General features: G+C 70.2%; 53 protein-coding genes (1 of these 53 running past the window's edge). 26 read left to right on the forward strand and 27 right to left on the reverse strand.

Going from position 1 to position 56306, the window contains the following annotated elements:
- The 4 genes from ACTOQ1_RS29735 to ACTOQ1_RS29750 all read right to left on the reverse strand — a co-directional run.
- Positions 1-1967 (reverse strand): type I polyketide synthase (locus ACTOQ1_RS29735; RefSeq protein WP_440071273.1); only part of this gene is annotated, 1967 nt, incomplete at its 3' end.
- Positions 1968-2003: 36 nt separating this feature from the next.
- The gene (locus ACTOQ1_RS29740; RefSeq protein ID WP_440071274.1) at positions 2004-2744 is read right to left on the reverse strand and encodes a thioesterase II family protein; all 741 of its coding nucleotides are present in this window, start codon (positions 2742-2744) and stop codon (positions 2004-2006) included.
- A gap of 19 nt (positions 2745-2763) precedes the next feature.
- Positions 2764-2955 (reverse strand): acyl-CoA carboxylase subunit epsilon, encoded by a 192-nt coding sequence (locus ACTOQ1_RS29745; RefSeq protein WP_440071275.1) that lies wholly within the window; start codon positions 2953-2955, stop codon positions 2764-2766.
- Positions 2955-4472, reverse strand: coding sequence for an acyl-CoA carboxylase subunit beta (locus ACTOQ1_RS29750; protein ID WP_440071402.1), 1518 nt, complete (start codon positions 4470-4472; stop codon positions 2955-2957). Before ACTOQ1_RS29750 ends, ACTOQ1_RS29745 begins: the two co-directional genes overlap by 1 nt.
- Before the next feature lie 638 nt (positions 4473-5110).
- Here ACTOQ1_RS29750 and ACTOQ1_RS29755 point away from each other — a divergent pair.
- From ACTOQ1_RS29755 to ACTOQ1_RS29770, 4 genes are all read left to right on the forward strand, one after another.
- Positions 5111-6151, forward strand: coding sequence for an LLM class flavin-dependent oxidoreductase (locus ACTOQ1_RS29755; RefSeq protein WP_362695061.1), 1041 nt, complete (start codon positions 5111-5113; stop codon positions 6149-6151).
- A gap of 21 nt (positions 6152-6172) precedes the next feature.
- Positions 6173-6673 (forward strand): flavin reductase family protein, encoded by a 501-nt coding sequence (locus ACTOQ1_RS29760; RefSeq protein ID WP_440071403.1) that lies wholly within the window; start codon positions 6173-6175, stop codon positions 6671-6673.
- 297 nt (positions 6674-6970) lie between these two features.
- Positions 6971-7936, forward strand: a complete 966-nt coding sequence (locus tag ACTOQ1_RS29765) for an acetylxylan esterase (protein WP_440071277.1) — start codon at positions 6971-6973, stop codon at positions 7934-7936.
- Positions 7937-8114: 178 nt separating this feature from the next.
- Positions 8115-8651, forward strand: coding sequence for an NUDIX hydrolase family protein (locus ACTOQ1_RS29770; protein ID WP_440071278.1), 537 nt, complete (start codon positions 8115-8117; stop codon positions 8649-8651).
- A 121-nt stretch (positions 8652-8772) separates the two neighbouring features.
- On the opposite strand, the gene ACTOQ1_RS29775 is transcribed toward ACTOQ1_RS29770, so the two are convergent.
- Positions 8773-9156 carry a hypothetical protein gene (locus tag ACTOQ1_RS29775; protein ID WP_440071279.1) on the reverse strand — a complete coding sequence of 128 codons (384 nt, stop codon included), beginning with the start codon at positions 9154-9156 and terminating at the stop codon, positions 8773-8775.
- 143 nt (positions 9157-9299) lie between these two features.
- Positions 9300-10553, reverse strand: coding sequence for a helix-turn-helix domain-containing protein (locus ACTOQ1_RS29780; RefSeq protein WP_440071280.1), 1254 nt, complete (start codon positions 10551-10553; stop codon positions 9300-9302).
- A gap of 466 nt (positions 10554-11019) precedes the next feature.
- Between ACTOQ1_RS29780 and ACTOQ1_RS29785 the strand changes: the two genes are divergently transcribed.
- Positions 11020-12195: an endonuclease Q family protein gene (locus ACTOQ1_RS29785; RefSeq protein WP_440071281.1), complete on the forward strand. Its 1176-nt coding sequence runs from the start codon at positions 11020-11022 to the stop codon at positions 12193-12195.
- A gap of 28 nt (positions 12196-12223) precedes the next feature.
- Here the strand turns inward: ACTOQ1_RS29785 and ACTOQ1_RS29790 are convergent, their stop codons facing one another.
- The 4 genes from ACTOQ1_RS29790 to ACTOQ1_RS29805 all read right to left on the reverse strand — a co-directional run bounded on the left by ACTOQ1_RS29790 (position 12224) and on the right by ACTOQ1_RS29805 (position 15380).
- Entirely contained in the window at positions 12224-12844 is a 621-nt protein-coding gene (locus ACTOQ1_RS29790) for a TIGR04282 family arsenosugar biosynthesis glycosyltransferase (RefSeq protein ID WP_440071282.1), read from the reverse strand.
- Between the two features lie 450 nt (positions 12845-13294).
- On the reverse strand, positions 13295-13534 hold the full coding sequence (locus ACTOQ1_RS29795) for a hypothetical protein (RefSeq protein WP_440071283.1): 240 nt from the start codon (positions 13532-13534) through the stop codon (positions 13295-13297).
- Between the two features lie 164 nt (positions 13535-13698).
- Entirely contained in the window at positions 13699-14796 is a 1098-nt protein-coding gene (locus ACTOQ1_RS29800) for an LCP family protein (RefSeq protein ID WP_440071284.1), read from the reverse strand.
- Positions 14797-14798: 2 nt separating this feature from the next.
- Entirely contained in the window at positions 14799-15380 is a 582-nt protein-coding gene (locus ACTOQ1_RS29805; RefSeq protein ID WP_440071285.1) for an RNA polymerase sigma factor, read from the reverse strand.
- Positions 15381-15681: 301 nt separating this feature from the next.
- Between ACTOQ1_RS29805 and ACTOQ1_RS29810 the strand changes: the two genes are divergently transcribed.
- Genes ACTOQ1_RS29810 through ACTOQ1_RS29820 form a run of 3 tightly spaced genes read left to right on the forward strand, consistent with a single transcriptional unit; the run spans position 15682 to position 20760 of the window.
- Positions 15682-16785 carry an endonuclease domain-containing protein gene (locus ACTOQ1_RS29810; RefSeq protein ID WP_440071286.1) on the forward strand — a complete coding sequence of 368 codons (1104 nt, stop codon included), beginning with the start codon at positions 15682-15684 and terminating at the stop codon, positions 16783-16785.
- Positions 16775-17479, forward strand: a complete 705-nt coding sequence (locus ACTOQ1_RS29815; protein ID WP_440071287.1) for a hypothetical protein — start codon at positions 16775-16777, stop codon at positions 17477-17479. The genes ACTOQ1_RS29810 and ACTOQ1_RS29815 overlap by 11 nt, the downstream gene beginning before the upstream one ends.
- The gene (locus ACTOQ1_RS29820; protein WP_440071288.1) at positions 17476-20760 is read left to right on the forward strand and encodes a helicase HerA domain-containing protein; all 3285 of its coding nucleotides are present in this window, start codon (positions 17476-17478) and stop codon (positions 20758-20760) included. Before ACTOQ1_RS29815 ends, ACTOQ1_RS29820 begins: the two co-directional genes overlap by 4 nt.
- Before the next feature lie 48 nt (positions 20761-20808).
- Here the strand turns inward: ACTOQ1_RS29820 and ACTOQ1_RS29825 are convergent, their stop codons facing one another.
- Positions 20809-21495 carry a nucleoside/nucleotide kinase family protein gene (locus ACTOQ1_RS29825; RefSeq protein ID WP_440071289.1) on the reverse strand — a complete coding sequence of 229 codons (687 nt, stop codon included), beginning with the start codon at positions 21493-21495 and terminating at the stop codon, positions 20809-20811.
- A gap of 101 nt (positions 21496-21596) precedes the next feature.
- The gene (locus tag ACTOQ1_RS29830) at positions 21597-22802 is read right to left on the reverse strand and encodes an RNA-guided endonuclease InsQ/TnpB family protein (protein ID WP_440071290.1); all 1206 of its coding nucleotides are present in this window, start codon (positions 22800-22802) and stop codon (positions 21597-21599) included.
- Positions 22803-22859: 57 nt separating this feature from the next.
- Between ACTOQ1_RS29830 and ACTOQ1_RS29835 the strand changes: the two genes are divergently transcribed.
- The 3 genes from ACTOQ1_RS29835 to ACTOQ1_RS29845 all read left to right on the forward strand — a co-directional run bounded on the left by ACTOQ1_RS29835 (position 22860) and on the right by ACTOQ1_RS29845 (position 24945).
- A complete protein-coding gene (locus tag ACTOQ1_RS29835; protein ID WP_440071291.1) occupies positions 22860-22997 on the forward strand; it encodes a type II toxin-antitoxin system Phd/YefM family antitoxin in 138 nt (45 codons plus the stop codon).
- 206 nt (positions 22998-23203) lie between these two features.
- The gene (locus tag ACTOQ1_RS29840; protein WP_440071292.1) at positions 23204-23704 is read left to right on the forward strand and encodes a SigE family RNA polymerase sigma factor; all 501 of its coding nucleotides are present in this window, start codon (positions 23204-23206) and stop codon (positions 23702-23704) included.
- Entirely contained in the window at positions 23701-24945 is a 1245-nt protein-coding gene (locus ACTOQ1_RS29845; RefSeq protein WP_440071293.1) for a TolB family protein, read from the forward strand. The genes ACTOQ1_RS29840 and ACTOQ1_RS29845 overlap by 4 nt, the downstream gene beginning before the upstream one ends.
- A gap of 102 nt (positions 24946-25047) precedes the next feature.
- Here the strand turns inward: ACTOQ1_RS29845 and ACTOQ1_RS29850 are convergent, their stop codons facing one another.
- The gene (locus ACTOQ1_RS29850; RefSeq protein WP_440071294.1) at positions 25048-25782 is read right to left on the reverse strand and encodes a GntR family transcriptional regulator; all 735 of its coding nucleotides are present in this window, start codon (positions 25780-25782) and stop codon (positions 25048-25050) included.
- 137 nt (positions 25783-25919) lie between these two features.
- On the opposite strand from ACTOQ1_RS29850, the gene ACTOQ1_RS29855 reads away from it, so the two are divergent.
- From ACTOQ1_RS29855 to ACTOQ1_RS29875, 5 genes are all read left to right on the forward strand, one after another.
- Positions 25920-27206, forward strand: a complete 1287-nt coding sequence (locus ACTOQ1_RS29855) for an extracellular solute-binding protein (RefSeq protein WP_440071295.1) — start codon at positions 25920-25922, stop codon at positions 27204-27206.
- An 83-nt stretch (positions 27207-27289) separates the two neighbouring features.
- Positions 27290-28345 (forward strand): carbohydrate ABC transporter permease, encoded by a 1056-nt coding sequence (locus tag ACTOQ1_RS29860; protein WP_440071296.1) that lies wholly within the window; start codon positions 27290-27292, stop codon positions 28343-28345.
- Positions 28342-29232, forward strand: coding sequence for a carbohydrate ABC transporter permease (locus ACTOQ1_RS29865; RefSeq protein WP_440071297.1), 891 nt, complete (start codon positions 28342-28344; stop codon positions 29230-29232). Before ACTOQ1_RS29860 ends, ACTOQ1_RS29865 begins: the two co-directional genes overlap by 4 nt.
- Before the next feature lie 218 nt (positions 29233-29450).
- A complete protein-coding gene (locus ACTOQ1_RS29870) occupies positions 29451-30746 on the forward strand; it encodes a beta-N-acetylhexosaminidase (protein WP_440071298.1) in 1296 nt (431 codons plus the stop codon).
- A gap of 40 nt (positions 30747-30786) precedes the next feature.
- On the forward strand, positions 30787-32193 hold the full coding sequence (locus ACTOQ1_RS29875) for a cellulose binding domain-containing protein (RefSeq protein ID WP_440071299.1): 1407 nt from the start codon (positions 30787-30789) through the stop codon (positions 32191-32193).
- On the opposite strand, the gene ACTOQ1_RS29880 is transcribed toward ACTOQ1_RS29875, so the two are convergent.
- Both ACTOQ1_RS29880 and ACTOQ1_RS29885 read right to left on the reverse strand, forming a co-directional pair.
- A complete protein-coding gene (locus ACTOQ1_RS29880) occupies positions 32190-33476 on the reverse strand; it encodes an MFS transporter (protein WP_440071300.1) in 1287 nt (428 codons plus the stop codon). The genes ACTOQ1_RS29875 and ACTOQ1_RS29880 overlap by 4 nt on opposite strands.
- 177 nt (positions 33477-33653) lie before the next feature.
- Positions 33654-34277: a TetR/AcrR family transcriptional regulator gene (locus ACTOQ1_RS29885; RefSeq protein ID WP_440071301.1), complete on the reverse strand. Its 624-nt coding sequence runs from the start codon at positions 34275-34277 to the stop codon at positions 33654-33656.
- A gap of 104 nt (positions 34278-34381) precedes the next feature.
- Here ACTOQ1_RS29885 and ACTOQ1_RS29890 point away from each other — a divergent pair, with 104 nt between their 5' ends.
- Positions 34382-35590: a cytochrome P450 gene (locus ACTOQ1_RS29890; protein ID WP_440071302.1), complete on the forward strand. Its 1209-nt coding sequence runs from the start codon at positions 34382-34384 to the stop codon at positions 35588-35590.
- Positions 35591-35598: 8 nt separating this feature from the next.
- On the forward strand, positions 35599-35808 hold the full coding sequence (locus ACTOQ1_RS29895; RefSeq protein WP_440071303.1) for a ferredoxin: 210 nt from the start codon (positions 35599-35601) through the stop codon (positions 35806-35808).
- A gap of 3 nt (positions 35809-35811) precedes the next feature.
- Here the strand turns inward: ACTOQ1_RS29895 and ACTOQ1_RS29900 are convergent, their stop codons facing one another.
- Positions 35812-36396: a hypothetical protein gene (locus tag ACTOQ1_RS29900; protein WP_440071304.1), complete on the reverse strand. Its 585-nt coding sequence runs from the start codon at positions 36394-36396 to the stop codon at positions 35812-35814.
- A gap of 306 nt (positions 36397-36702) precedes the next feature.
- Here ACTOQ1_RS29900 and ACTOQ1_RS29905 point away from each other — a divergent pair, with 306 nt between their 5' ends.
- Complete coding sequence (locus ACTOQ1_RS29905; protein WP_440071305.1) at positions 36703-37614, forward strand: TIGR03619 family F420-dependent LLM class oxidoreductase; 912 nt, start codon at positions 36703-36705, stop codon at positions 37612-37614.
- 292 nt (positions 37615-37906) lie between these two features.
- On the opposite strand, the gene ACTOQ1_RS29910 is transcribed toward ACTOQ1_RS29905, so the two are convergent.
- On the reverse strand, positions 37907-38632 hold the full coding sequence (locus ACTOQ1_RS29910) for a helix-turn-helix domain-containing protein (protein WP_440071404.1): 726 nt from the start codon (positions 38630-38632) through the stop codon (positions 37907-37909).
- A 222-nt stretch (positions 38633-38854) separates the two neighbouring features.
- On the opposite strand from ACTOQ1_RS29910, the gene ACTOQ1_RS29915 reads away from it, so the two are divergent.
- Both ACTOQ1_RS29915 and ACTOQ1_RS29920 read left to right on the forward strand, forming a co-directional pair.
- Complete coding sequence (locus ACTOQ1_RS29915; RefSeq protein WP_440071306.1) at positions 38855-39526, forward strand: DUF4097 family beta strand repeat-containing protein; 672 nt, start codon at positions 38855-38857, stop codon at positions 39524-39526.
- A 62-nt stretch (positions 39527-39588) separates the two neighbouring features.
- On the forward strand, positions 39589-40698 hold the full coding sequence (locus tag ACTOQ1_RS29920; protein WP_440071307.1) for a serine hydrolase domain-containing protein: 1110 nt from the start codon (positions 39589-39591) through the stop codon (positions 40696-40698).
- A gap of 163 nt (positions 40699-40861) precedes the next feature.
- Here the strand turns inward: ACTOQ1_RS29920 and ACTOQ1_RS29925 are convergent, their stop codons facing one another.
- Positions 40862-41731 carry an SDR family oxidoreductase gene (locus tag ACTOQ1_RS29925; RefSeq protein ID WP_440071308.1) on the reverse strand — a complete coding sequence of 290 codons (870 nt, stop codon included), beginning with the start codon at positions 41729-41731 and terminating at the stop codon, positions 40862-40864.
- Positions 41728-42963, reverse strand: a complete 1236-nt coding sequence (locus ACTOQ1_RS29930) for an acyl-CoA dehydrogenase family protein (RefSeq protein WP_440071309.1) — start codon at positions 42961-42963, stop codon at positions 41728-41730. Before ACTOQ1_RS29930 ends, ACTOQ1_RS29925 begins: the two co-directional genes overlap by 4 nt.
- 166 nt (positions 42964-43129) lie before the next feature.
- On the opposite strand from ACTOQ1_RS29930, the gene ACTOQ1_RS29935 reads away from it, so the two are divergent.
- Entirely contained in the window at positions 43130-43876 is a 747-nt protein-coding gene (locus ACTOQ1_RS29935; protein ID WP_440071310.1) for a TetR/AcrR family transcriptional regulator, read from the forward strand.
- Between the two features lie 15 nt (positions 43877-43891).
- On the opposite strand, the gene ACTOQ1_RS29940 is transcribed toward ACTOQ1_RS29935, so the two are convergent.
- The 6 genes from ACTOQ1_RS29940 to ACTOQ1_RS29965 form a co-directional block, all read right to left on the reverse strand.
- Complete coding sequence (locus ACTOQ1_RS29940; RefSeq protein WP_440071311.1) at positions 43892-44500, reverse strand: GTP-binding protein; 609 nt, start codon at positions 44498-44500, stop codon at positions 43892-43894.
- On the reverse strand, positions 44481-44807 hold the full coding sequence (locus ACTOQ1_RS29945) for a DUF742 domain-containing protein (RefSeq protein WP_440071312.1): 327 nt from the start codon (positions 44805-44807) through the stop codon (positions 44481-44483). Before ACTOQ1_RS29945 ends, ACTOQ1_RS29940 begins: the two co-directional genes overlap by 20 nt.
- A 20-nt stretch (positions 44808-44827) precedes the next feature.
- Positions 44828-45253 (reverse strand): roadblock/LC7 domain-containing protein, encoded by a 426-nt coding sequence (locus ACTOQ1_RS29950; protein WP_362695154.1) that lies wholly within the window; start codon positions 45251-45253, stop codon positions 44828-44830.
- Positions 45234-47540: a sensor histidine kinase gene (locus tag ACTOQ1_RS29955; RefSeq protein WP_440071313.1), complete on the reverse strand. Its 2307-nt coding sequence runs from the start codon at positions 47538-47540 to the stop codon at positions 45234-45236. The genes ACTOQ1_RS29950 and ACTOQ1_RS29955 overlap by 20 nt, the downstream gene beginning before the upstream one ends.
- A gap of 403 nt (positions 47541-47943) precedes the next feature.
- On the reverse strand, positions 47944-49329 hold the full coding sequence (locus ACTOQ1_RS29960; RefSeq protein WP_440071314.1) for an MFS transporter: 1386 nt from the start codon (positions 49327-49329) through the stop codon (positions 47944-47946).
- Between the two features lie 270 nt (positions 49330-49599).
- Complete coding sequence (locus ACTOQ1_RS29965; protein ID WP_440071315.1) at positions 49600-50412, reverse strand: class I SAM-dependent methyltransferase; 813 nt, start codon at positions 50410-50412, stop codon at positions 49600-49602.
- 155 nt (positions 50413-50567) lie between these two features.
- On the opposite strand from ACTOQ1_RS29965, the gene pcaD reads away from it, so the two are divergent.
- The 4 genes from pcaD to ACTOQ1_RS29985 all read left to right on the forward strand — a co-directional run bounded on the left by pcaD (position 50568) and on the right by ACTOQ1_RS29985 (position 54638).
- Positions 50568-51308, forward strand: coding sequence for a 3-oxoadipate enol-lactonase (pcaD, locus tag ACTOQ1_RS29970; RefSeq protein WP_440071316.1), 741 nt, complete (start codon positions 50568-50570; stop codon positions 51306-51308).
- A gap of 62 nt (positions 51309-51370) precedes the next feature.
- Entirely contained in the window at positions 51371-53104 is a 1734-nt protein-coding gene (locus tag ACTOQ1_RS29975; protein WP_440071317.1) for a pyruvate dehydrogenase, read from the forward strand.
- Between the two features lie 80 nt (positions 53105-53184).
- Positions 53185-53604 (forward strand): MmcQ/YjbR family DNA-binding protein, encoded by a 420-nt coding sequence (locus ACTOQ1_RS29980; protein WP_440071318.1) that lies wholly within the window; start codon positions 53185-53187, stop codon positions 53602-53604.
- Positions 53605-53870: 266 nt separating this feature from the next.
- Positions 53871-54638, forward strand: a complete 768-nt coding sequence (locus ACTOQ1_RS29985) for a hypothetical protein (protein ID WP_440071319.1) — start codon at positions 53871-53873, stop codon at positions 54636-54638.
- Between the two features lie 153 nt (positions 54639-54791).
- Here the strand turns inward: ACTOQ1_RS29985 and kynU are convergent, their stop codons facing one another.
- Together kynU and ACTOQ1_RS29995 are read right to left on the reverse strand one after the other, a co-directional pair.
- Complete coding sequence (kynU, locus tag ACTOQ1_RS29990; protein WP_440071320.1) at positions 54792-56024, reverse strand: kynureninase; 1233 nt, start codon at positions 56022-56024, stop codon at positions 54792-54794.
- 77 nt (positions 56025-56101) lie between these two features.
- Positions 56102-56306 carry the 3' end of an amidohydrolase family protein gene (locus ACTOQ1_RS29995; RefSeq protein WP_440071321.1) on the reverse strand. The gene runs 767 nt beyond the window's last position, so the window shows 205 of its 972 coding nt (coding positions 768-972); its start codon lies off the right edge, out of view; it ends in the stop codon at positions 56102-56104.

Below are 56306 nucleotides of genomic sequence, written 5' to 3' on the forward strand. Positions count from 1 at the left end.
GCCACGTGAGCGGCGGCGATCTCCCCCACCGAGTGACCCACCAGCACGTCCGGGGTGACACCGAGTGAGATGAGCAGACGATACAGAGCCACCTCGAAGGCGAACAGCGCCGGCTGGGTCATCCCCGTCTCGGCCAGCACCTCGTCCGGACCGGAGAACATCGCCTCACGCACCGACCCCGGCAACAACGCACAGACCTCGTCCAAAGCTTCGGCGAACACCGGGAACGCCGCGGCCAGTTCACGGCCCATCCCCACCCGCTGGCTGCCCTGACCGGCGAACAGCATCGCCACCCTGCCGCCACCGGTCGCCGCGGCTTCCGGCGTCGTCGTACCGTCGGCCAGGGCACGCAGGCCCGCCACCAGCTCATCCCGATCCGCGCCGACCACCACCGCGCGCTGCTCCAGCAGCGCACGGCCGCTCGCCAGCGTCCAGGCCACATCGGCCGCGTCCAGCTCCGGCTGAGCCTCCACCCACGACGCGAGCCGGGAAGCCTGTCCTCGCAGCGCCTCGGGAGTCTTGGCCGAGACCAGCCACGGCGTCACCGGCAGCTCAGTGCCGGAAGGCTCCGGCTCCACCACCGGACCCTGCTCGATGATCACGTGCGCGTTCGTGCCGCTGACGCCGAAGGACGACACCGCCGCCCGGCGCGGACGATCCTCCACATCCCACACACGCGCCTCGGTCAGCAGCTCGACGGCACCGGCCGACCAGTCCACGTGCGGCGACGGCGCGTCAACATGCAGCGTCTGCGGCAGCGTCCCGTGCCGCATCGCCATCACCATCTTGATCACACCGCCGACACCCGCGGCGGCCTGCGTGTGACCGATGTTCGACTTCAACGACCCCAGCCACAGCGGCCGGTCCTCCGGCCGCTCCTGACCGTAGGTGGCCAGAATGGCCTGCGCCTCGATCGGGTCGCCCAGCCTGGTACCCGTACCGTGCGCCTCGACCGCATCCACATCCGCGCTCGACAGGCCCGCGTTGGCCAGTGCCTGGCGGATCACCCGCTGCTGCGAAGGACCGTTCGGCGCGGTCAGGCCGTTGCTCGCACCGTCCTGGTTGACCGCGCTGCCGCGCACCACGGCCAGCACCCGGTGACCGTTGCGGCGCGCGTCCGACAGCCGCTCGACCAGCAGCATGCCCACGCCCTCGGCCCAGCCGGTGCCGTCGGCCGACGCGGAGAACGCCTTGCACCGCCCGTCCACCGACAGGCCACGCTGCCGCGAGAACTCCACGAAAGTCGCCGGAGTCGCCATCACGGTCGCCCCGCCGGCCAGTGCCAGGTCGCACTCGCCCGACCTCAGCGCCTGGACGGCCAGGTGCAGCGCCACCAGCGACGACGAGCACGCCGTGTCGACCGTGACCGCCGGACCCTCGAACCCGAACGTGTACGACACCCGGCCGGAGGCGATGCTGCCCGAGTTGCCGGTGCCCATCAGGCCTTCCAGCTCACTCGGCACGTCCGAGAGCTGGGGCGCGTAGTCGTGGTACATCACACCCGCGAAGACACCCGTACGGCTGCCGCGCAACCCCACCGGATCCAGGCCCGCCCGCTCGACCGCCTCCCACGAGGCCTCCAGCAGCAGCCGCTGCTGCGGATCCATCGCGAGCGCCTCACGCGGCGAGATGCCGAAGAAGCCCGCGTCGAACTCGGCCGCGTCGTGCAGGAACCCGCCGGACCGCGAGTACGAGGTGCCCCGGTTGTCGGGGTCGGTGTCGTAGAGCCGCTCCAGATCCCAGCCGCGGTCGCCGGGGAACTCGCCGATCGCATCGGCACCGGCGTCCACCAGATCCCACAGACCCTCGGGCGAGGACACCCCACCGGGGAACCGGCAGGCCATCCCCACGATCGCGATCGGCTCGCGCGCCGCGTCGGTGAGAGAACGATTCTGCGCACGCAGCCGTTCTGTCTCCTTCAGCGAGGAACGCAGGGCCTCGATGAGCTTGGTGTCGTTCGCAGTCATGCTCGCCTCGTACTCTTCGCGCTATCGAAAGTGGGACTACGCGCTCGGGATGCTTTCGGTGATCGTCCGCATCACCGCTGGGGCGTGGGAGTTCAGGTAGAAGTGGCCGCCGCGGAAGACCTGCATGTCGAAGGCGCCGCTGGTGTGTTCCTTCCAGCGGATCGCCTCGTCCAGCGAGACATGGGGGTCGTTGTCACCGACCAACGCGATGACGGGCGCGTCGATCTTGATTCCGGGCTGGCATCGGTAGGTCATGATCGCCTTGTAGTCGCCGCGCAGCGAGGGCAGGATCATGCTCACGACCTCGGGGTCGTTCAGCATGCGCAGGTCGGTCCCGCCGAGTCGCCGCACCTCGGCCAGGAGCGCCTGGTCTCCCTCCTTGTGCACCGTCTCGTTGCGCGTGCAGGAGGGCGCGCGCCGGCCCGAGGCGAACAGCATCAGCGGTGAGATGCCATGTGTCAGCAGCCTCCTGGACACCTCGAACGCGACCACGGCGCCCATGCTGTGGCCGAAGAAGGCCATCGGCCGGTCGGCCAGCGGGATGATCTCCTCGACAAGCCGGTCCGCGAGCGTCGCGATGTCGTCGATGCACGGCTCGTGGCGGCGTTCCTGCCTGCCCGGGTACTGGACGGCCAGCACGTCCAGCGAGGAGAGCTGTCTGGCGACGGGGTGGAAATACGAGGCCGAGCCGCCCGCGTGCGGGAAACAGATCAGGCGGGTGGCGAGCGGCGGCGCGGCCTGGAACGACCGCAGCCACGTTCCGGTTTCGGTGATCATTTGTACTCCTTCTCCTGGTTCACCGGGAGGACCATGAATTCGGCGCCTCGAAGACTTCCGGCTCATTCCAGGAAGGGAGATGAGCGGAGGCGTCGCCGTCCTGAGGCCGGCTCGCGGAGGTGCGCGACAGGGCCGCCATCACCGCGGCCACCTCTTCCTGGTCGGGCTCACCGCGTACGAACCGGAACATGACGTCGTCGTCGCCGGCCATCACATCGGCAGGTTTCCGTGCTTGCGGTACGGGACCTTCGCGTTCTTCGCGCGGAGCATGGCGAGCGACCGGGCCAGGACCGCCCTGGTCTCGGCCGGGTCGATCACGTCGTCCACCAGGCCGCGCTCCGCGGCGTAGTAGGCGTGCATGAGCTCCTGCCGGTACTCCTTGATCATCTCGGCGCGCATCATCTCGGGGTCGTCGGCCGCGGCGATCTCCTTGCGGAACACGACGTTCGCCGCGCCCTCGGCGCCCATGACGGCGATCTCGTTCGTCGGCCAGGCGAAGGACAGGTCCGCGCCGATGGAACGGGAGTCCATCACGATGTAGGCCCCGCCGTACGCCTTGCGCAGGATGACCTGGATACGGGGAACGGTGGCGTTGCAGTACGCGTACAGCAGCTTCGCCCCGTGCCTGATGATGCCGGCGTGCTCCTGGTCCTTGCCCGGCAGGAAGCCGGGCACGTCGACCAGGGTGACCAGCGGGATGCTGAACGCGTCGCAGAACTGGACGAATCTCGCCGCCTTCTCCGAGGCGTCGATGTCCAGCGCGCCGGCCAGCGAGGAGGGCTGGTTGGCCACGATTCCCACCACGTGGCCGTCGATCCTGGCCAGGGCGCAGATGACGTTGGTCGCCCACAGGGTGTGCACCTCGAAGAAGTCACCGAGGTCGACGATCTCCCTGATGACCTCGCGGATGTCGTACGACCTGCTGAGCTCGACGGGCACGATGTCGAGGAGGGCGTCGCAGCGCCGGTCGGCCGGGTCGGCCGTCGGCAGGTCGGGCGGCGCCTCGCGGTTGTTGGCCGGCAGGAGGGACAGCAGGTAGCGGACCTCCTCGAGGCAGTCCACCTCGTTGTCGTAGACGAATCCGGCGGCTCCGGAGAGCGTTCCGTGCACCTGGGCGCCACCGAGCCCGTCGTGGCTGATCTTCTCGCCGGTCACGGCCTCGACCACGCTCGGGCCGGTGATGTACATCTGCGAGATGCCGTCGACCATGAAGGTGAAGTCGGTGAGCGCCGGCGAGTAGGTGGCGCCACCGGCGCACGGGCCGAGCATCACGCTGATCTGCGGGATGACCCCGGAGGCCCGTACGTTGCGCTGGAAGATCCCGCCGTAGCCGGCCAGAGCGGTGACGCCCTCCTGGATCCTGGCGCCGGCCCCGTCGCTGAGGCTGACGAGCGGCGCGCCCGTCGCCGCCGCGAGGTCCATCAGTTTGTGGATCTTCTGGGCGTGCGCCTCGCCGAGCGAGCCGCCGAAGATCCGGAAGTCGTGGGCGTAGGCGAAAACGGTGCGTCCGTGTACGGTGCCCCATCCGGTCACGACGCCATCGGTGTACGGTCGCCTGTTCTCCATGCCGAAGCCGCTCGCCCGGTGCCTGCGCAGCTGCTCGATCTCGGTGAAGCTACCGGGGTCGAAGAGCAGTTCCAGCCGTTCGTCGACGGTGAGCTTGCCCTTGGCCCGCTGCTGCTCCGTGGCCGACTGGACATCACCGCCGCGTGCCTGATCCTTGAGCATTCCGAGTTCGGCGACCCTCTCCCGCTGCGAGAGAGGTGTTTCCAGGCCGCGTTCTGTGGTAAGAGTCACGTTGCGTATATCCTCTCGGCCGATAAGCAGGGATATTCGACAATGCGCCATTCATTTCGTGAACGGATGCCCCGCCTCATTCACGCCTCATTCCAGCCCATGAGACAGCGGCGTAGCTACCGGGGCTCGCCCCTAAAGATCGGGCCGGTATTCCCCTACGAAGTCCCCTACACCGGCCGGTGGGGTAAGGGGCCGGTGCCCGGCGGCGGGCGGCACGGGGTCCCGTGAGCGGGGTGAATCCCTGCCGCCGATCCGGTGCGACCGCGGGGCCGAACTCGTCGCCGGCCGCGACCCCGGGTACGGCGTCACAGCCGTGCTGCGCGGTCACCTGGAAGTTTCGCGCGGCGCCGTCCGCGACGACGCGTGCTCGGAAGAGGTCCCCCCCGGCTGCCCGCGCGGATGGAGGCGGACGGAAACCGGGGGCCACCGGGCTCGCGCCGCGCACAGCCCCGCCCGTTTAGTGGATCCTAGGGGTTACTCGGCTTCTCCGATCCGGCAAATAATGGTGCCGCTTGGCCGTATACGAGCGTGTGCTCCATGCGAGCCCTACAGCACGTTAGGAGAAACCGTTGGACTTTGGCCTTTTCTATTTCGCTGACGAGGCAAGGGCAGGAACCGATCAGTACCGGCTGTTGCTGGAAGGGGCCCGGTTCGCCGACACCCACGGTTTCTCCGCGGTGTGGACGCCGGAACGGCACTTCCATGAGTTCGGTGGCCGCTACCCCAACCCCGCCGTCACCGGCGCGGCCATCGCGGCCGTGACGGAGCACGTCGCGATCCGCGCCGGAAGCGTCGTGGCCCCGCTGCACCACCCGGCACGCATCGCCGAGGAATGGGCGGTCGTGGACAACCTGTCCGGCGGCCGCGCCGGCATCGCCTTCGCGACCGGCTGGCACCTGGACGACTTCGCGCTCCGGCCGGAGAACTACGGCAACCGCAGGCAGGTGACGACCGAAACGGTCGACACCGTGCGGCGCCTGTGGCGCCAGGAGTCGGTGGAGGTGAACGACGGCGCCGGCGAGCCGGTCAAGCTCCGGACCCATCCGGCCCCGATCCAGCCGGAACTGCCGACGTGGCTCACCAGCTCGGGCAACCCCGAGACGTTCCGCCAGGCGGGCGAGCTCGGCGTCGGCATCCTCACGCACCTGCTCGGCCAGAGCCTGGACGAGCTGGTGCACAAGGTCGCCGACTACCGCGAGCACTTCGCCAGGAACCACGGCGGCACCGGCCATGTCGTGCTGATGCTGCACACCTTCCTCGGCGAGGACCGGGCCCGCGTGCGCGAGGTGGTCCACCAGCCGTTCACCGACTACCTGCGCAGCTCGATCGGGCTGGTCATGAAGGCGGCCGAGGAGCTGGTTCCCGGCCTGGACCCGGAATCGATGGACTCCGAGGACATCGAGTTCCTCCTTGAGATCTCCTTCGACCGCTACTTCGACACCGGCGGCCTCTTCGGCACGGTCGACGACGGCATGGCCCTGCTGCATTCCCTCGAGAAGATCGGCGTCGACGAGATCGGCTGTCTCATCGACTTCGTCCCCGACACGGACACCGTGCTCGACAGCCTCAACCATCTCGACCGGCTCAAGCGGACGTGGGAAGCGCGGTGAGTGATGATCGATAGCCTGAGAATGCGGCGCGTGCTCGGTCGGTACCCGACCGGGGTGGTGGTGATCGCCGCGATGTCGGACGGCGAGCCGTGCGGTTTCACGGTCAACTCATTCACGTCGGTCTCCCTCGACCCGCCGATCGTGGCTTTCTGCGCCGCTCACACCTCGACGACGTGGCCGCGGATCAGGGCCGTGGGCGCCTTCACCATCAGCCTGCTGAGCGTCGAGCAGGCGGGGGTGTGCCGATCGTTCGCGACCAGGGGCGCCGACCGGTTCGCCGGCATCGGCTGGTCCACGAAGGAGAGCGGCCATCTGGCGATCGACGGCGCGCTGGCGTGGATCGACTGCGTCCTGGAGGCGAGCCACCTGGTGGGAGACCACGAGTTGATCCTCGCCAGGGTGACCTCACTGGCCACGAACGACGACGACGGGGAGCCGCTGGTCTTCCATCAGGGACAGCTGCACCGGGTGTGCGCCGACGCCCTGGCCACGCCCTGCCGGACCCTCCAGACGGTCTCGTGACCCCTGCCCCGCACAAAGCCCAGGCCCATATCCGGACCTGGGCTTTGTGCCGTGCGGCCCGCCCCCTGCCCGCATCCTTGACATGATGAGCACCCCGCGGGCACTGGGGGCTGAGGCAGGGGACGGCGCCGGATGCGACGCGCGCTTCCTCCACGGCACGAGCGCGGCGCCGATCGCCTTCCCCGCGCGATGCTCCGGTCCCTCCTGGACGTCGGCGCGATCGCCTCGGCCACATCGATCCTGTACGGTCACGACCGGGGTCGGGCGACATTCTCAGAGGAACACGGAGGGCGGCCCATGGGCTGGGAACTACCCCTGGACGACATCGCGAACTACCTACCGAACCTGTACACACCGGAAGATCTCCACGAGTTCTGGCAGAAGACTCTGGACGAGGCCGCCGACCACCCGTTGAACGTGACGGCGGAGCCGGTCGAGGACACCCCCCTGCGGTCCGTGGCCGTCTACGACGTCACCTTCGCGGGGTTCGGCGGCCAGCCGATCCGCGCGTGGTATCTCGTGCCGAAGGACGCCGACGGCACCCGGGCGACCGTCATCGAGTACATCGGCTACGGAGGCGGCCGCGGCCTCCCCCACGAGTGGCTCTACTGGTCCGCTGTCGGCCATCCGCACCTGGTCATGGACACCCGCGGTCAGGGCAGCGCCTGGCGTACGGGAGACACCCCCGACACGGGCAGCTCGGGGAGTCCGCGCGTCCCGGGGTTCCTGACCGACGGGCTGCCGGACCGCGACTCCTACTACTACCGCCGTCTCTTCACCGACGCGGTCCGCGCGGTGGACGCGGCCGCGCTGCTTCCCTTCGCCGATCGGGAGCGGCTCGTGACGGCCGGAACCAGCCAGGGTGGCGCGCTGGCACTCGCCGCCGCGGCCCTGCATCCGACGGTCGCGGGCGCGATGCCCAACGTCCCGTTTCTCTGCGACATCCGACGTTCCGCTCATCTCGCCACGCAGGGCCCCTACGCCGAGCTGGTGAAGTGGTGCCGCACCCATCGCGCCGAGGCCGGCGCCGCCCTGGCCATGACCGCGTACTTCGACCTCGCGGTCCTCGCGCCCCGTGCGAGTTGCCCGGCGCTGTTCAGCGTGGCGTTGCGTGACGAGACCTGTCCCCCTTCGGGGGGCTACGCGGCCTTCAACCACTACGGCGGCCGGAAAAAGATGATCGCCTACGAGTGGAACGACCACGAGGGAGGCGAGGCCTTCCTGCAGCGCGAGCAGGCCGAGTGGCTCTCACGGCTCTTCTGACCCCGAACCCCGCCGGGGGAGGCGTGCGCGCGTTCCGTGGTCCGGACCCGTGCGGGAACGGGAAGATCGCCGGCTGACGGGAAGATCCTGAAGTGCCGTGCCCGCCGGCACCGGCTCTCGACAGCCGGTCGCGGGGAGGGAACGCGTTTTCGAGCCGGCCGCGACGTACGATCGGTCAATGACCGAAATGACCGAAACCACGCCCGGCTGGCTCGCTCCCGAGGAACTGGAGTCGGCCCGCGCGCGGATGCCGATTCTCTACATCGACGCCGTACCGGTGCGGGTCGACGAGACGGGAGTGGTCACGCGTGTCGGCCTGCTGCTGCGCATCGGGGCGGACGGAGCGGTCAGCCGCGCCCTCGTCTCCGGCCGCGTGCTTCACCATGAGCGCGTCCGTGACGCGCTCATGCGCCACCTGGAGAAGGATCTCGGCCCGACGGCACTGCCCCGCGTCCCGGCCTCCCCGCAGCCGTTCACCATCGCCGAGTACTTCCCGACCCAGGGCATCACCCCCTACCACGACCCCCGGCAGCACGCGGTCTCCCTCGCCTACGTCGTCCCGGTCGCGGGTGACTGCCGTCCCCGGCAGGACGCCCTCGACCTCGTCTGGTTCACCCCCGAGGAGGCCTCGTCCCCGCTGGTGCAGCAGGAGATGCTCGGCGGGCAGGGCGTCCTGCTGAAGCAGGCCCTCGCCCACGTCGGCTGCCTTTCCTGACCGCTCGTTCCCGTCCCGGCGCGACCGCCCTCCCGCGCGGGCGCCCTCCCCGCGAGTGGCCGGTGCCGTCCGGCCCGGCCTCGGGGCAGAACGTCCTCGGGACCGGTGAACGACCTGACGATCATGACGGCTCGCCCAGCCGGTCGGTGACGATCAGCTCCACCACCCGGTGGGGCTGCTCCCGCCTGACGGCGTAGAGGTTGGGGCCGTCACGGACGGACACCAGGTAGCAGCCGGAGCGTGGACCTATGGTCACCGTGGCGGCGCGCCGCCCCTGAGCGATCACGGCCAGTTCGGGCGGACGCCGGTCCGTCCGCGAGCCCAGGCCGGCCCGTCCGGGCCAGGCGGGAGCCCCTGGGCGGGCTGCGAAGAACCCCAGGCTCATCGTGTGGTGGCGGTGGGCGCGGATTCCCCGCTCGATCAGCAGTCGCTGCACGACCGCCAGCGCCCTGTCGTGGCGTTCCGCCGTCGCCTCGTCGACCGTCGCCCGGGACTCAGTCCGCACCCCACGCCGTGTCACCCATCCTCCAAGGTCGGACTCACCGGATCCGGATGGCGAGGGTCGCGGTTCTCACCATCGCCACGACCTTATGAAGAATCGCCGTCACCAGTGTTCACGATTTCCCGTGAACAAAACACCGGATAAGACTAGAAGGCCATTCGACTTTCCAGGCCGCGCAGCTGTTCGGGAACGGTCCGGTAATAGGTTCCCAACTGCCTGACGGCTTCTCTGGCCGTAGGGTGGAATCGCGCCATCTGTGGGGCGATTCGCTCGGCGTTGAGCACTCGTCTGAGCGCTTTGTCGTGTTCTTTGAGTAACAGGTGCGTCCTGGACATGTCGATTTCGTGATGCGCCCTGCGTTCGGCGTAGAGCCTGGAGGACGGCGTGAACCCCGAGTCCAGGCGGATCGCCGTGTCGTAGTCACCGAGTTCCGTCGCCACCGCGCACCCGTGGATCACCGCGTTGACGGGATTCACCTGCAGCCCGTACGGGTCGGGCCCCGGCCGCGCGTCGAGCCGCGCCGCCGCCTCCGCCGCGAGGCCGTGGTGCTCCCAGGCGTCCGCCCCGTGCCCCGTCCGCGCGGCGGAGACGGCGGCGCGCAGGTGGAGGGAGCCGTAGACCTGCAGCCCCGCCGTCTCCGACCGGTCCACCTCATCCGCCGCCCGCTTCACCATGGTCAACGCGATGTCACCGGACCCCAGGGTGAGCAGCAACAACGCGCGCGACAGGGAGACCAGGTGCCGCAGGTGCGGGTCGTCGGCGCGCGGCGCGGCGACCGCGGCCCGCTCGACGGCGACCTGCGCCAGGTCGTTGTAGCCCAGACGCCGGGTCAGGGACACCGCTATGGCGTACGCGTGGTTCAGCAGGCGCCACGCCCTCGGAGCGTCCGACTCGACCGCGTGGACCGTCAACTCCTCGATGGTCGCGGGCAGGCGGGCACCGAGGCGGACGTGCGCGGCGGCCCCCTGCAGTTTCTGGAGTTTGACCAGCTCCGCGGCGAGCTCGTCGAGCGACCTGGGAGGAACCTCCAGCTCGGGGGAGATGTCGGCGTAGGCCAGCGCTCGCCTGATGGGAGGCATCGCCGCGTGCATCGCCTCGGTGCGCCTGTCCACTCCCCTGTTCGGCCCTCCGGGAGACCGGCCGATGATCTCGGCGGCGTCGACCGCGCACGCTCTCGCCACGGCCGCGACAAGCGAGGGGGTGGCCCGCTTGTGACCCGCCTCCACCTGTGCGATCAAGCTACGAGAAACATTCGCTTTCGCCGCGAGACCGATTTGGGTGAGCCCTCTGCGTTTACGCGCCCTGGCAATTCGACGACCCGTGGATTCGCTCTCACCACCCGGATCGGGATCCCATTCCTGCCCGATCATCCTGGCACCTCCCCCGCGCTCGCGCGACATCTCCACGATAACGGCCCGCCGCCTCCGCCGAGATGAACATTCCCGCCGGGCGGTTCCCTTTCCGGTGCGAAATCACCCGCCGGTCTTTTCTCACAGGAAAACGATCATCGGATCGTCCGGGATCCGCCGGATCGATCTTCCGGGGGCGCCGAGTGCGCGCGGGACCGGGCCGGCGGGGACGGCCGCCGCGGTGACGGCCCCACTTCCACGGCCTTCCCGAGGTTTCGCGCCACAGCTCGTGAAGTCCGGGGAGCGCGGCGAGCCCGTCCGGAGCGGAGTGGGGAGACTGTCACCGATCTGAGCTGGTTCGGCTGCTTACTGAGCTCCATATATGGCCTGTGGCAGAATGTGATGAATGCGGTTTCATGCTGACCTGCACATTCACTCGAAATACGCTCGGGCCTGCAGCAGAGACAGTGATCTGGAACATCTGACATGGTGGGCGCGGCGTAAGGGCATCGCGCTGATGGGCACCGGTGATTTCACACATCCGGTGTGGTTCGAGCAGCTGCGCGAGAACCTCGTACCGGCGGAGCCGGGGTTGTTCCGGTTGCGCGAGGAACGCGCTCCGGACGTCCTCGGTCCGCCACCCGCCGGGGTGGCCTCCGGCCAGGTGCGGTTCATGCTGTCCACCGAGGTCTCCACGATCTACCGGCGTGGCGAGCGCACCCGCAAGATCCACCACCTGGTCTACATGCCGGGCTTCGACGAGGCCGCGGCGTTCAACGCGAGGCTCGAACGGATCGGCGACCTGAGCGCGGACGGGCGGCCCGTCCTCGGCATGGACTCCCGCGCCCTGCTGGAGATCACCCTGAGCAGCGGCGACGGCGCCTACCTGGTGCCCGCCCACGTCTGGACGCCGTGGTTCGGCGTCTTCGGCTCGAAGTCCGGGTTCGACACGATCGAGGAGTGCTACGGCGAGCTCTCCGAACACATCTTCGCGCTGGAGACCGGGCTGTCCAGCGACCCGGCCATGAACTGGCGGGTCTCCGCCCTCGACCGCTACCGGCTGGTCAGCCACTCCGACGCCCACTCGCCGCCCATGCTCGGCCGCGAGACCACGGTGTTCGAGACCGACCTCGACTACTTCGCCGTCCTGCGAGCGCTCCGGACCGGAGCCGGGTACGCGGGAACGACCGAGTTCTTCCCCGAGGAGGGCAAGTACCACGTCGACGGGCACCGCAAGTGCGACACCCGGATGGACCCCGAGGAGACGCGCGGGCGCGACGGGATCTGCCCCGTGTGCGGGAAGCCGCTCACGGTGGGCGTGCTGAACCGGGTCCAGGAACTGGCCGACCGGCCCGACGGTTTCCGGCCGGAGGGCGTCGCGGGCTTCCGCAACCTCGTACCGCTGCCGGAGATCGTGGGCGAGATCCTCGACGTGGGGTCGAAGAGCAAGAAGGTCCTCAAGGAGGTCGACAGGCTCACCGCCGTCCTGGGGCCCGAGCTGGGCATTCTGGAGGACGTACCGGTCGACGACATCGCGGCCCACTCACCGCCGCTCGCGGAGGCCGTCGGGCGGCTGCGCCGCGGCGAGGTGATCCGGGAACCCGGGTACGACGGCACGTACGGCGTGATCAGGATCTTCGAGCCGGGCGAGCTGGAGCGGGCGGACGAGGCCGCCGCCCCAACGCTTTTCTAGGCTTCCGTACCGCCTCCCGGTGCCCCGCTCACCGGAGCGCGCTCATCCTGGCGAGAGTGGCGGCGAAAAAGGACCGCGGGGCCTGCGCGGCCACCGTGAACGCGTCCGCCGCGGTGTCCACGTCGGTGAGACGGGGCATCAGGGCGACGCTCAACCCGGCCTCCCCCAGCATCCGCAGCTGGATCTCGCCGGCGGTCGGTTCCGGCGTCGGGACGCCGAGCAGGAGAGCGGGGTCGGGGGCGCGCAGCCCGAGCAGCCAGAACCCGCCGTCCGTCGCCGGGCCGAACACCGCGTCGTAGGCGCTGAGCAGGGACAGCGCATAGACCAGCATGTCCGGGGTGACCTGCGGGGTGTCCATGCCGATGAGCACGACCGGCCCGGGCAGGAGCCGGTGGGCGTCGTCGAGGGCCGCGGCGAGCCGCTCGTCCGGCCCGTCCCCGCGCTGCGGCAGCACCGTGAACCCGTGCGGGAGCCAGGGTCCCGGGGCGCCGTCGAGCGCGAGCACGCGCCGGGCGACCGGGACGCGGGCGACCGCGCGCAGCGTGTCCTCGAGGGCGGCGGCGGCCAGCGCCGCGGCCTCGTGCGCGGTGAAGGGCGGGATCAGCCCGAGCTTGGCCTTCCCGGCCACCGGCTCCCCGGCGATCACCACGACCTGCCCTCTGGGCAGCCCGCCCTGGGACGGTACGCGCCGCGATGACTCACCCCAGGCTCGCTGGTTCCGGGACGCCTCGCCACGGAGTGTTTCGTCCCGGGAACCATGGAGTGTTTCGTCCCGGGAGAGTTCGGCCCGGGTGTGCGGAAACGGGCCGGTGCCGTACCACCCGTTCCCCGCGCCGCTCATGCGGCCGCTCGATCGGCCACGACCCGGCGCGTCAGAGCCGCCCGCTCGTCCGGGTGGGGCGACACCACGTCGATCTCCATCGTTCGACGCTAAGACCGGCGGACGGGATCACCCTTGGAGGACGGCGGCATGCTGCCAAGAAATGACCAGTTCAGGCCCATGGTCAGAGAATGATCGGAAATTCGGGCGGCCGGGTGCCGGTGGCCCCGGCCTCACCGGCACCCGGCCTGACCTCCCCCACCTGGTCTGCGTGAACTCCTACATGGTCTGCGTGAACTGCCGGGAACTGCTCTCACTGCTGAGGTAGCTCTGGTAGCCCGGCCCCCACGTCCAGGTCTCCGTACGATCGCCCTTCCTGACGGTCACCGCCCCGAAGAGCGAGCACTCGCCCGGCACGGCGGGCCGGGGCGGGATGAGGGCGGCGGACGCGACCGGCGCGGTGAGCGCCACCATGAGGGCGGCGAGGGCGGCGGTGGTGATACAGCGGGCAACGGACATGGGTTCTCCCATGACGTGCGGATGTTTCCACGGAGATATCGCCTTATTTCCGGAAAGACGAACTACATCGACCATCAAAACTCACACCGAGCCACATTCGGCATGCCCGCCCCTTTTATCCGCTTATGTCCTTACCGACAACCGGGGACGAGGAGCCCTCTGGCTCACCCGCCGTCCTTCCTGATCCCGGCGAAGAGCCGCTCGGCGGCGGCTCCGTCCCACGCGAGACGGTTCGGATCCTCGGGGTGCGGACGGGTGGGAACCGTGGAGAACGTGACCGAGCCGGGCGCGAACTTCGCCATGCCCCGCGCGATGGCGTACATCGCCCCCAGGTCGAACCCGGCGTCGGTCCTGACCGATTTCTTCACCTCGGTGATGAGGGCGAGAAGCGTCGCGGGGTTGTTCATATGATTGTTCACCCTCATGAGCAGCCTGTTCATGAAATGCTGCTGGCGCTTGATCCGCTCCAGGTCGGTCCCGTCGCCGAAGTTGCGGAGCCGCACGTAACCCAGCGCCTGCTCGCCGCTGAGAAGCTGCCGCTTTCCCGCGGGCAGCCGCAGCTTCGCCTTGGCGTCGTCCACCGGCCGCGGCAGATCGACCTCCACCCCGCCGAGCGCGTCGACAATGCCCTTGAACCCGGAGAAATGGATCTCCACCGCGTGGTCGACATGGATCCCCGTGGTCGACTCGACCGTCTTCCACGCGCACGACAGCCCGCCCGCGTGGAACGCCGAGTTGATCATGTCGGTTCTGGCCGGAAGCGCCGTCCCGTCCGGGGACTCGCAGGCGGGAACGCGGACGATCGAGTCCCTGGGAATGTTGACGGCCCGGGTCTTACGCCGGTCGGCGGAGATGTGCAGCAGGATCATCGTGTCACTGCGCATCCCCGCGGCTTCACGCCGGCGGGGGCTGAGCGCCTCACCGTCGGTCCCGACCACCAGCACGTTGAGCGCCTCTCCCTGCTTGTACGGGCGATCCCCCGAGGGACCCGGCACGGACGGGCCCGGTACGAGCGGGCGCCCGCTCAGGAGCACGACGGGAACGACGGCGACGGCGGCGGTGACCGCCGCGATCAGCGCGAGCATCGGCCAGCCGCGCATCGCGCGGGGCAGCCGCCACCGGGAGCGGGCCGGGGTGCGGGACAGACCACGGGGGGAACCGGCCGAGGCGTCGAGCAGGCGCGCACGCTGGTGCGCGAGCGTGGCGGGCGGTTCGTGCTCCAGCTCGCGGCCGAGGTCGCGGAGCATCGTCAGATCGTCCATGGTCACTCCTCCTCGTGCATCGGATTGCTGTCGCCGAACTCCGCGCGTACCTTCCGCCTGGCCCTGTTCAGGCGGGACCGCACGGTGCCGATCGGTATGTCCAGCGCCCGGGCGACCTCCACGTACGACAGGTCGCTCCAGGCGACCAGCAGCAGGACGTCGCGGTCCCCGGACGAGAGCCCGGCCAGCGCACGGGCGAGCGCCGGGCGGGACACCTGGGCGGTGACCTCCGCGACCACCCGGTCGGCGGGGGAGTCCACGGTGCCCTCGGCGGGGCTGCGCCGCAGCGCCCGGTAACGGGCGGCCTCGGTGCGGTGGTGCCGGGAGACGAGCCTGGTGGCGATGCCGAACAGCCACGGCCGGGCGTCGGCGTGGGCCAGGTCGTAGTGGCTCCGGCGGGCGAAGGCGACCAGGAACGTCTCGCCGACGAGATCCTCGGCGATCTCCGGGCCCAGCCGCCGGGAGACGTACCGGTAGAGCATTCCGGAGTAGCGGTCGAACAGCGCCGCGAACGCCTCCGGGTGGGTCCGCGACTCGTCGATGAGGTCGCAGTCGCGAGTCTGGGCGGTGAGTGGCGCGGTCATCGCGGGCACCATGGCATGAAGGCCGGCCTTCCCGTCGGAAAAGTGATCAGCGATGTATCGCCACGACCCCCCGACCGGGTTCACGGTCCACGAAGGACCGTTGGGCAGGGAGCGAGTCGGCGGCGCACACCGCCGTCCGTCCGACGACACCGCGACATCCAGGCCGAGGGATAAATCCCCTCAAATACGAAATTCCCGGCACTAGAAGCGGACGAATTTCATCGCTTCTGGCAAAGCGCCTGCATTACCCGGCACCGGCCTATAACCTCGCGAGGTCTCATCGCGCGAAAAGGGAAGTGGCGTGGCAGGATCATGGGCGGAGCTGCCGATAGGGCGCGTCGTACGCGTTCACGGCGCGGACGCCGATGCCATCGCCCTTTCGATCGACCCGCTCCCCGATGACACTCCGGCGATTGTCACCTACTTCGCGGGCGACACCCGATCCATGACGGAAATGGTCTCCTCGGTTTTGCGCGAGCTGGAAAAGGCCGCCATCGGCCTGTTTCCGGCGTGGCTGCCGGGAGCGGAGGGCATCGGCGGCCCCGGTGGCGCGGGCAGGCGCGCCGTACGCGTGCTGGCGCTGCGGACCGCGTCCGCGACCGAGCACTTCGGCCCCTTTCTGGCAGACCTCGCCGAACGCGCGCTTCGCGATGCCGGAACTCCCGCCCGACGGACACCCAGGGAGGCGAGAGCGCAGCGCTCCCCCGGATTCGCGGCCGAGGTACGGGCCGCCGGTCTCGGACGGGTGATCGCCGCCAGCTTCGGCCGATCCCGCGCGGCCGTCCTCGTACACGTACCGGCGGACCTTTCCCCGGCCGCCGAGGAGTCTCTCGTCACGGGATGCGAATGGCTGGCCCATCACGGCGACCTGGGTGTCTGGCTCACCGGCGCCCCGTTGACCACCGTGGACCGGATCGCCGTGACGCCCCTGCGACTACCGGCCGAGGTGACGGACCTCGTCCGCGATCTACCGGCACCGCCGATGCTCCGGCCCGATACCCGTACGGGGCCCATGGCCACGTACCCGCCCGTGGCTGGGAGGCCGCATCCGGCGAGCGTCGCCGAGCGAACGCTGGAGACCGCGCTTGCCGCGTGCGACTGGGCTGCGGGGCGGGCGTGGAACCAGACCCACCGGCCGCACCCGCTCGTCAACCCGATCCGGGTGGACCTGCTCTGGCGGGACGAGCGGTGTGTCATCGAGATCGACGGACCCGAACACCATTCCGCCCTCGCGTACGCGGCAGACCGGCAACGGGACGTACGGCTCCAACTCGACGGTTACGCGGTGCTGCGCTTCACCAACGCGCAGGTGATGACCGATACGGAAACCGTGCTTCACCAGATAAGGCGATTTCTCCGGGGCCGTCGCCCCGGTGTGTTGGAAGGACTGGAACATGCCCGATAAAGCACTTTCGCTGCCGGAAATCGCCGCACTCCTGGTGCTGATGATCGAGGCGAGAGAGATCTCCAATGTGGAGCTCAAGGAACGTCACGGTCTGACACTCACCGGAAAACCGCGTCAGAACCTGAACGACCTGAAGCTGGTGGAGAGCCGGAAGGAAGGACGCGCGTTCGTCCACGTGCTGACCGACGCCGGATGGGCCTGTCTGACCGACGAACTTCGCGCCGGAATCGTCATACCGCAGCGCTCGGGCTCGGCGGGGACCGCGCTCCGCGCCGTCCTGTCCGGCCTGCAGGGATTCATGGAGCGATCCGGGCACAGCCTCGCCGACGTCTTCGCGGAGAACACCATCCCGGCGACCACGATGTCCTCCGACGCCCCGGCACCTGCGGTCTCCTCGAATGACCCCGCGCCGTCGTCCGCGACTCCCACGCCGGATGTCGAGGAGCGCATCCGTGCCGCCTACCGCGAGCTGACCACCAAGCCGGGCGCCTGGGTGAGCCTCACGAAGCTCCGTCCGCTCCTGGGCGAGGTGACGAGGGCGAGAGTCGACGAGACCCTCGTCCGGATGAACCGCATGCCGGACGTGAACATCGTTCCCGAGGCCGACCAGAAGAAGCTGTCCAAGGAAGACAGGGACGCGGCGGTGACCATCGGCGAGCAGGAGAAGCACCTCCTCTGGATCGAGGCGCGATGACGGATGAGGAGCGCAAAGCGCTGGCGGAGCTCAAGCTCAGGCTGAACTCGGCGATGGTCCCCGACGACGTGTGGAACACCTCGCCGTTCCATGTGAGAGGCCTGCACCGCCACACCGGCCAGCTCCTGCTCGACGGGCTGGGCGAGGCCGGGGAGAGCCGCGCCGCGAGCCCGATCGGCGTGGTCGTCCAGGGCCAGCGGGGCACCGGTAAGACGCACCTGCTGGGCTGGGCACGCGACCGGGTGCTGCGGGAGGGCGGATACTTCTTCCTGGTAAGCCTGCTGGACGCCAGGAGCTTCTGGGAGAGCGTCGTGGTGTCGATGCTCGACAGCCTCTCCCGTAAGGCGCAGGAGGACGGGGCGAGCCAGCTCAAGGTCTTCCTGGACCGCCTGTCGTCGCTGGTCGAGGTCCCGCGGATGGTGCGGCGCGCGGTGACCGGGAACACGACCCTGACGAGGGAGGCCCTCGACGCCTTCGTCGATGCGCTGCGCCGCTTCGACGGGCCGTTGGGCCGGGAGAGCCAGAACACCGCGCGGGCGCTCGTCCTGCTCACCTCCGACGACCTGACAGCGCAGGACATCGGGTTCGCCTACCTGTCCTCCATCCCCGAGGAGGAGCCGGGCGAGCGCGCCCTATGGGGTCTCCGGCGAGGCGAGAAGTCGCCGCAGGAGATCGTGAGGGACATCTCGCGGCTCATGGCGCTCACCGGCCCCTCCGTGATCGCGGTCGACCAGCTCGACATGCTCATCGCGCAGTCCTCGATCGCCGGTGTCAGCGACTCGGAGCAGAACTGGCGCGAGGCCCTCGTCGTCGAGCAGGTCGCGGGCGGGCTGATGTCGCTGCGGGAGGTCACCCGCAGGACGCTGACGGTCATCTCCTGCATCCCGACGACCTGGATCCTCATCGAGAAGCTCGCCACCGACACCGTCCAGGACCGGTTTCGGCAGACGGTCCAGCTCATGACCATCCCCGATGCCAAGGTCGGCCGCGCCCTGGTCGAGCGGCGGTTCGCGCTGCCGTTCCGGGATCTCGACTTCACCCTGCCCTATCCGACATGGCCCGTGCGGCCGTCCGCGTTCGAGGACGCCCCCGACTTCACCCCCCGGGAACTGCTGAAGATTGTCGATCGGCACATACACTCCTGCCTGACCGACGGCGAGATCAGGGAGCTGGAGAGCCTCCGATCCTCCACTGAACCGGGGCCGGTCGTCGGCCCCAAGCCTTCGGCCTCCTCGGGGGATCTCGCGGCGCTGGACGCCCGCTTCACCGAGTTGAGGGACACCGCGGACGTGACCTCGGCGACCGGTTCCACCACGGAGGACACGACGATGCCCGCCCTGTTGGCGGCGGGGCTCGACGCCTGGATCACCGAGCGGGGCGACGCGGGACGAATGTTCAGCCAGGATCCCCCACCGAGCGCGAAGCCTCCCCTGCACGCGCGCCTGCGGCGCAGCCTGGACGAGACCACCGAGGACGAGGCGCACTGGTGCTTCCGCGCGATCGCCACCACGCACGGCAACGCCGCGCTGGTCCGGCTGCGCGGCGCCTCGGTGGCGGCGGGCCTGGACGCCGAGGTCCCGAAGCGGAAACTGTTCGTGCTGCGGAACGCGGAGTGGGCGAAGGGACCGCGTACTCGTGAGGTCCTCGCGGAGTTCGAGCGGGCGGGCGGCAGGGTGCTCCGCGTGGACGAAGAGGACCTCAGGATCCTCGCGGCGCTCCGCGACCTGTTCGCCGAGAACTCAGAGAACCCCGAGAACCTGCGGGCGTGGCTCGTCTCGCGGAAGCCCACCGGTGACGTCAAGATGCTCGGCGAGGCACTGGGGGATGAGTGGACCGTTCCTGACGAACGCCCTGATCCCGACGAACCGCGCTCTCCCTCCGTCTTCGACGAACCGTCCGGCCGCGCTGTTTCCGAAGAAACCGGGGCGCCGGAGCACGTCACCGCACTCATCGCGGCCGAGCACGGACCCACCGCCACAGAAGAACCTCTCGTGGGCCCCGGGGGGAGGCCCCATACGAGGCCCGCCGCGAACCGCGCGCCGTCCGTCGCGCTCGGCAGAGCGGTAGCCGACGGCACCTCCCTCGACATCGACCTGGAGTCGCTCAGGAAACACACCGCGATCTTCGCCGGATCGGGGTCGGGGAAGACCGTTCTCATTCGCGGTCTGATCGAGAAGTGCGCGATCCAGGGCGTGTCGGCCATCGTGCTCGATCCCAACAACGACCTGGCACGCCTGGGAGACCCGTGGCCGCACGCGCCGGCGCACTGGGACGCCGGTGACGCCGCGAGGGCCGAGGAGTATCACGCCAACACCGATGTCGTGGTCTGGACGCCGCGCCGCAGCATGGGCCGTCCCCTCAGCTTCCAGCCTCTTCCCGACTTCGCGAGCGTCGTCGACAATCCCGACGAGTTCACCGAGGCCGTCGAGGTGGCCGTCGCCTCCATCGTGCCGCGGGTCAAGCTGGAGGCCAGGACGGCCAAGGCTCAGCTCGGACAGGCGGTGCTCAGGGAGACGCTCAGGCACTACGGGCGGCGGGGGGCGGGCGGTCTCAGGGGTTACATCGCGATGTTGTCGGCGCTGCCCGACGGGGTGAGCGAGCTCGACAACGCGGAGAAGATCGCGGCCGACCTAGCTCAGAGCTTGACCGCGGCCATGGTCAACGACCCGATGTTCGGCGGCGAGGGCGTGCCGATGGACCCCGGCCTCCTGCTGACCCCTCCCCCGGGGAAGAGGGCCCGAGTCTCGGTGATCAGCCTTGTCGGGTTGCAGTCGGACTACCAGCGGCAAAGTTTCGTGAACCAGCTGCAGATGGCCCTGTTCGCCTGGATCAAGAAGAACCCGGCCGGTGACCGGCCATTGGGCGGGCTGTTCGTGATGGACGAGGCTCAGACGTTCGCCCCGTCCGGCACGATGACGGCTTGCACGCAGAGCACTCTGGCCCTGGCCTCCCAGGCGCGTAAATACGGGCTTGGTCTCGTGTTCGCGACCCAGGCCCCCAAGGGACTGCACAATCGCATTCCGGGGAATGCCGCGACCCAGTTCTTCGGCCTGCTGAACAGCCCGATCCAGATCTCCGCCGCCAGAGAGATGGCCCAGGCCAAGGGGAGCGACGTCACCGACATCTCACGACTGCGGACGGGGGAGTTCTACGCGGCGACTGCGGGGGCGGCGTTCGCGAAGGTGCGGATCCCCATGTGCCTGAGTCACCATCCCAAGGACCCACTCAGCACCGAGGAGGTCATCGAGAGGGCCGGGAGGCCGATGAGGGACTCCGGATAGCCTCTCCGTGCGTCGGCACCTACCTCGCCGGGCCCGGGCCGGTCTCCGTCAAGCGGGCCCCGTCTCGCTGTCGCCGATCGAGCGCAGGACGGCGTCGGGGACGACGAGGTCGGCGCGGGAGCGGGTGGTGGCGATGAGGTCGGCGTTGCGCTGGTCGGTTCCCAGCGCCCAGGCCACCGCCGCGTCGGGGTCCTTGCCGAAGCGCTCGTGCCGCGAGACGAGGCGGCGCACGCGCTCGTCCGGGTCGAGGTCGCAGTACCAGACCTCGTGCAGCCAGGACCGCACGCGCACCCAGTCGCCCTGGTCGAGCAGCAGGTAGTTTCCCTCGGTGACGACGAGCCGGGCGGCCCGCGGGACCGGGATGCTGCCGGCGATCGGCTGCTCCAGGTCGCGCTCGAAGGCCGGCGCGTAGACCGGATCGTCCTCGTCCTCGCGCAGGCGGCGCAGGAGGGCCGCGTACCCGGCGGCGTCGAAGGTGTCCGGGGCCCCCTTGCGGTCGCGGCGCCCGAGCCGGTCGAGCTCGACGTCGGCGAGATGGAAGCCGTCCATCGGCACGTACGCCACCCACTCCCGCTCCGGCAGCCCCTCGGGAGGCGCCGGCCGCAGCAGGCGGACCAGGTGTTCGGCGAGGGTGGTCTTGCCCGCCCCCGGGCCTCCGGTGACGCCGAGCAGCGCGCGGCGCCCCTCCCGTACGAGGGAGCGCGCCCGGACCACCAGGTCGTCGAGGGATGTCATCGGGGCAGACCGCCCCGAACCGGGACAGCCGAGGTGGTCATCATCTGAACGAACTTGACGTGCTCCACGGCCTGAAGGTCGGGGATTCTCGCAGGTGCCGCTCATGCGGCACCCCGAAGGCTTCCTGCTTCATCGGCGTCTGCCACCGCGAGCGGTGGTCTTACGTCACCTCCACAAGCGTTTAACCTGTCCGCCCGCCCGGCGGCCAGGATGTTGATCGCCGCGTTGACGTCCCGGTCGTGAGCCGCGCCACAGGCGCAGATCCACGACCGGACGTCCAGCGGCATCGACGCGGCGAGGACGCCGCACGCCGAGCACAGCTTCGACGACGGAAACCACCGATCGATCTTCGCGAAAGTCCGCCCGTACCGCTTCGCCTTGTACTCCAGCATGGCGACGAACTGCGACCAGCCCGCGTCGTGCACGCTCTTGGCCAGCTTCGTGCGCGCCAAGCCGGACACCGCCAGGTTCTCCACGTACACCGCTTGGTTGTCGCGGATCAACGCGGTGGACAGCTTGTGTGCCCAGTCCCGGCGCGTGTCGGTCACCGTGGCATGCGCTCTGGCAACCTTTAATCTGGCCTTCTCGCGGTTCGCCGAACCCTTCTGCGTGCGACTGTGCGCCTTGTGCGCCTTACGGAGCTTCTTGGCCGCCCGCCGCAGGATGCGCGGGTTGCTGATCTTCCGGCCGTCCGACAGCACCGCGAAGTGCGTGAGCCCCAGGTCGATACCGACCTCGGACGCGACGTCCGGCACAGGCTCAAGAGGCTCATCGGTCGTCTCGACCACGAACGACGCGAAATAACGGCCCGACGCGTCCTTGACCACCGTCACCGACGACGGCTGCGACGGCAGGGGACGCGACCAGCGGACCGACACCTCCCCGATCTTCGGCAGGCGCAGCTTCCCGCCCACCGTGACGACGAATCGGGCGTTCTTGGTGAACCGAACGCTCTGCCGGTTGTCCTTGCGGGACCTGAACCGGGGCGGGCCCACCGTGCGACCCTTACGCTTACCGGACAGGGAGGCGAAGAAGGTGCGGTAGGCGGTGTTGAGATCGGCGAGCGCCTGCTGAAGAACCACCGCTGATACCTCGCCCAGCCACGCGCGCTCCCCAGTGAGCTTCGCCTGCGTGATGACCCGCTTGGACAGCTCCCCGTCACAGAGGTAGGGCAGGCCTTGGTCTCGGGCGTCCTGGCGTGCGCGCAACCCGTCGTTGAACACCACCCGGGCGCACCCGAACGCCCGGGCCAGCGCGACACGCTGGTCGGCGTCGGGGTAGAGCCGGTAGTTGTAACGAAGCTGCACGGCCCCAAAGGTATCGCGGACTTCATGACCGAACGTATGAATTCCATGACCGAACGTATGAGTGTTCGACACCTCCGCGACCGGTTGGGCCGCCCCATCGACGTCGCCCACTTCACCGGCGAACCCACCATCGTGGAGCGACACGGGCAACCCCGCGCCGTCCTGGTGCCCTACGCATGGTGGGCCGAGCGGTAAGACCTGGAAGATCAGGGCACGCTCACGCCCTGGCGGGCACTCCCCCGCGGGCCTTCACCCCCGGCCTGAAGGCCGAAGCACTGGCCCGCATTTCGGTAGCCGAGCCGCCCGCCGACATCCAGCGCGGCCTGTACGCATCGACGGCGCGGTGCAACGTTTCCGGGTTCTTCGGCGTCTAGGCCATGACGATGGAGAAGGGACGGCATGTGGACGACGAACCCGGTTTTGACGACTTCGCGGCCGAGCGGGGTGAGGCTCTGCTCCGCTACGCGTACGTTCTGACCGGCAACCCCCACGACGCCGCCGATCTCGCGCAGGAGGCGCTGACCCGGTTGCGCGACGCCTGGCCGAGGGTGCGGCGCAAGAGCGACGCGCACGGTTACGCCCGGACGACGATGGCGCGGCTGCACGTCAGCATCTGGCGGCGGCGCAGGCGCGAGCATCTCACCGAAGAGCCGCCCGAGCGGACCTGGGAGGCGGTCTTCCCCTCCGAGGAGGACCAGGGGCTCTGGCAGGAGCTGGCCGCGCTGCCCCGCAGACAGCGCGCCGTGCTGGTGCTCCGCTACTACGAGCAGCTGGCCGACGCCGAGATCGCCGAGGTGCTCCGCATCTCGCAGGGGACCGTGCGCAGCCAGGCCTCCCGCGGCCTGGACAAGCTGCGGTCCTCCCTCTCCACCTCACCTGCGGCCCACGGGAGCACGCGATGACCGACATCGAAGACAAGCTCACCCGCGTTCTGGCCGGGGCGGCGGACCAGGTGCCCGAGCAGGCGAGGACCAGGCTGTCCGCGGCGGTCCGGGCACGCCGCCGCCCCCGGCGGGCGCCCGCCGCGCTGCTCGCGGCGGCGGCCGTGGTCGTGGTGGCCGGTGGGGCGGGTACGGCGGTGCGGGTTCTGGGCTCGCCGGCCGTGAAGCAGCCCGCGGTGAACGCCACGGACGCGCAGGGACCGATGCCCCAGCCGACCCTGAAACCGGAGGAGAAGCCGCCGCCCATCGAGCGGGTATGGCCGCAGGCCCTGCACAAGCTACCCGTCAAGCTGCCCGACGGCCGCGCTTACATCCCGCAGTTGCTCATCGACGACCGCACGCTGCTCGTCAAGACGGCGAAGGGTGACGGGAGGAGGCAGTTCCTGTGGAGCTACGACCTGGAGAGCGGCAGGCCCCGGCGGATCGCCGAGATCCCGGCCGGGAATTCGACGTCCCCTTCCCAAGACGTCGCCGCGGGCGGTGGAAACATCGTCTGGTGGACGTCGTACAAGGAGCCGGGCCGGCAGCGGGTCGTGCGGATCTGGGCGGTGCCCGTCGGCGGCGGCAGCCCTCGAAAGGTGACCGACGTCTCCCTGGACGTCACGAGAAAAGGCCGCCACATCCAGGCGTTGGAAGTGGTGGGCTCCGACGTGGTCTTCACCCGCGACGGCTTCGGGGTGTACCGGGTGCCGCTGCGCGGCGGCGAGCCGCGGGCGGTGCCGGGGACCGAGGGGCAGTACCTCCTGCGGTGGCCCTGGGTGGGCCACCACACCGATCGGGACGCCCCGGACAGGCATGTCGACTTCAGCGAGCTGTTCAACGTCGAGACGGGGGAGCGGCGTGGCGCCGTGGTCAAGCCCGACGAGAACTTCGTCTTCTGCGGCGTCGACCGGTGTTCCGGCCAGCGCGTGCCCAAGGGATCCGACCCACGCGCCTTCGTCCGCGACCGTGACGGTTCCGGGGAGCGGACGGTGCCTTTCGATGTCCGGGTGTTCGATTCCGGCATGGAGCGGTTCTACCTGAGGATGCCCATGGAGGGTGGCATCTTCCTCTACGACCTGCTCACCGGCACGTCCTCCGACCTAGGCATACAACGGGACAAGAGAGGAGGCATGCGCATCCCCGACATCGGCTTCGACCGGCTGATCACCTATCAGCTCGGGGAGAAGATGTACGTCGTGGATCTGGCCGCGATCAAATGAGGGAAGGACCGGGGCTCATGCCCGGCCCGGCGGGCTCCCCCGAGGAGAGGCGGCCGGGGCGGGCCCCGGGGTCGGCCGAGGCCGGCCGGGACCAGACGGGAATCAGCCGGAGTCGGCGTTGAAGGACAGCTCGGAGGTCACCCGGTAGCGGTCGCCGCGGTAGATCGACCGGGTGAACTCGACGATCCGGCCGCCGACGTCGCGGGTGGTGCGCTCGAAGAGCAGGGCCGGGGCGTGCTGGGGGACGTGCAGGAGCTCGGCCTCGGTCTCGTCGGTGACGGTGGGCTCTATCGTCTGCACGGCGCTGCGGACGTCGACGTTGAAACGTTCCCGTAGCAGCCGGTAGAACGAGCCCGACTCCATGTCGGCCGGGACCAGGCCGTCGACCAGGGCGTACGGCAGGTGGATGCGCTCGATCGCCATCGGCTCGTCGTCGACGACGCGCAGCCGCACGACCCGCAGGACGGGGTCGGCGGGGGAGAGCTGGAGGCGGGCGGCGAGCCTGGCGCCCGCGGGGGTGGAGCCGAACTCCAGGATCCGGCTGAGCCAGTTGCCCTCGGCGGGCGGCGCGTAGAACGAGTTGCCCGTGGTCGAGGCCAGTGCCTGGGTGACCCGGTGCGGTCCGGTGAACGTGCCGCGCCCGTGCTCGCGGACGAGCAGCCCCGACATGACCAGATCGTCGATCGCCGCGCGCACCGTGGGCCGGGAGACCCCGAGCTCCTTGCAGAGATCCCGCTCGGAGGGGATCGCCTCGCCCGGCTTCATGTCGGCGATGAAGTCGAGCAGGACGTCGCGCACCCGGTCGCGCTTGAGCCCGGACCTCATGTTTAGAGTCACCGCCTCAGCTTACCAAGACCTTACCTATTTGTTACCTCTCGTCCCCGAAAAAACAGGCCTTGACGACAGAAGTGGTAAGAGCCACCCTATGCGGAGCAGGCCAATTACTTACCAATATCTGACCTCTAGGAGTACCGATGGGGTACCGCCTCCGCGCCACCGCGGCAGTGTTGACACTCGCCGCAGGCCTCACCGCATGCGGCTCCTCCGGGCCGTCCCCCTCCACGGACTCGCCCGGCTCGGCCGGCACCGGACAGGGCACCACGAACCTGACCGTGTGGGTCATGCGCGACAGCTTCTCCGACGCCCTGCTCGACCGCTTCCGCACCGACTACCAGGCGGCCCACCCCGGCGTCGCCCTCGACATCCAGATCCAGGAGTGGGACGGCATCGGCCAGCGGGTCACCAGCGCTCTGGCCAGCAACGACGCCCCGGACGTCATCGAGGTCGGAAACACCCAGGTCGCCGAGTACGCCGCCAGCGGCGGGGTGAAGGACCTCACCGACAAGATCACCGATCTGGGCGGCGCCGACTGGCTGCCCGGCCTGGCGGAACCCGGCAAGATCGACGGACGCCAGTACGGCATCCCGTGGTACGCCGCGAACCGGGTGGTCATCTACAACAAGGACCTGTTCGCCAAGGCCTCGATCACCTCGCCGCCCAAGACCAGGGACGAGTGGCTGGAGGTCACGGCCAAGCTCGACAAGGGCGGTGACCAGGGCATCTACCTGCCCGGCCAGAACTGGTACACCCTCGCGGGATTCATCTGGGACGAGGGCGGCGACCTCGCCGTCAACGAGGGCGGCACCTGGAAGGGCGGCCTCGGCACCCCCCAGGCGCAGGCCGGGGTCGAGTTCTACCGGAAGCTCCAGGCGCTGGGCAAGGGCCCCAAGGACTCCGACGAGGCCAGGCCGCCGCAGGCCGACGTCTTCGCCAAGGGCGACGTCGCCCAGCTCATCTCCGCCCCGGGCGGCGCGGTGGCGATCGAGAAGGCCAACCCGGACCTCAAGGGCAAGCTCGGGTTCTTCCCCATCCCCGGCAAGACCGCCGACAAGCCGGGCGCGGTGTTCACCGGCGGCTCCGACCTGGTCATCCCCGAGGCGTCGAAGAACCCCGAGGCGGCGTACGAGGTGGTCAAGGCGCTCGCGGGCGAGAAGTTCCAGACCGACATGGCCAAGGAGATGAGCTACGTGCCCAACCGCGTCTCCCTCGCCGGCGTGCTGAGCGACAACGAGGCGACGGCCGCGATGGCCGCGGGCGCCGCCAACGGGCACGCCACCCCCAACTCCCCCAACTGGGCGGCGGTCGAGGCCAAGAACCTGATCAAGGAGTATCTGACCAGGGTGCTCACCGGAGGCGACCCCGCCACCGAGGCCACCGCGGTGGACCAGGGCATCGCCGAGATCCTCAACACCAAGTCCTGACACCTGTCCACCGCGCACCGGCCCGCGGGAGACCGCGCCGGATCCCCACCCGTCCGTACCGCTCGCCCGCTTCGAGGAGTGCCATGCCCGCTGCCCCCCAGGCCCCGGCGGGGCGCCCGACACGGCGGCGCGCCCGCGACCGGGACGCCTCCGCACCCGAGCAGCCCGAACAGTCCGGGCAGTCCGGACGACCGGGACCGCCCGAGCGGCCGGGACCGTCCTCGGCGCGCTCCGGGGCGCGGCCGTCCAGGATCGCCGGTCTCTGGCCCTACCTGCTGATCGCGCCCACCCTGGCGGGTACCGCCTACCTGCTGCTCTACCCGCTGATCCGCAGCGTCGTCATCTCCTTCCAGCACTTCAGGACCGGTGAACTCATCCGGGGCGGCGCGGAGTTCGTCGGCCTGGGCAACTACGCGGAGGTGCTCGGCGGGGCGGAGTTCTGGGCCGTGGTGCGCAGGACCCTGGTCTGGACGGCCGTCAACGTCGTCCTGATCATGGTCATCTCCACCGCGGTGGCCCTGATGATCGCCCGCCTGGGCCGGGGGATGCGCCTGGCCGTGCTGGGCGGCCTGGTGCTCACCTGGGCCACCCCCGTCCTCGCCGCCACCACGATCTTCCAGTGGCTGTTCCAGTCGCGGCTGGGGGTGGTCAACTGGCTGCTGGTCACGCTGGGGTTCGAGTCCTTCAGGGACTACACCTGGTTCGCCGACGGCACGTCCACCTTCGCCATCCTGGTCGCCCTGGTCGTCTGGCAGTCCGTGCCGTTCGCCGCCCTCACCCTCTACGCGGGGCTGACCACCATCCCCTCCGAGCTGTACGAGGCCGCGCGGATCGACGGCGCGAGCGGGCGGCAGGTCTTCACCGCCGTCACCTTCCCCATCCTGCGACCGCTCTTCGGGCTGATCGCCTCGCTGGAGGTGATCTGGGTGTTCAAGTGCTTCGCCCAGATCTGGGCGATCAGCAAGGGCGGCCCCGGAGAGGCCACCACCACGCTGCCCGTCTACGCGTTCCAGGTCGCGCAGTCGCTCCACAAGTACGACCTCGGCTCGGCGATCTCCACCCTCACCGTGCTGATCCTGATCGCCCTGCTGGTCACCCACCTCCGGCGGATGCTCAAGCACGAAGGGGAGGAACCGTGACAGTCCTGACGCCCGGCCGCCTGACACCCGGCCGCACACCGCCCGTCCGCCTGACACCCGGCCGCCTGCTGCGCCGCGCGCCGCTGAACCTGGCGGCCCTGGCCGTGCTGGCCGTCTCGGTCTTCCCCGTCTACTGGATGGTGCTGACCGCGTTCAAGCCCACCAGGGACATCCAGTCGCAGACCCCGACCTTCTGGCCCGCCGACCCCACCCTGGATCACTTCGCGACCGCGGTGAGCGCGGACGGTTTCTGGACGTTCTGGCGTAACAGCCTCACCGTCACCGCGAGCGCGGTGCTTCTCGCCCTGGTGGTCGCGCTGCTCGCCGCGTTCGCGGTGGCCCGGATGCGCTGGCGCGGGCGCAAGGCGTTCATCCTGATGGTCTTCATCGCCCAGATGGCCCCCTGGGAGGCACTGCTGGTGTCGATGTTCATCATCGCCCGCGACACCAACATGCTCGACAAGCTGTCGATGCTCACCCTGATCTACTTCATGACGACGCTGCCGTTCACCATCGTGACCCTGCGCGGGTTCCTCGCCGCCATCCCCCCCGAACTGGAGGAGTCGGCGCTGATGGACGGGTGCGACCGGGCGACCGCCTTCCGCCGGGTGGTCCTGCCGCTGCTCGCCCCCGGCCTGATGTCCACCTGCCTGTTCGGCTTCATCACCGCGTGGAACGAGTTCGCCTTCGCCAACGCACTGATCATCAAGAACCAGGACGACCGGACCCTGCCGGTCTGGCTCTCCTCCTTCAGCAACGTCTTCGGCACCGACTGGGGAGCCACCATGGCCGCCTCGACCCTCTTCATGCTGCCGGTGCTGCTGATCTTCCTCGTCCTGCAGCGCAGGGTCACCTCGGGAATGATCGCCGGCGCCGTCAAGGGGTGAGCGGGCCTACCCGGGCCCTCTCCCCGCCACACCCTGCCCCCCGCCACGACCTGCTCCCCGCCCCGCTCTCCCACCGCCACGCCTTCCTGTCGCCATGCCCCCTCACAGCCGTGCCCCCTCACAGCCGTGCCCCCACAGTCCTGCCCCCTCACAGCCATGCCCTCCCTCCCACCGTCCACAGGCGTGCCCTCCCGGGACGCCGCGAAGGGAAGACCAACGTGATCATTCCGAGGCCACGGGAAGTGGCCGTCGACGGAGGCTCCGTCGCGTTCCGGCGGGACCTCCTGCGGCTGATGCCCGACGACCCGTCCCTCGACGAGGAGGGCTACCGCCTCGACGTCTCCCCCTCCGGCGTCGAGCTCACCGCCGGCGGCCCGGCCGGCCGCTTCTACGGCACGCGGACCCTCTCCCAGCTGGGGCCGCTGATCCCCTACGGGACGATCGAGGACCGGCCGAGGTTCGCCTGGCGCGGGGTGATGCTGGACGTCGCCCGGCACTTCATGCCCAAGGCGTTCGTCCTGCGCCTCGTCGACCTGCTCGCCGAGCACAAGCTCAACGTGCTGCACCTGCACCTCACCGACGACCAGGGATGGCGCCTGGAGATCGAGCGCCACCCCCTGCTCACCGAGGTCGGCGCCCGGCGCGGCGGCTTCTACACGCGGGACGACATACGGGAGATCGTCGCGTACGCGGCGGAACGCTTCGTCACCGTGGTGCCCGAGATCGAGATGCCCGGCCACGCCCAGGCCGCCATCGCCGCCTACCCGCACCTGGGCAACGACCCGTCCCGCGCGGTGGAGGTCTGGTCCGAGTGGGGGATCAGCGAGCATGTCCTCAACCTCGAGGAGTCCACCGTCCGTTTCTGCCAGGACGTGCTCGACGAGGTCTGCGAGCTCTTCCCGAGCCCGTACGTGCACGTCGGAGGGGACGAGTGCCCCACCACCGAGTGGGAGCGCAGCCCCCGGGCGCGGCAGCGGCTGGCGGAGCTGGGGCTGGCGGGCCCCCGGGACGCGTGCGCCTGGTTCATCGGCCGGATGGCCGCGCACCTGGAGAAGCACTCGCGCAAGCTGGTCTGCTGGGACGAGCCCGAGCGCGAGCCCACCCCCGGCACGACCGTCATGGTCTGGCGCGACGAGCAGGCCGAGCGCGGCGGCAACGACATCATCCTGGCGCCGCACACGCGGACCTACTTCGACTACCGCCCCTCGGCCGCGCCCTTCGACGACCATCCGGCCGATCCGGACCGGCCGACCGTCCAGGAGAGCGTCCTCACCCTGGCCGACACCTACGCGTTCGCACCCGACCCGGCCGCGCGGGGCGTGCAGTGCCAGCTGTGGACCGAGTACATGCCCACGCCGGAACGGGTCGAGTTCATGGCCCTGCCCAGGATGTGCGCCTTCGCCGAGGTCGCCTGGGGCTCGCCCGGCGACTATCCCGACTTCCTCCGGCGGCTCGGCCCGCACCTCGCCCGGCTCAGCGCCCAGGGCGTCCGCGGCGGCCCGCTCATCCCCTAGATCCGGCACCTCCCGGGAAACACCCAGGAAAGGAAAGAAAGTGCGCAGAAAGCTGTTACTCGGCGGGCTCGTGTCCGCCATGCTGCTCGCGATGGTGGGCGTCGCGGCCAACCCGGCCAGCGCCCAGCAGTCCCTCAGGCTCCAGTACAAGACGAGCGCCACCGGAGCGACCGCCGACCAGGTCGAGCCGTGGTTCAACCTGGTCAACGGCGGCACCTCGGCCGTGTCGCTGAGCGGCGTGAAGATCCGCTACTACTTCAAGGCGGACGCCGGATCGCCGCAGTACCGTTTCGCGTGCTCGTGGGCGGTGGTCTCCTGCTCCACGGTCACCGGGACCTTCGGCACGCTCTCCCCCGGCACGGCCACCGCCGACCGCTACCTGGAGGTGGGCTTCACCTCGGGGAACCTCGCGGTCGGGGCGCAGACCGGCGACCTGCAGCTGCGCTTCCACCGCTCCGACTGGCAGCGGCTGACCCAGAGCGACGACTACTCCTTCGGCCCGGCGCGCACGACGTACGGCGACTGGACCAAGGTGACCGTCCACCAGAACGGCGCCCTGGTCTGGGGCACCTCCCCCTCGGGCGGCGGCGGCGACCCGACCCCGACGCCCACCCCCACGATCACGAACCCTCCCGGGGGCAGCGGCGTGGTGTTCGACGACTTCGCGTACAGCAACGCCGACGACCCGAACATCTCCGCGCACAACTGGACCGTGCGCACCAACGCCGGTGGCCCCGGCGTGCCCGGCGCCGGCTGGCCCAAGCAGAACGTGACCTTCCCCACGATCTCCGGGACGAACAAGGCGCTGCAGCTCAAGGCCGTCACCGACGGCACCGCCTCGGGCACCCAGCAGTCGGAGGTGCTGCACCAGCGCAAGTTCCTGGAGGGCACCTACGCGGCCCGGGTGAAGTTCTCCGACACCCCGGTCAGCGGTCCCGACGGGGACCACGTCGTGCAGACCTTCTTCACGATCACCCCCCTCGCCGCCGACATGGACCCCGACTACAGCGAGCAGGACTTCGAGTATCTGCCCAACGGCGGCTGGGGCGAGCCCGCCAACATCATGTACGCCACGTCGTGGGAGACCTACCGCAACGAGCCCTGGCAGGCGGTGAACGTGCACACCGAGGTCAGGCAGAGCTACGCGGGCTGGCACGACCTGGTTCTCCAGGTCTCCGGCGGCCAGATCAGGTACTACATCGACGGCGCCCTCTTCGCCGAGCACGGCGGCGACTACTACCCGGAGACGGTCCAGTCGGTGAACTTCAACCTCTGGTTCATCAGCGGCGGCCTGGTCGGCAGCTCGACCTCGCGTGACTACGTCCAGCAGGTCGACTGGTTCTACCACTCCAAGAACGAGGTCGTCGCCCCCGCCACCGTCCTGAGCCGCGTCAACGGCTACCGCTCCGCCTCGACCACCTGGGTCGACACCGTCCCCAACCCCTAACCGCCCTCCCGAGTGTGAGTACGGCCCGCGGTCTCCCCAGACGCGGGCCGTACGGCTTCCTCGGCGGCCGGCGCCCGGAGAGCGCGGACCTGGGGGGAGAGCAGCGCCGCGAGCGTGGCGACCACGACGAGACCGGAGCAGCCGAGAAGGGCGGTGCCGGGACCGACGGCGGCGGCGACGGGACCGGCGACGAGAATGCCGAGGGGCGCCAGGGCCAGGGACCCGAACCAGTCGTAGGAGCTGACGCGGGAGAGCGCGTCGGGAGGCACCTCGCGCTGCATGGTGGTGGTCCACAGCACGCCGAACACGTCCCCGGCCACCCCGGCGGCGAACATCGCGGCCACGATCGTCCACAGCGGTGCCCCGGCTCCGAGGAGCACCATCGGCAGCGCCGTGGGAAAGGTGGCCAGGACGGCGAGGAGCATGGGGCGCCGGGGCCGCAGGCGCGCGGCGAGGCCCGCGCCCGCGACGGTTCCCAGCGCCTGGGCCGTGACGATCAGCGCCCAGGAGCTCGCTCCGTCCAGGTCCCGCTCGGCGATCAGGGGACCGAGCACGCCGACGTTGGCCCCGACGGCGGCGACGACGAAGGCGTACTGGAGCACCACGACCCACAGCCACTGGCGTGAGACGAACTCCCGCCAGCCGTGCCGCAGGTCGGACCAGCCGGATCCCATGGACACCCGGAGGCGCCGGGGCAGGCGCATGGCGCGGATCAGCGCGGCGCTGACGAGGAACGAGACGGCGTTGAGCGCCAGGGCCCACCCGGCGCCGACCAGGGCGACGGCGACACCGGACAGCGCCAGCCCCAGCACCATGGCGCCGTTCCTCGCGACCCCGAGCAGCGCGTTGGCCTCCTGCAGCCTCTCCCGGGGCACGACCTCCGGCACCACGCCGGTCATCGCCGGTACGAACAGGGCGGTGGCCACCCCCGCCAGGGTCGCCAGCAGCGCCACCGCCGGGATCGGCGCGTCGCCGGTCAGGAGCATCACCGCCAGCCCACCGTACGCGGCGGTGCCCAGAACGTCGGCGATCACCATCAGGCCTGACCGGGAGAACCGGTCGGCCAGCACTCCGCCGACGAGGATGAGCAGCAGCTGCGGCACGGCCTGGCAGGCGAGCACCAGCGACAGCTGCGCGGGGGTGCTCCCGGGGATCGCGAGCACGCCGAACGCCAGGGCCACCCGGGCGAAGCCGTCCCCCAGCACGGAGATCGTCCGAGCCGAGGCGAGCAGGACGAAGCGCCTCTCCCTCAGCAGGACCGCGGTGGGAGAGGACGTCGCCATGTCACGTCAGCGTAGACGCGAAAGCGTCACCGGCGGCATACCAGGGAGATCCGCCGGTCCGAGGTATGGAGCGGCGTGGCCGTGCGCGACGCGGGGAGAAGGGCGAGGCCGGGACGGCGAAGGGGGGCGGCGCGGAAGGCAGGCGGGACGAGGCAATGCCCGCGAGACGGGACGAGGTCAGGACACCCGCGAGGCGGCGGCGCGAAGGGCCGACAGGGCGTACTCGGTGGCCCGGCGACCGGACTCCAGCATCTCCTCCGGTGAGGCGCCGTTGCTCATGCTGACGAAGGCGGCGAGCTTGCCGCCGCCGATCACCGCGCCGACGGCCGCCGACGCCTCGACGAGACTCAGCTCCTCCGGGCATGCCCGGTGCAGGGCCTCGGCGAGCTCCCGCTGGCCCTCGAAGAGGAGCAGCAGGCTACGCGCCCGCAACGAGGGGACGGTCATGACGAGGTAGTTGACCGGGCCTATCTCCCTCTGCAGTTGCCCGTCGAGGACGAGTTCGGAGAAGACGGAGGTGACGGCACGGGTCAGCAGGTCGATCGCCCGGTCTCCCGGACGGGGCTCCGCGACCACCCGCAGCACGCGATCGAGGCCGTCGCGCGTGTTGGAGAAGATCACGTCTTCCTTGCTCGCGAAGTAGCTGAAGAAGGTGCGCGTCGAGACGTCGGCGGCCGCGGCGATCTCCGAGACGGTGGTCTGCTCGTAGCCCTTCTCCATGAAGAGCTCCAGTGCGGCGGCGATGAGCGCGTGCCGGGTGCGGAGCTTCTTGCGTTCGCGCAGTCCCGGGACCTCACTCATGCGAGCAGCTTAATGCATCTGAGCATACTTTGCACCTATTGTAATTTTGCACACGATGTAGTTTTCTGGATGGGACGAAGCGCATCACCGCAGAGGAGCGCGAGATGACACAGTCCCACCCCGCCCACCCGGAAGCGGTCACCTTCCCCTTCGGACGTCCCAGCCCCTTCGAACCGCCCGAGCGCCTGGCCTCGCTGCGCGAGGAGCGGCCCGTCGCCCCGATGGCGTACCCGGACGGCACGACGGGCTGGCTGGTGACCGGCTACTCCGCCGTACGGGCGATCCTCGCCGACCCCCGGTTCAGCTCCCGGCGCGAGCTGCTGAACGTCCCGGTGCCCTTCCCGCTGATGCAGGAGATGCGCCGCCCGGCCGACCCCGGCCTGTTCATCCGGATGGACCCGCCCGACCACACCCGCTACCGCAAGCCGCTCACCGCGCAGTTCACGGTGCGGCGGATGAAGCAGCTGGAGCCCAGGATCCAGGAGATCACCGAGGAGCGGCTCGCCGCGATGGAGAAGGCCGGGCCTCCCCAGGACCTGGTGCGGGAGTTCGCGCTGCCCATCCCCTCGCTGGTGATCTGCGAGCTGCTCGGCGTCCCGTACGCCGACCGCGACGAGTTCCAGCGGTCCACCGCGGTGCTGCTGAACCTGGAGTCCTCCGTCGAGGACATCCGCGCGACGATCGTCCGCTTCGGCGCGTTCTTCCTCCGGCTCATCGAGGCCAAGCGGGCCGACCCGGCCGACGACCTGCTCAGCGGATTGATCACGAGCGGCGACCTGACCGACCAGGAGCTGAGCAACATCGGGTTCCTGCTGCTCGCCGCCGGGCACGAGACGACCGCGAACATGCTCGGCCTCGGCACGTTCGCCCTCCTCCAGCACCCCGACCAGCTCGCCGCGCTGCGCGCCGACCCCTCGCTGATCGACAACACGGTCGAGGAGCTGCTGCGCTACCTCGGGATCATCCACGTCGGCCCGCTCCGCGCGGCCCTGGAGGACGTCGAGGTGGAGGGGCAGCTCATCAGGGCCGGAGACCCGGTGACCCTCTCGCTCCTGGCCGCCAACCGCGACCCCGCGCGTTTCTCCGACCCCGACCACCTGGACATCACCAACCCCGCGACCGGGCACCTGACGTTCGGGCACGGGCTGCACCAGTGCCTCGGCCAGCAGCTCGCCCGCGTGGAGATGCGCACCGCGTTCCCGATGCTGTTCGACCGCTTCCCCGGCCTGCGCCTCGCCGTGCCGGCGGAGGAGGTCCCGATGCGGGACACGATGTCCATCTACGGTGTACGGGAGCTGCCGGTCAGATGGTAGGAGGGGACATGAAGGTCACCACGGACGTGGCGCGGTGCATCGGAGCGGGCATGTGCGTGCTCACCGCGCCCGAGGTCTTCGACCAGAGCGAGGACGAGGGCACCGTCGTGCTCCTCGACGACACGCCCCCGCCCGAGCTGCACGCCGCCGTCCGCCGGGCCCGGCAGCTGTGCCCCTCGGGCGCCATCTCGGTGAGCGACCAGGGCGACGAGTCCTGACGGTCAGCCGGCCGACGGGACGTAGGGGAAGGTCCGGGTCGGCCTGGCGGCGACCGAGTCGCTCATCAGGCCGATCGTGAGCGCGGTGTTGGTGGCGAGGGAGAACATCACGTCCGGCGCGTTGTCGGTGAGCGAGCGGCCGTTCCACCCGGCGAAGCCGTAGACCGCCGGGGTGCCGACGGTGTACGGCAGCACGTTGGGGAAGATCCTGTCGGCGACCGACCTGCCGTACGCCCGCGGGTCCTCGGCGGTGCCGTAGGCGCCGACGCGCCGGTCGTCACCGGCGACGGGAAGCAGGTCGCCGTCGGGGACCTCCAGCACGATGGCGTACACCCTGTTCCCGACGAACAGGTTCTTCGCGCCCGCCGGGTCCCACGAGGACAGGTCGGCCCTGGCGCCTTCAGCGAAGGCCTTGCCGATCGCGGCGAGGACGTCGGGTTCGATCCAGAAGGGATCGCTCGCCTCGCCGGCCCACAGCCGCAGGCCGCCGCCGGCGTCGATCCGCCGGCCGGTGGTCCCCTGGACGATCATGGCACCGGACGCGCCGGCATCGCGGGCCTCCGCACCGGCGAGGCGGCGCAGCTCCACGTCCTACTCCCCCGCCGCGTCGCGGCCCGCCCGCTCCCGCTGGGAACAATCCCCCAGGCTGAGCAGGACTTTTCCCTCAAGGTCAGTCAATCCCCGCTGATCACTCCGGATGACCTGCGCCCGGCTGAACATCGCCCCCGGGTTCGGTCAACTCCGCGCCCGTGAGAACCCGCGGCGGCGTCCGGGACGGACCGCGCCGCGCCCCCGGTATCCCATCCGGGAAGGTCCGGGAAAGACAGCAAGATTCCCGCGGTCACTCCGACCACTCTTCGAAAGGCGTACCCCAACGACCATCGGAGAACGAAGATGAGCCTTCCCCGCATCGGCGTCAGCCTGCCGCACTTCGGGCCGCACGCCGGTCCCGACGCCGTCGTCACCGTGGCGCGGGCGACCGAGCGGCTCGGCTTCCACGCCGTGTCCGTCAGCGAACGGCTGCTCATGCCCGTCGGGCCGGACTGGACCAACGACGCGGGCCTGCCCGAGTCCCATGTCTGGGACTCGCTGGAGATGCTGACCTGGGCCGCCGCCCACACGGAACGGATCCGGGTGAGCACCGGGATCGTGAACTCGATCTTCCAGCCGCCCGTCGTCCTCGCCCGCAGGCTCGCCACGCTCGACCGGCTGTCCCGTGGCCGCCTCGACGCCGGGATCGGCCAGGGCGGCGGCACGATGGAGCCGCCGCGCTACATCCCCGAGGAGTTCGTCGCGGCGGGCGTGCCCGCCTCCCGCAGGGGTGCCGGTTTCGCCGAGCACGTGGCCGCGATGCGGGCCTGCTGGGGCCCCGACCCCGTCGAGCATCACGGCCGGTTCTACGACATCCCGCCGTCCCTGGTCGGGCCGAAGCCCTTCAAAAGCACCATCCCGCTGTTCATCGGCGCCCTGACCCGGCACACCGTCGAACGGGCCGCGCGCATCGGCGACGGCTTCGTCACCGTTGCCCTGGACTGGGACGAGACCCGCACCAGGATCCGGTGGTACCGGGACGCGGGCGGCACCGGCACGGTCGTGGTGAACACGATCCAGGCACACCCCGGCACCCCGATCACGCCCGCCACGTTCACGGACGCCGTGCTGACCGACCTCGACCGCGCCGCGAAGGCCGGCGCCGACGAGATGCACCTCACCCTCAACCTCAAACCCATCGCCCCGGACGACCAGGTCGAGTTCCTGGAGGCACTCGCCGCCGAACTCGGCCTGCCTGACGGCCTGTCCCGCTGATCCATGTTCGACGGAGGACTGTTCCCGGTGGAGACGGTCGTGATCCGTGACCTCGTCATGGGCGATCCCGCCACCGGCCGCGTGCTCCAGCTCGCCACCTCGTACCTGCCCGCCGACCTCGCCGCCGGCACGATCCTCGCCGAGGCCCGATCTCCGTTCCCCATCACCGTCACGGCGATCGGCCGATCGCGGCCGCCGGATCAACGGCATTCGCGAAGAGCGGTCGTCCTCCGAGCGCAAGATCTCTTCGGAGCGTTCCGCGGAACCTGGGGCACATCGAACGCGGCGCGGTTCAGTCCGAGGTCGTTTCGGGTTTCGTGTGGAGGATCTCGCGGGCCTGGTCCGCGGCGCGGGCGATGCTCTCGGAGACGAAGTCGACGAAGCGGGCGATGTTCTCCAGGCGGGCGGCGGCCGGGGTGCCGGGGCCGATGACGCCGACGCCCTGCCGGGCGACCTCGCCGAGGTGGGCGGTGGCGCGGGCGCTGGCCATCGTCGACTGGTACAGGACGTCGTCGTCGACGACGTAGCGCTCGCGGCGGCGTTCGTCGCGTTCCCGGCGGATGAGGCCCTGGCTTTCGAGGAACGTGATCGCCTTGGAGACGGACGCCAGGCTGATCTGGAGGCGCCCGGCGAGCTCGGAGGCGGTGAGGCTGCCGGTGTCGGTGGTGTAGAGGCCGGCCAGCACCCGGGCCGTCATCTTCGGCAGGCCCGATTGCATGAAGACGGTGGCGAGCACCTCCTCGTACGCGCGCACGGCCTCGTCATCGCGTCCGTGCGCCCGCTGGGGCGCGTTGGGGTCCCGGGGCGCGGGGCGCCTACGGCGGTGGGTGCGGTGTTCGGTGGCGCGGTGGGCCAAGTCGGCGCGGTAGGCGGTGGGGCCGCCGTTGCGCATCACCTCACGCGTGATCGTCGAGGTCGGACGGTCGAGGCCCCTGGCGATCTCCGCGTAGGCGAGACCGTCGGCCAGCCCCAGCGCGATCTTCTGGCGGTCCTGCTGGGTGAGTCTGCCTCCCGGCATCGGGGTCCCCCTCGTGGTCTGCGGAAGCCCCAGCATAGCGTTCATTTCCAAGACATTGCAACGGCCAGATTGATGATCATTGCATTGAATTCAAAACCATTGCAACAATTTATCGGCTGCGACCTGTAGTTATAAGCATTGAGTGCAACGAAGAGATTGCCGCATCCGGAAATGCAACGTAGTGTTTCCAACATCAGAAACAACGAGCCGAAGGAAGACACGATGCGGAAGTTCGACACCCCCACGCCGGTGACCGCCGTCCTCGACATCCCCGCCGGCCGCATCCGGTTCATCGCCGCCGACCGGGCCGACACCGTGGTCGAGGTCCTCCCCGCGAACGCCTCGAAGAGCCGCGACGTGAAGGCGGCCGAGCGGACCGAGGTCGCGTACGGCGACGGCGTTCTGCGGATCAAGGCCCCGGAGGCGAAGAACCAACTCCTCGGCGCCTCCGGATCCGTCGAGGTCACGGTCCGGCTGCCCGCGGGCTCCCGCGTTGAGGCGAAGACGGCCAGCGCCGAGCTCCGGGGCGTCGGACGGCTCGGCGACGTCGTCTTCGAGGGCGCGCAGGGCCTGGTCAAGCTCGACGAGGCCGCGAGCGCCCGTCTCACCCTCCTCGCCGGCGACCTCTCGGTCGACCGTCTGGGCGGCCCCGCGGAGATCAGCACCCAGAAGGGCGACCTCCACGTCACCGAGGCCGTGCGCGGCACGGTCACGCTGCGCACCGAGGCCGGCGGGATCTACGTCGGCGCCGCCCGCGGGGTCTCCGCCACCCTGGACGCCGGCACCGCCTCCGGCCGGATCCACAACGCGCTCAGGAACACCGACGGCGCCGACGCCGCCCTGTCCATCCACGCGACCACCGCCTACGGCGACGTCACCGCTCGCAGCCTGTAAGAGGGCCGCCCCAGGCGCGGCCCCCCTGTCCGTTCAGTTCACTGCCGAAGGAGCACACCACCATGTCCGTCACCCTTACCGACCAGGACCGCCCGGAGCTGCGGAAGGTCATCGAGGAGATCGTCGATTCCGGTTTCACCGGGATGACGCTGCGCGTGCACGACGAGCGAGGCGCGTGGACCGGCAGCGCCGGGGTAGCCGAGCTGGGCGGGACCGACAGGCCGCCGATCGACGGGCACGTCCGTATCGGCAGCAACACCAAGACCTTCACCGCGGCCCTGGTGCTGCGACTGGTGGCCGAGGGCACGATCGGGCTGGACACCCCGGCGGCGGACTACCTGCCCGGGTTCGGGCTGGACGAGCGGATCACGGTGCGGATGCTGCTGCGGCACACCAGCGGCGTGTTCAACTTCACCGGCGAGTACTACGACGACGGGACGTACGTGCCGGGGATCCCCGCCACGACCGCGGGCCAGGAGTGGGTGGACAACAGGTTCAGGAGCTACCGGCCGCAGGAGCTGGTGGAACTGGCGTTGTCCAAGCCGGCGCGGTTCGAGCCGGGGACGGGCTGGAGCTATTCCAACACCAACTACGTGCTGTTGAGGCTGCTGATCGAGAAGGTCACCGGCCGCCCGGTCGCCGAGGAGATGCGGCGGCTGATCCTGGATCCGCTCGGGCTGTCGGGCACCACGGTGCCGACCGGCCGGCCGGAGATCCCCGAGCCGCACGCGCACGCCTACTACCGGTACGAGGAGGCCGGCGAGCGGAAGACGGTCGACGTCACCCGCCAGGACCCCTCCTGGATCTCCAGCGGCGGCGACATGATCTCGACCATCCAGGACCTGCACACGTTCTTCTCCGCGCTGCTGGGCGGCAGGCTCCTGCCGGCCCCGCTGCTGGCCGAGATGTGCGCCCCGCACCCGACGGGCATCCCGGACATGGACTACGGCCTGGGGGTGTTCGTACTGACCACGGAGGGCGGCACCGTCATCTCCCACAACGGGGGCATGGCCGGCCACGCGGCGCTGATGTACGGCACGCCAGGCGGCGGCAAGACCCTGGTCGCCGCGCTGAACTACGTCGACGACGCCGAGATGTCCCTGGGCGAGGCGTTCCAGAAGGCGACGCGAAGGCTCGTCGAGGAGGTGTTCGGCGGCGGGCAGGCCCGGTAGGCAGGGGCGAGCGGCGCGGACCCGCACGGGCCGAGCCGGCTCGCCCGCCCCGGCCGACGCCCGCCGGCGTGGACGACCAGGTCCACCCGGACCACGCGCCGCGGCGGGTCGCCGCCAGGAGCGCGGGCCGCCCCCGCGGCTCCCGGCACCCCGGAGAACCGGGTCAGGTTCGCGGGCCCGGGGCGCGGCGGAAGGCGAAGGGCTGGCTTTCCCTGCCCGGGATGACGAACCAGCACTCGCCGGTGCCGTCGCTGTCGAGCAGTTGGACGAAGGTGTCGACGACGGACGAGACGTCCAGGATCGGGAAGCCGAACTGCTCCAGCACCGCCTTGCCCTCGCCGAGGATCGCGGTGTCGGCGAACGACGGGCACAGGCCCTGCACCTTGATGCCGTGCGGCCGGAGGTCCTCGGCGAGCGAGCGGACGAGGCCGACGACGGCGTGCTTGTTGGCGGCGTAGACGGGGTCGGAGGGGATGCCGACGATGCCCGCCATGCTCGCGGTCGCCACGATCGTGCCACCGCCCGCCGCCCGCAGGGCCGGGATGGCGGCGTGCATCCCGAAGACGACGCCGTCGAGGTTGACGCCCATCGCCCGGCGGTAGCGCCGGACGTCGAAGTCCTCTCCCAGCCCGAAGCCCGTGGCGATGCCCGCGTTGAGGAAGGCGAGGTCGAGCCTGCCGTACCGCTCGACCGCGGTCGCCACCGCCGCCTCGCTGTCCTCCAGCCGCGACACGTCGCAGTGGACGTACGTCGCCCCCAGCTCGTCGGCGAGCTTCGCGCCCGCGACGTCGTCGATGTCGGCGAGGACGAGGCGGGCCCCACCCCCGGCCAGCCGCCGGGCCACGCCCGCGCCGATGCCGTTGCCGCCGCCGGTGACGAGGGCGACCTTGCCCTCCAGATCGTCACTGCGGACCGCGTTGAACGTCCCGGCCGTGCTTTCCCGGCTCTCCTGGGCCCCCTGGATCCCCAGCCCGCTGAGCAGCCCGCCCCCGCCGCCCTCTCCGGTGAACCCGCCTGTCTTCTCCGTACTCACAGCGGCAACCCTCCGGTGGCGGCGTTGGTCGAGCCCGTACTCCGGTACGCCGCGATCGTACGCTCGGCGATGCGCATCTGGTGAATCTCGTCGGCCCCGTCCGCGAAACGGGCCCAGCGGGCGTGCTGGAGCATCTTGGCCAGCGGGGTGTCGGTCGAGTAGCCGAGCGCGCCGTGCACCTGGATCGCCCGGTCGACGATCCGGTTGAGGCTGTTGGCCACGAAGTGCTTCGACATCGAGACCTCGGTCCTGAAGTCCTCGCCCCTGTCGATCTTCGAGGCGGCGTGCAGGACCATCAGCTTGCACTGGTACAGCTCCATGGCCGAGTCGGCGATCAGCCACTGGATGCCCTGCTTCTCGGCGAGCAGCGATCCGTGGCTGTAGCGGTTGAGCGCGCGGTCGACCATCATGTCGAGCGCCGTCTCGGCCTGGGAGATCCAGCGCATGCAGTGCGCCAGCCGCGCCGGGCCCAGGCGGTACTGGCCGAGCCGGTGGCCGTTGCCGCGCCCGCCGAGGATCTGACTGTCGTGCACCCGCAGGTCGGTGATGACGATCTCGCTGTGGCCGGTGGAGCCGTGCATCGTCTCGACCTCGCGGACGTCGTTCCACCCCTCCTGCGGGAGGTCGACGAGGAAGGCCGTGTTGCCGCCGCGCGAGCCCTCGGGCACGTCGAGCTCGGTCTTGGCGATGAGGATGGCGAAGCTCGACCGGCGGGCGTTGGAGATGAACCACTTGTGGCCGTTGATGACCCACTCCTCGCCGTCCTGGACGGCGTGGGTGCGGATGAGCGTGGGGTCGGAACCGGCCACCTCCGGCTCGGTCATCGCGAAGCACGACATCTTGTGGCCCTTGAGCAGCGGTTTGAGGTATTTCTCCTTCTGCTCGTCGGTCCCCCAGTGCAGCAGCGTGTGCATGTTGCCCTCGTCGGGCGCCGAGCAGTTGAGGACCCACGGCCCGAGCCGGGTCTTGGCCGCCTCCGACTGCACCATGGCCAGCTCGACGTGGCCGAGGCCCATGCCGCCCCACTCCTTGGGCATGTGCGGCAGCCACAGCCCCTCGGCCTGCGCCTTGCCGCGCAGCTCGAAGATGACGCGGATGTACTCGTCGCGCGAGGTCACCTTCTCCTCGTCGTCGAAGCCGCTGACGGCGGGGACGATGGTCTCCTGGACGAAGGCCCGTACCCGGCGGCGGATCTCCTCGTGCTCGGGGGCGAGGGTGAAGTCGATGGCCATGGGGTCCTCCCCTTAGCGGCGGCTGACAGGTCCTACGGGTCCGGAGGGCCGCCGGGCGGGTGTGCCGCGGCCTTGATGCGACTGCTTCATGATTTGATACACATGCATTATTACCCTAGCGACCGGTACGTTCACCGGCAAGGCATCGGCAAGGCAGGAGCACGGCATGCCCCCCAACCCGGAAGCGACCGGCAGGCGCCTGGTGGCGGCGGCCGAGCGGCTGTTCGCCGAGCGCGGGATCGACGGCGTGTCGCTCCGCGAGATCAACGGCGCCGCCGGGCAGCGCAACGCGACGGCGCTGCAGTACCACTTCGGGGACCGCGCGGGCCTGCTGGGCGCGGTGCTCGCCAAGCACCACCCTGAGATCGAGGCGCGCCGCCACCAGCTGCTCGACGAGTACGAGTCCCGGGGCGACCTGCCGGAGGCCGAGGCCCGCCGCACCCTCGCCGCCGCGCTGGTACGGCCGATGGCGGCCAAGCTGGCCGACCCCGACGGCGGCCGGCACTACCTGCGGATCATGGAGCAGCTCGTGCACCGCACGCCCCTCCCCGCCACGCGGAGCACGGACCCGGGGCAGAGCATCGACCGGTGGCGCGAGCTCGTGGCCCCGCTGCTGTCCGAGGTCGCGCTGCGCCGGCTGCACCAGCGCTTCATGGCGATCCGGATCACGTACGTGGAGCTGGCCCGCCGCGCCGCCGGACCCGAGGGCAAGGACGACCGGCTCTTCACCAGCCACCTGGTCGACGTCGTGTCGGCCGTGCTCGCCACCGAGGTCTCCGAGGAGACCGCGCGGCTCCTGGGAGAGCGCGACAGGAGGCGCGACGAGCGTGACAGGGAACGCGCCGGGAGCGCCGGGAAGGTCCCGCAAAACCCCGACGACCCCGAGGACCCGCCCCCCGGCACCGCCGGGTAGGACAGGGCTCGGGCGTCAGGCGCCCGCGTGAGCCGCCTGGAAGGCACCTCCCGCCGAGTAGGTGACCAGCGTGGTCAGCACTTCCTTGACCGAATCGCGCCTGCGCACGTCGCAGAGGACGATCGGGGCCACGCCGTCCAGGCCCAGCGCCCGCCGTACCTTGATCGGGTCGTGCCGCCGCGCGCCGTCGAAGCAGTTGACCGCCACGACGAACGGGAGCCCGCGCTGCTCGAAGTAGTCCACGGCGGGGAAGCAGTCCTGCAGGCGGCGGGTGTCGGCGAGCACGACCGCGCCGAGGGCGCCGACGGACAGCTCGTCCCACATGAACCAGAACCGGTCCTGGCCCGGGGTGCCGAACAGGTAGAGCCAGAGCCCGTCGCGGATGGTGATCCGGCCGAAGTCCAGCGCGACGGTCGTGGTGATCTTGGACTCCACGCCCGCGGTGTCGTCCACGTAGATGCCGCGCTCGCTCAGCAGTTCCTCGGTGTGCAAGGGCCTGATCTCGCTGATCGTGCCGACCATGGTCGTCTTGCCGACCCCGAAACCGCCGGCGACGAGGATCTTGATGGCCATGGCCGGGCTGTCTGCCGGGGCCGTCCCCGGCTCAGAGGCCGCGTATTCCATGCAGCACTTCCCTGTAGATGCGTTCGTCGATCGTCTTCCCCATCGGCCGGGGCCTGTCGATGGTGACCAGGCCCTCACGGCGCAGTTCGCTGAGGAGTACGCGGGTGATGTTGAGCGGCAGTTTGAGGTGCGCGGCGACGTCCGCCACGGGGGTGGGCCGGCGGCACGTGGACAGCACGTCGAGATGCTCGGGCACCAGCCCGACCGGCTCGACGGGCATCTCGACGGTCGTGACGATGGCCACCAGGTCGAAGCTCTCCCCGACCGGGCGCGCCCTGCCGCCGGTCACCCCGAAGAGCCTGATCAAAGGCCCGGGATCCTCTCCCGTCACGTCCTCGCACCATTCCAGGCGGGCGCCGGGGCAGCTCCCCTCGGCTGCGCGGACAGGTGCTCGCCGACGCGCTTGACCAGCAGCGCCATCTCGTAGGTCACCATGCCCAGTTCGGCGTCGCCCGCGGCCAGCACGGCCAGCCTGGCCCCCTGCCCCGCCGCGGTGACGAACAGGAAGCCGCCCTCCATCTCGATGATGGTCTGCCGCACGCCGCCGAGGCCGAAGTGCCGACCCGCGCCCAGCGCGAGGCTGTGGCTTCCCGCCGAGATGGCGGACAGATGCTCGGCGTCCTCCCGGGTCAGCTCCCGGGAGCCGCCCATCGCCAGGCCGTCGGCGGACAGCACGATGGCGTGCCGGATACCGGTGACCCGCTGGGTCAGGTCGTCGAGCAACCAGCTCAGTTCAGATCTGGGGTCGGGCATCGGAGTGGCCATCCTTTCGCTTCCACACGTCCAGTTCCTGCTCGGCCTGGCTGCGGCCCTGCTGCCAGCCTCGTTGCATGGACGACATGAGGTTTGAGAGCTCCTCGGGAGTGCGCGCGCTGATGTCGCGCTTCTCGGGGGAACGCGCCTGGCGGAGCTGGGGGGCCAGATTAGCCTGCCGTACCCGCATCGGCAGCCCGTCCAGGTCGTCGTCGGTGTCCGGTACGAACACGGCCCGCCGCACGGGCGTCGGGGGGGCCGGGTCGGGGGACGCCTCGCGCCGCTCCTGGGCGGGGAACCAGTTCTGCGTGGTCTCGGAGGCGTTGACCGTCACCTCGTCCTGCGCGCCGGAGAGTGCCTTGGGCCACTCCTCCGGTGTCGCGCTCAGCACCCGGACGGGCCCGCCCGCGTGCGCGCCTCCCTGCCGCGCCCGGTGCGGCGCGGCCTCCGCGGCCAGCGACGCGCAAGTGGCGAGCAGGTTCTGCGGCAGCAACACGATCGCGGTGGTGCCGTCGTACGGCGAGGGGCGCAGCACGACCTTGATCCCGTGCCGGGCGGCGAGCCTGGCCACGACGAACAGGCCGAGCCGGTCGCTGTCGGCCAGGTCGAACTCCGGCGGATCGGCGAGCTTGGCGTTGAGCTCGTCGAGGTTGGCCTTGCTCAGTCCCAGTCCCCGGTCCTCGACCTCCAGCGCGAAGCCGTTGGCCGCGACCATGCTCCGTACGTGCACCACGGTGTTCGGCGGCGAGAAGATGGTGGCGTTCTCCACCAGCTCGGCGATCAGATGGATCACGTCGGTGACCGCGGCGCCGACCAGCAGCGGCGCCTGCGGCATGGGAAGCACGGTGACGCGGGTGTAGTCCTCGACCTCCAGCACGGCGCTGCGCACCACGTCGAAGATCGGCACCGGGTCGCGCCACCTGCGGGCCGGGGCCGCGTCGGACAGGATGATCAGGTTCTCCGCGTGCCGCCGCATGCGGGTGGTCAGGTGGTCGATCTTGAAGAGACCCTCCAGGGTCTCCGGCTCCTCGACGCGGCGCTCCATCGTGTCGAGGAGCGTGAGCTGGCGGTGGAGCAGCGCCTGGTTGCGCCAGGCGAGGTTCAGGAAGACCTGGCCGACGCCCTTGCGGAGCGTCGCCTGGCCGACCGCGGCCTCCACCGCGGTACGCCGCACGGCGGAGAAGGCGTGCACGACGCGGTCGACCTCGGCGGTCTTCGCCGGGGCCAGCTCGGGGGCCTCGGTCGCCGGGTCCACGTCCTCGCCCCTGCGCAGCCGCTCGACCAGCCGGGGCAACCGCTCCTCGGCCAGTTCCACGGCCGAGGCCTGGAGCCGCTTCAGCTCGGAGATCAGGGAGCGGCCGAACCGGTAGGAGGCCATGATCGAGATGATGATCGCGAGCAGGCCCAGTCCCAGGATCAGCGCGACCCGCAGGTAGGCGTCGTTCCTGAGCGTTTCGCCCTTGGCCGCGGCGCGGGCCAGCTCCTGCACGCTCTGCTTGGCGACGGCGCCGATGACGGCCTCGGCGTCACGCTTCCACTCGGCGGCGTCCAGCGGAGGCTTGCCGATGAGGTTCCAGGAGAAGATCCTGTCCTCGTTGGCCTTGAATCGCAGGTAGGCCGGACTCTCGGTGAGAGTCTCGTACCCTGCCCGCAGGTCGGGCCCCATGTCCCGTTCCGCGTAGGCCAGGTGGTTTCTCCGGCTGGTCATCGCCGAGACGAAGGCCGCATGCTCGGCGGGCGTCATCTCGCCACGCTTCATCGCGGCGGTGAGCACGGCGTGCTCCCTGCTCGCGTACTCGCCGGCGGTGCTGTAGGCGCCCATGCCGCGGACGACGCGGAAGGACGACACCTCGGCGATCGCGTCGGAGTCGCCGAACTGCCGGTTGGCCACGCTGATGAACTCGTTGTAGCCGTCGGTGACCTGGATGGGTTTGATCGCACCGCTGTCGGCGAAGGTGCGCACCTGGATGAGCCCGTCCATGGCCGCCAGCAGCGCCCGCACGTCCGTCGGGGCGTTGTCGGGCTCGTAGGCCTCGGCGGACGTGATCGCCTGGCGCACCAGGTCCAGCTTGGTGTTCGTGACCCGCCGCTGCTCGGTGAGCGCCCTGCTGTGGGCGGTGGCGCCCGCCGCGTCGGCGGAGAACTGGCGCTCCCGCTGGATCTCGACGATCAGCTGCCGGATCGGCGCCCCGATCACCTGCCAGCGGTTCTGGGTCTGGGCGATGCCGGCGACCTGCGCGATGGTCGAGTAGGCGATGAACGCCCACAGGACGATCAACGAGAGCACGGGAAGGAGGAGGATCCGGAGGATCTTCCAGCGAATCGGAGGGGGGGAACTCATTCGACGTGTCCAATCCGCGGTTCCTGTGCGTGGCCGACAGCCGCGGGCGAGAAGTGCCCCGCGGTCGCACGCCGCGACTGGTGCGTGTGTGATTCGACACACTATGCCCATGGGACATATAGAGCTTCAAGCCACCGGAGCGAATATTGGGTATCAATGTTCGCGGTGAGCTGGGTGACCGCTTTCTCGTGAAAACCGGGGTTTTCGGCAATCACCCAGCTCACGCCGGGTGCCGTTCGCGAGCGGGCACCTCTCGCCCCTCGCCACGGATTGACATCGCTCCGTCACCATTCGCCGCCGGTCGGCGGTCGCCCATCCGGCGATGGGCGACCGGGCCGGCGGGCCGGGGTCAGCGGCGGGCGTCCTCGAGGACCCGCCGCGCGTCGCTCTCGAAGAAGCCGCGCGCGGACAGGGTGAGCAGGCCGCCGACCACCATGGGCACGATGAGGACGTACATGGCGGAGATGAGCGAGCCGGTGCCGTCGGAGGCGATGCCGACGACCAGCGGCCCGAACGCCGCGCCGGCGGTGATGAGGACCTGCAGGACGGCGAAGCCGAGGCCGCGGGAGGCCGCGCCGATCACGTCGGCGAGCGAGGCGGTCATGTTGGGGATGGCCATCGACGTCAGCACGCTGGAGGCCGTGAGCACGACGCAGAAGGCGGCCAGGGAGTCCATCGTGAGCGCGACGGCCAGGACGAGCGACCCTGCCGTGATGCCCCCGCCGCCCGCCAGGAGCCTGCCGCCCTTTCGGGTGCCGTGCCAGCGCCGGCCGAGCCACGAGCCGATCAGGGTTCCCGAGACCACGCCCACGATGGTCATGAGACCGCCCAGCGAACCCGCGGCGGCGGGGCCGATGCCGAAGTTGCGCACCAGCAGCGAGGGCAGCCAGTAGAAGATCCCGGCGAGGCCCAGGCTGAGCAGCATCAGGCCGATGGAGACCGCGAGCAGGGTGCGGATGGTGAGGACCTCGCGCAGCTGGCGGGCGAACGGCGGTTTGGGAGCGGGCGCCTCGGCGGTGGCGAGGCCGGAACCGGCGTCGAGGACGGTGCCGGAATCGGTGCCGGGACCGGCGGGGGCCGCGTTGGCGACGAGCCGGTCCAGGTCGCCCCTGACGGGCTCGTGGAGCCGCCACGCGAGGAGTGCGGTGAGCACGCCCGGCACGACCATGATCAGGAAAGCGCTGCGCCAGCCGAACGCCTCCGCGAGCACGCCGCCGAGCAGCGTGCCGATGCCTCCCAGGTAGGCGGTCACCCGGGTCCAGCCGTAGGCCTGGGCACGGGTGGCCGGGGGGTAGTAGTCGGCCAGGAGGCTGCCGGCGGCCGGATTGTCGATGCTCTCGGCGGCGGCGAGGAAGACGCGCATCGCGTAGAACATCGCGAAGCCGGTGGCCAGCCCCGAGCCGAGCGTGGCCAGGGCCCAGCAGAAGACGACGACGGCGATGATCCGGGTGCGGCTGCGCCGGTCGGCGAAGTACCCGGCGGGCAGCGCGACGAGCGCGGCCGCCAGGGCGGATGCGGTCGGTATGGAACCGGCGACGGTGTCGCTGAAGCCCCACTCGGCCTGGATGAGCGGCAGCACTCCGGACAGCAGGTTGAACTCGATGCGGTCGACCAGCCCGACGATGAAGAGCACGACCAGGGGGGCCCAGCCGTAGGGGGCACGAGACCCGGCGTCGACCTCTCCGTTGCGAGGCGCTCCGAGTTTCAGGCGTGGGGTGGTGGGCGTGTCGACCATGCGCCGGCCTTCCTGTAGCCAAAATCTAGAATCCGCTTCTAGAGCTTTGTTATGGAGGGTGGCACAGATCACAGCGCCGGTAAATGGCCGAAATACGAGATGTGAGATCGGACTCGCGCACGACCTCGGACTCGCACGACCTCGGACTCGCACGACCTCGGACTCGCACGACCTCGGGCTCACGCGGCCTCGGACTCACGCGGCCTCGGACTCACGCGGCCTCGGACTCGTCCGCGAGCCGCCCTCTGCCGTCACACGTCCGCGAGCCGCTCAGCCGTCGCCCGCCCTGCGGCCGAGGATGGAGTGGATCTCGAAGGAGGGGGCGCTGAAACCCGGAGCCGACATGACCTCCCGGACCTCCCGGAGCTGCCCGAGGGTCATCCCCGCCTCCACCAGGCGGTCCTCCAGGTGGTGGCTGTTGCTGATCAGGAGGCCGAGGCCGGCGGAACCGCGCTCCCACACCTCGGTCCAGCGGGTCTGGTCGATGTCGACCAGCCCCGCCGCCGCCATGTCCCGCGCGGCGGAGCCCCCCCAGGTCGGATCGCTGCCTGCCGCGCTCAGCACCCGGGCCATCGCCGTGACGTACGCCCCGTACACCTCCCCCTCCCGCCCGCCGGAGGTGGGCGGCGCCACCCAGCGGGTGATGTCGATCTCGTCGAGCTGCAGCCAGCCACCGGGCCGCAACGCGGCCCACAGGCGTCGCAGGACCTGGCGGCGCCGCGGCAGGTGGCTGAGCACGAGCCTGGCGTGGATCAGGTCGAACGCGGCCTCCGGCAGCGGGTCGGTGACGATGTCGTGGCGGGCCACGGTCAGCCCCGGCCTGGACGGGATCAGGCCCGGCTTGATGTCGGTCGCCAGTACGCGCCCGCCCGGCGCCACCCGATCGGCCAGCCAGAGGGCCACGCTGCCCCCGCCGGCCCCGACCTCCAGGCAGTTCCAGCCGGCGCCGACGCCGGTCAGGGCGAGACGCTCGAAGGTCAGCGGATCCAGCAGCCGAGCGAGATAGTGGTGCTGGTCGGACGAGTGGTCCCCGTCGTTGTCGAACACGTAGTCGGACGCGGTCGCTGAGTTCTGCCCGGTCATCTGGACCCTTCCATGAGCGGTTACCTCGCCGCATGGTAGGTAGGTCGCCACGGAAAGTGACAGGCCTCCGGCCGGACCTGGCCATCTTCTCTGGAGAACGTATCCTCCCGGCTACAGTATGTCCGAATAAAGAACTTATGTGCGTTAGGTGAACAGTGCTGTATCACGAGATCGAAGGACCCGCAGGCGGGCGGCCGGTCGTGCTGGCCGGATCGCTGGGCACCACGCTGGAGATGTGGGATCCGCAGATGGAGGCGCTGACCGGGCACTTCAGGGTCGTCCGCTTCGACCACCGGGGCCACGGGCGGTCCCCCGCGACCGGGAGGTGCTCGATCGCCGACCTGGCCGGTGACGTGCTCGACCTCCTCGACCTGCTGGAACTGCCGAGGGTCTCCCTCGCGGGGCTCTCGCTCGGCGGCATGGTCGGCATGTGGCTGGCCGCGCACGCGCCCGAGCGGATCGACCGGCTCGCGCTGCTGTGCACGTCGGCGAAGCTGGGCACCCCCGAGTCCTGGGCCGAGCGGGCGAGCGCGGTCCGCGAGGCGGGCACCGCGTCGATCGCCGAGACGGCCATGGCCCGGTGGTTCACCCCCGCCTTCACCGGGCGGGAACCGTACGCGGCGATGCTCGGCGGCATCTCCGCCGAGGGGTACGCCGCCTGCTGCGAGGCCGTCGGGGCCATGGACCTCCGCGCCGAGCTGCCCCTGATCTCGGCGCCCACGCTCGTGCTCGCCGGGGCCGACGACCCTGCCACGCCGCCCGAGCACGCGGAACGGATCTCCGAGGGGATCGCCGGCTCCCGGCTGGTCGTCCTGCCCGGAGCGGCCCACCTGGCGAACGTCGAGCGCCCGGAAGCGGTCTCCGAGCACCTCGTCGGGCACTTCCTCCAGGAGTGATCCGGAGTGATCCGGCGAAATACGGTGAGGTACCCCGGTGACGCCGGAAACAAGGGGGCACCATGGCGACCGTTGCCGAGCAGTTCATCGAGGTTCTCCGCCAGGCCGGGGTGGAACGGATCTACGGGGTGGTGGGTGACAGCCTGAACCCGGTGGTCGACGCCGTCAGGAAGGCCGGCGGCATCGAGTGGATCCACGTGCGCAACGAGGAGGCCGGGGCGTTCGCCGCCGCGGCCGAGGCACAGGTCACCGGGCGCCTGGCGGTCTGCGCGGGCAGCTGCGGGCCCGGCAACACCCACCTGCTCCAGGGTCTCTACGACGCCCACCGCAGCGGCGCCCCTGTGCTCGCGCTGGCCTCGCACATCCCCTCCTCGGAGATCGGCACGGGCTTCTTCCAGGAGACCCACCCCGAGCGCCTGTTCGTGGAGTGCAGCCACTTCTGCGACATGATCGGCACTCCCGAGCAGATGCCCCGGGTGCTCCGCATCGCCGTCCAGCAGGCGATCGGCCTCGGCGGCGTCTCGGTCGTGGTGCTTCCCGGCGACGTGGCGCACCTGCCCGCCGCCCGCCCCACCGGCGAGCACGACGTCCTGACCAGGACCGGCACGATCGTCCCCCACCCCGACCAGGTGGCCGAGCTGGCGGCGGCACTGAACCGCGCGGAGAAGGTGATGCTGTTCTGCGGCGCCGGGACGCGCCACGCCCGCGACGAGGTCATGGCGCTGGCCGGACGCGTCCTGGCCCCGGTCGGGCACGCGCTGCGCGGCAAGGAGTGGATCCAGTACGACAACCCGTACGACGTGGGGATGAGCGGGCTGCTCGGGTACGGCGCCTGCTACGAGGCGATGCACGAGGCCGACCTGGTGGTGCTGGCCGGGACCGACTTCCCCTACGACGACTTCCTGCCGGGCGCGCGTACGGTCCAGATCGACCACGACGCGGCGCGGCTGGGCCGCAGGACCCCGCTGGAGCTGGCCGTGCACGGCGACGTCGGCGCGACGATCCGCGCGGTGCTGCCCCATGTCGCCCAGAAGACGGACCGCCGCCATCTCGACAGGATGCTGGGCAAACACCTCAAGGCGCTGGAGAACGTCGTGGAGGCGTACACCCACGACATCGAGCACCACCTCCCGATCCACCCCGAGTACGTCGCGAACCTGGTGGACGAGCTGGCCGCCGACGACGCGGTGTTCACCGTGGACACCGGGATGTGCACCGTCTGGGCCGCCCGTTACATCAGCCCCGGCGAGCGCCGCCGGGTGATCGGCTCGTTCTGGCACGGGAGCATGGCCAACGCCCTCCCGCACGCCATCGGCGCCCAGTTCACCGACCGGCGCCGGCAGGTCGTCTCGCTCTCCGGGGACGGCGGGCTCGCCATGCTCCTGGGGGAGCTTCTCACCGTCCGGCTGCACGACCTGCCGGTGAAGACGGTGGTGTTCAACAACTCCTCTCTCGGCATGGTGAAGCTGGAGATGATGGTGGACGGGATGCCCGACTTCGGCACCGACCACGCTCCCGTCGACTACGCGGCGATCGCCGCCGCGGCCGGGATCAGGTCGTTGCGGGTCGAGGACCCCTCGGACGTACGGGAGGCCCTGGCCACGGCCTTCGCGACCCCCGGGCCCTTCCTCCTGGACGTGGTTACCGACCCGGACGTGCTGGCCATGCCGCCGAACATCAGCCGGGCGCAGGTGAAGGGGTTCGCCCTGGCCGCGGGCAAGATCGTGCTCAACGGCGGGGTCGGGCGCATGATCGAGATGGCGAAGGCGAACCTGCGGAGCATCCCGCGCCCCTGAACCGCACGGTCGCGGGCACCCGGGCCGGCCCGTGCCGGATCCGGCCGGAATCGTCGGTGCCGAGGTTCACAATGGGCGCCATGGACAACTGGCGTGAGGTCCGCGAGACGCTGCGCGAGTTCGCGCTGCGCCTGCCGGAATCCTACGAGGACCACCCCTGGGGCGACACGGTCGTCAAGGTCAACAAGAAGATCTTCCTCTTCCTCGGCGTCGACGAGCCGACCGAGAAGTGGAGCCCGAGCGTCGGAGTGAAGCTACCCGAGTCGAACGGCCACGCGCTCGCGGTCGAGGGCGCCAAACCGTCCGGCTACGGGCTGGGCAGAGCGGGGTGGGTGTCGATCCCCCTGACGGGTTCCGGCGCGCTCCCGGAGACCGAGATGCTCCTCGACTGGGTCGAGGAGAGCTACCGCGCCGTCGCTCCCAAGAGGCTCGTCGCCAGGCTCGACGCGCCCTCTCAGCCCGGCGACGAGTCGGCGCGCACCGGCGGGCAACCACTCTAGCCCCCTTCCCTCCGCCTTTCCCTATTCAGTGGACGGGGTCTCGGCGTGTCACCACATGGCCCTCAATCGCGACTGTAAGCATCATCACTGTCACGCTGAGTGGCTCGGCGTACCGGCAAAAGCCGTATTCCGGTCAGCGGATTGGTCGCGGCCACGGACCACGTCTCGAAGGGAATGGTGTCTCCATGCTCACTCCCACCCCTGGAACAAGTACCGCGACCACGCGTGAACGGCGGAAGGGACGCCGGCCGGCGAAAAGGCCGGCGATGCTGGCCCTGGCCGGATCCCTCTCCGTGACCCTCATGGCCCCCGCGTCCCCCGCCTTCCCCTCACCCGCCACCGCGTCCGCGCTCAGCGCCCCGCCACCCGAGCCGGACTCGTCCGCCAAGGACTCGGACTCGTCCATCAAGTCGACCAGCACCTCCACCACCACCTCGTCCCCCAACGACACCGACACCGACACAGCCACCGCCGACGACGACGCCCTGGACGACCTCGACACCGCCGACGCCCTCGACGACGGAGACGACGACACCCGCCACACGCTCGCGGAGCAGGCGCGCAAGAAATGCAAGCCGAGGTCCTTCTTCAGATTCCACTCCTTCAGGCCGAGGAACTTCTTCGTTCCCCGTACGCGCTTCATCGACGGCCCCGGCGGCACGATGACGGTTTCGGTCACCCGGCAGCACCGCGTGTACGCCGAGATGGAAATCGAGAGGGAAAGATATGACTTGATCACTACGGGCGATCTGATCCGCCAGTTGCGGAACATGGTGAACCCGCTGCTCGCCGAGGAGTACATCGTCGAGACCGGGCACGAATACGAGCAAGAGATCACCGACGGCAAGTACGGAAACATGTGGTACCGCGTTTTCGGCTACCGGGTGGGCTTCTCCGCGTGGCGACAGCTCTACACCTGCCGGGTGCGTAAGGTCACCACCGGGGTGGCCAACGTCCCCGCGCGGGTGGAGGGCTGGAGATACTGGGAGACCGACCACCCGATGTACAAGGGACGCCGGCTGAGCAGGCGCTGAGGCCCGCCTCCCTCAGCCGGCGCCCGCTCTCTCCCGGTCAGGACGCCTTTCCCCCCGGCGGGATCCCCTTTTCTCGGGTGACGGTGAACCCAGGTGACGGTGAACCCAGGTGACGGTGAACCCAGGTGACGGTGATCTCAGGTGACGGTGATCTCAGGTGACGGTGAGGCGGTGGTTGTAGCGGTCGTCGCGCCAGTGTTCCTTCTCCAGCACCTCGGTCAGGATCACGGCAGCGTCGTAGGCGTCCGCGAAACGGATGTAGAGCGGCGCGAACCCGAACCTGAGGACGTCCGGGGCCCGGAAGTCGCCGTGGACGCCGCGGTCGATCAGGGCGCGCATGACCGGGTAGCCGTCGGGGTGACCGAAGCTGACCTGGCTGCCCCTGCGCTCCGGGTCGCGGGGCGAGACCAGCTCCAGCCCGTACGGCGCGCAGAGCTCCTCGACGAGCTCGATGAAGATCGAGCCCAGCGCCACGCTCTTGGCCCGTACGGCGGCCAGGTCGACGCGCTCCCAGATGTCGAGCGAGGCGTTGAGCGAGGCGAAGGACATCACGTGCGGGGTGCTCACGGTGAAGCGCCGGATGCCGTCGGCGGGGCGGAAGCCGGGCTCGAACGCGAACGGCGCCGCGTGGCCGTGCCAGCCGGTCAGCATGGGCCGCGCCTCGGCCTGGTGGCGCGGGTGGACGTAGACGAAGGCCGGGGATCCCGGGCCGCCGTTCAGATACTTGTAGGTGCAGCCGACCGCGAAGTCGGCCGTAGAGACGTCCACCTGGTAGGCGCCGGCGCTGTGGCACAGGTCCCAGATCATCAGCGCGCCCGCCGCCTGGACCAGCGCGGTGACCGAGGCCGTGTCGTGGCGGGCCCCGGTCCGGTAGTCCACCTCCGACAGCAGCACGCACGCGACCTCGTCGGAGAGGGCGCCGGCGAGGTCGTCGACGCCGGTGACGTCGCGGATCTCGTAGCCGCCCAGCGCCTCGGCCAGCCCCTCGACCACGTAGCGGTCGGTGGGGAAGTTGGCCAGGTCCGAGATGACGACCCGGCGCCCGGGGCGCAGCCCCAGGGCGGCGGACACGGCCTTGACGATGGAGATCGAGGTGCTGTCGCCCACCGCCACCTGGCCGGGGCCCGCGCCGATCAGCGGGGCGAGCCGGTCTCCCGTGGTCAGCGGCAGGTCGAACCAGCCGGAGGTGTTCCAGGCGCCGACCAGGCGGCCTCCCCACTCCTGCTCCACGGTCCGCGTCACCGCGGCCGTCGCGGTCTTCGGCGGGGCACCGAGGGAGTTGCCGACCAGGTAGATCGTCCCGTCGGGCAGGACGAACTCGTCCCTGATGTGCTTGAGGGGGTCGGCGGCGTCGAGCGCGACGCACTCCGCACGGCTGATGGCCACGAATCGTCTCCCGGTTAGGCGCCTGGCAACCCTCCCATAATGCCGTCAATGTCAGATTTCATGGCATTCCGCCCCGATTAACGGCCGAGGAAACGAGTGGCGTTGCCGCCGAGCAGCTTGACGCGGGCGGTGTCGGAGAGGAACCCCGCCCGGCGGATCAGCGAGCCCACCGGCGACTCGCCCAGCGGGTAGGGGAAGTCGGAGCCGAGCATCACCCCGTCCTCTCCCATCGTGTCGACCAGCAGCCGCAGCGCCCGCTCGTCGAACACGACCGAGTCCACG

This window comes from Streptosporangium sp. OZ121 (genome assembly GCF_051918885.1).
GTDB lineage: Bacteria > Actinomycetota > Actinomycetes > Streptosporangiales > Streptosporangiaceae > Streptosporangium.

Excerpts from the sequence above, each read along its gene's own strand:
- ACTOQ1_RS29740 (WP_440071274.1), bottom strand. The coding sequence starts at position 2,744 with ATGATCACCGAAACCGGAACGTGGCTGCGGTCGTTCCAGGCCGCGCCG.
- ACTOQ1_RS29745 (WP_440071275.1), bottom strand. The coding sequence starts at position 2,955 with ATGGCCGGCGACGACGACGTCATGTTCCGGTTCGTACGCGGTGAGCCC.
- ACTOQ1_RS29750 (WP_440071402.1), bottom strand. The coding sequence starts at position 4,472 with ATGCTCAAGGATCAGGCACGCGGCGGTGATGTCCAGTCGGCCACGGAG.
- ACTOQ1_RS29760 (WP_440071403.1), top strand. The coding sequence starts at position 6,173 with ATGCGGCGCGTGCTCGGTCGGTACCCGACCGGGGTGGTGGTGATCGCC.
- ACTOQ1_RS29765 (WP_440071277.1), top strand. The coding sequence starts at position 6,971 with ATGGGCTGGGAACTACCCCTGGACGACATCGCGAACTACCTACCGAAC.
- ACTOQ1_RS29770 (WP_440071278.1), top strand. The coding sequence starts at position 8,115 with ATGACCGAAATGACCGAAACCACGCCCGGCTGGCTCGCTCCCGAGGAA.
- ACTOQ1_RS29780 (WP_440071280.1), bottom strand. The coding sequence starts at position 10,553 with ATGTCGCGCGAGCGCGGGGGAGGTGCCAGGATGATCGGGCAGGAATGG.
- ACTOQ1_RS29785 (WP_440071281.1), top strand. The coding sequence starts at position 11,020 with ATGGGCACCGGTGATTTCACACATCCGGTGTGGTTCGAGCAGCTGCGC.
- ACTOQ1_RS29795 (WP_440071283.1), bottom strand. The coding sequence starts at position 13,534 with ATGTCCGTTGCCCGCTGTATCACCACCGCCGCCCTCGCCGCCCTCATG.
- ACTOQ1_RS29800 (WP_440071284.1), bottom strand. The coding sequence starts at position 14,796 with ATGGACGATCTGACGATGCTCCGCGACCTCGGCCGCGAGCTGGAGCAC.
- ACTOQ1_RS29805 (WP_440071285.1), bottom strand. The coding sequence starts at position 15,380 with ATGACCGCGCCACTCACCGCCCAGACTCGCGACTGCGACCTCATCGAC.
- ACTOQ1_RS29815 (WP_440071287.1), top strand. The coding sequence starts at position 16,775 with ATGCCCGATAAAGCACTTTCGCTGCCGGAAATCGCCGCACTCCTGGTG.
- ACTOQ1_RS29820 (WP_440071288.1), top strand. The coding sequence starts at position 17,476 with ATGACGGATGAGGAGCGCAAAGCGCTGGCGGAGCTCAAGCTCAGGCTG.
- ACTOQ1_RS29825 (WP_440071289.1), bottom strand. The coding sequence starts at position 21,495 with ATGACATCCCTCGACGACCTGGTGGTCCGGGCGCGCTCCCTCGTACGG.
- ACTOQ1_RS29835 (WP_440071291.1), top strand. The coding sequence starts at position 22,860 with ATGAGTGTTCGACACCTCCGCGACCGGTTGGGCCGCCCCATCGACGTC.
- ACTOQ1_RS29845 (WP_440071293.1), top strand. The coding sequence starts at position 23,701 with ATGACCGACATCGAAGACAAGCTCACCCGCGTTCTGGCCGGGGCGGCG.
- ACTOQ1_RS29855 (WP_440071295.1), top strand. The coding sequence starts at position 25,920 with ATGGGGTACCGCCTCCGCGCCACCGCGGCAGTGTTGACACTCGCCGCA.
- ACTOQ1_RS29860 (WP_440071296.1), top strand. The coding sequence starts at position 27,290 with ATGCCCGCTGCCCCCCAGGCCCCGGCGGGGCGCCCGACACGGCGGCGC.
- ACTOQ1_RS29880 (WP_440071300.1), bottom strand. The coding sequence starts at position 33,476 with ATGGCGACGTCCTCTCCCACCGCGGTCCTGCTGAGGGAGAGGCGCTTC.
- ACTOQ1_RS29885 (WP_440071301.1), bottom strand. The coding sequence starts at position 34,277 with ATGAGTGAGGTCCCGGGACTGCGCGAACGCAAGAAGCTCCGCACCCGG.
- ACTOQ1_RS29890 (WP_440071302.1), top strand. The coding sequence starts at position 34,382 with ATGACACAGTCCCACCCCGCCCACCCGGAAGCGGTCACCTTCCCCTTC.
- ACTOQ1_RS29895 (WP_440071303.1), top strand. The coding sequence starts at position 35,599 with ATGAAGGTCACCACGGACGTGGCGCGGTGCATCGGAGCGGGCATGTGC.
- ACTOQ1_RS29905 (WP_440071305.1), top strand. The coding sequence starts at position 36,703 with ATGAGCCTTCCCCGCATCGGCGTCAGCCTGCCGCACTTCGGGCCGCAC.
- ACTOQ1_RS29910 (WP_440071404.1), bottom strand. The coding sequence starts at position 38,632 with ATGCCGGGAGGCAGACTCACCCAGCAGGACCGCCAGAAGATCGCGCTG.
- ACTOQ1_RS29915 (WP_440071306.1), top strand. The coding sequence starts at position 38,855 with ATGCGGAAGTTCGACACCCCCACGCCGGTGACCGCCGTCCTCGACATC.
- ACTOQ1_RS29920 (WP_440071307.1), top strand. The coding sequence starts at position 39,589 with ATGTCCGTCACCCTTACCGACCAGGACCGCCCGGAGCTGCGGAAGGTC.
- ACTOQ1_RS29930 (WP_440071309.1), bottom strand. The coding sequence starts at position 42,963 with ATGGCCATCGACTTCACCCTCGCCCCCGAGCACGAGGAGATCCGCCGC.
- ACTOQ1_RS29935 (WP_440071310.1), top strand. The coding sequence starts at position 43,130 with ATGCCCCCCAACCCGGAAGCGACCGGCAGGCGCCTGGTGGCGGCGGCC.
- ACTOQ1_RS29940 (WP_440071311.1), bottom strand. The coding sequence starts at position 44,500 with ATGGAATACGCGGCCTCTGAGCCGGGGACGGCCCCGGCAGACAGCCCG.
- ACTOQ1_RS29950 (WP_362695154.1), bottom strand. The coding sequence starts at position 45,253 with ATGCCCGACCCCAGATCTGAACTGAGCTGGTTGCTCGACGACCTGACC.
- ACTOQ1_RS29960 (WP_440071314.1), bottom strand. The coding sequence starts at position 49,329 with ATGGTCGACACGCCCACCACCCCACGCCTGAAACTCGGAGCGCCTCGC.
- ACTOQ1_RS29965 (WP_440071315.1), bottom strand. The coding sequence starts at position 50,412 with ATGACCGGGCAGAACTCAGCGACCGCGTCCGACTACGTGTTCGACAAC.
- ACTOQ1_RS29975 (WP_440071317.1), top strand. The coding sequence starts at position 51,371 with ATGGCGACCGTTGCCGAGCAGTTCATCGAGGTTCTCCGCCAGGCCGGG.
- ACTOQ1_RS29980 (WP_440071318.1), top strand. The coding sequence starts at position 53,185 with ATGGACAACTGGCGTGAGGTCCGCGAGACGCTGCGCGAGTTCGCGCTG.
- ACTOQ1_RS29985 (WP_440071319.1), top strand. The coding sequence starts at position 53,871 with ATGCTGGCCCTGGCCGGATCCCTCTCCGTGACCCTCATGGCCCCCGCG.